Raw genomic sequence first — 55,904 nt, 5'->3', positions numbered from 1 at the left:
TGGCAGTGCTCCCCGGAGACATCGGTCTGTGGAAGGCCCTGAGCGCCCTGCCGCCGCGTCAGTTCGACGCGATCGTCATGCGCTACGTACTCGGCTGCGACACCCACAGGATCAGCTGGTACATGGGGGTCACGGCCAGCACGGTCGACTACCACTGTCGCAAGGCCAAGGAACGTCTGCAGGGCGCTGTGCCCTCGTACATCAAGAAGGAAGGGGACCGCAGGTGACGAGTGTGGAGGAGCGGCTGGCCGGGGCCGGCGCAGCTCTGCGGGAGGACCGGCGCGCCTTCGACGTGGGCGCCGGTCTGCGCCGGCTGGCCGAGGACGCGGGGTACGTCCCGGCCGGCCGGGACATGCCGGCCGTGTCGCGTGCCCGGCATCAACTGCGGGTGGTGGCACGCTGGGTCCTCAACCACCGGCAGGCCGCCGCTCATGTGGAGCGTCTGGTCGCCGCCATCGGGGAGGACGGCCCGGAGGAGGGCTGTACGCCGCTCGCCGACCTGGACGTCGACGGCGCGCAGGTCTTCGCGTGCATGCTCTACCTGGCCGGCCATCCCGAGAGCGCCCAGTTCTGGTGGCAGTTAGCCGCTGGCGCGGACCACGGGGCGGCCGCCTACTGCCTGTATCTGCACCACCTGGGCCGGGGGGAGATCCAGGAAGCCGACTTCTGGATCTACCAGTTGAAGTACTGCTTCGACGGGCCCGACGACGACTTCATCAAAGGCATGGGGCAGTTCGCCTTCTACGTCCGCGATCACTACCGTACGCCGTCCGCCGCACGGCACTGTCTGACCGCCGAGGTGGAGCGCCTCGCCAGTCGTGACGACACCGGTGGCGTACTGGTGTGGCGGCCCGACCGCGAGATCGCGGACCGCTTGCAGGAGTGCGCTCCTCCGCACTGAGAGCAGCAAAGCCGAGGTCCTGGAAACGGACCCCGGCTCGAGAGATCAGGCTGTCATGTGGTCAAGGACGGCAAAGGACTGCGTGTGATGTACGGACTGCGCGTGAGGTACGTGCGAGAGAGCTGGTGCCGGCGTCGGCGGCCGCCGGTGCGACAGCTGTAGGCAACGATGTCATATGCCCGTGGGGCTTCTCATGCGGAGTGATCCTGCAGCGCCGTGGCGACCTGTGCCTCGGCACGGGCGAGGTACGCCGTACGGGCCTCCTGGAAGCCTGGGCTGGCCACATGTTCTCGGATGTAGCTGTCCATACCCTCGCGGATGATCGCGTTGGCGGTCACGGACTCGATGGCGGCCACGGCATGGATCCGCTCCAGGAGTTGGCTCGGGAAACGGACGGACACGACAACCTGGCGGTCTTTTTCCTCGGTCTTCTTGCGCTCGCTGGACACAAGCTTCCCTTCGGTCGGGGCAGAGGCGGCCCCGGGTCCACGCCAGGATCGGGGCACGCCTCCCGCTCTGCGGTGCGCGCGCTGCGCGCGACTGACTGAACTACCCAAGAGTACGCGACTTCACGAAGTGCGTGTCGTCGTTGACACAGATATTATCGCGCACATAGACATCATGAAGGAAAACTCGTGAAGGCGCTGTGTCCTACGACACTTCAGATCTCTTATTGCATCATAAGTTTCCTGTAGTGCGTCATGGCATGCTCCATATGAGTGCCATGACGCTCATCCAGTAGTCTCAGAGCGGACCGAAGCGGGCCCCAACCGCTCACTGCGCAACCACCCCCCTGTCACAAGGAGTTGAACCCCTGATGAGCAAGCCTTTTCCCGGCGACGGTGTGAAGGTGCCCTACCGGGCCGACGGCATATCCGGCCTGAGCGCGTCCACGATCTTCGACACGCTTCGGACCTTCCGCGATGAACTCGAACAGGGCCAGGACGCCGACCAGAAGCTCCCGCAGGACGACGAACTGCGCCACGTCCGGGAGCTCGAGAGTCTCGACGATCCATGCCCTCCCTGGAACGGCCGCCCGGCACAGACCCGCTTCTGGGACACCTTCGAGGCATCCCTCATGCCCCGTATCGTGGGCGCCGTCCAGAAGGCACTCGACCGGGTGACCAACACCGCCGGCGTTCCGATCACCGTCATCGGCGCCAAGGGCAGCCTGGAGGAGCGCACCGACGACTTCCGCGAGCACATCCTCAACAGCCGTCCGGTCGTGTCGATCTCCGCCACCGGATGCCTGCGACGCCTCTTCGTCACCGGCGCCGCGAACGCCGCCTCCCTGTCCGTGCTGGTGTGGCTCCCCAACCACCCCCTGCACGCGGCCGCCGTGACCGTGGACTCGGCCCTGATGTCCGACTGCACCAATGCCCACCGGCTCCTGCCCGACGGCACCTGGATGCAGATGCTCGGCGAACCGCAGCTTCCCGACCCCGAACCCGGCCACATCGTCCTGCCCAAGTCCGTCACCGGCCTCGAGGACCGGCTGCGCCGCGAGTACAAGAACCTGATCGTCGTCGACGACACCAGCTCGACCATCATCCAGGCCGTCCTCAACCGTGCCGTGCCGGCCGCCATCCACGTCTCCGAGGGCGTCCTCAACAGCGCCATCGTCCTGGTCTCCGCCGGTCACGGGATGGCCGTACGCCTCTACAGCAACGGCGGCGCCGTCACCAGGCCCTGGGACGCCAGCAAGATCCTCTACAAGGCCGCCACCGGCAGCACCCCCTTCGTCGAGGGGCTCGTCATAGCCCGCGACGAGGTCACCGCCCGCCGCCTCGGCCGCCTCGTCGAGGACGAGACCGACCGCTTCGAACAGCTGGGCCTCACCGACGACTTCGACGACGAGGACCTGTAACCCGCCCCGTCCGCCCCGGTATCCCCGCACCACCCCCTGTACGTGAGCACACGAGCACTTCCCCCCGCCCGGCCGGCCCCGTACGGCCGAGCCATGTCCAAGGACAGTTCCGTGAGCGAACATCTGACCCTCATCGACCCCGACAGCAACACCGGACCGACCCCGGCCTGGAGCCTGATCCCGCCCCGCGCGGTCCGCCGGCGGCTCTACCGGACGATCCGGACCATCCGCAGGCCGGCCGGGACCCTCGCCCTGCCCGCCGTCGCCACCACCGGCACCCTGTACTTCACCCACGTACTGCCCCACGGCGATGCCCCCTTCGCCCTGGGCCTGACCGCTCTCGTCGTGCTGTACGACTCCGTCGTCACCGTGTGCCGCACCTGGCAGAGGACGAGCACCGCTGCGGCGCCGGGGGAGAACAGGACCACGGACTCCGCACGGGCCGTCTGACGCGCTCTCCCTCCCGTGGTGCCCCGCGGACCACAGAACCGGGGCACCACGGGCCTCCAGCGCCCAGAGAGCGGCCGTAAGCCGGCCGGGGGGACCTGTCAGCTGTCAGGCGGCGAAGCCGATATTGGTGACGTACTCGTACTGGCCCCACTCCGAACCGAGGTCCACGACCTGGTCGACCCACGCGTCGTCCAGCTCCCGCTCGTCGCCGGCGACCCAGGCCCGCACGATGCGGTCCCAGTGCCGGACGTTCATCGTGCGGAACGTCACCGGCCGCTGACGCGGCCGGTCGACCTGCGACTGGTTGAGCGGGTGGATCTCCACCCGGGTACCGCGCCCCTGCCGGTTGAGACGGGCCGCCAGATAGCGGCCGACGTTCTCCCGCCGCACCGTCCGGTACGCCTGCTCGACGCGCTCCAGGTTCTTCCGCGAGGGGGAGCGGGTGCCGGCGAGCCAGGCACGCAGGGTGCGGTCGGTGACGGTCAGTCCGGCCGCACGGGCCGCGGTGCGGGCGTGCTCGGTGCGGGTGAGGTAGTGCAGCCGGGCGAGCAGACCACGGCGAGCGGTGACGGGGGTGGCGATGTAGCCCGCGAGGCCGTCCAGTTGGCGGGCGACAGCCTCGTGGCCCTTGATGCCACGGGCACCGTATCTGCCGAACTCGATGTTCCGCTCAGGCATCGTCTCTTTCCGGATTCTCGGATCAGTGGATCAACTCTACGGCCTCGAGAAAGGACGTCGACCACGTCACAGAGGAAGCGTTATGCCGAGTTCCTGCATGGCGGTCGAGGGCGGGCCGCCCTCCGAGCGTTCGGTCTTGTAGCCCTTGACCCGGGCCCGGATGGTGCGCGGGTCGACGGCCTCGGCGGGCGCGCCGGTGGCGTAGAGACCCTCGGGCTCGCTGTCGCGGTCGTGGGGGAGGAGCCAGAAGACACGGCGGCGGAAGGTGCCGGAGGAGCGGGACGCCTTGGCTCCGGGCCCGAGCAGGGCGTATCCGACCATCCGGCCGTCGCGGTGGTACGGGGGTTTGCCGCGGCGGGTGGGCAGCCGGTCGAGGCTCTGGCGGACGTAGTCGAGGTCGGTGACGTCCTCGAGCCAGACGAGGTCGGTCTCCTGACTGATCTCGTCCTCGGTGATCAGGGAGCTCATGCCCTCTCCTCGTCGGCGAGCAGTCCGATGCCGGGATAGTACTTGCGCTGGTTGGACGTCATCATCTGCTTGGGCGAGGCCAGTCCGACCAGTTCGCGGGTGCGGGCGGCGAATGCGCGGGAGGTCATGTGCGGTGCGCCCTCATTCTGGCACCACGTCTTGTAGGCCGCGTACAGACCCGTCTGCTCGGCCCGCAGGTCGGGGTCGATACGGCAGCATTCCTCGTAGAAGCGTCCGGTGTGGTCCTCGGTCTCCGCGTACGCCGTGGTGGCGATGCGGACACGTTCGGGGCCGGTGAGGTCCTTGTCCCCGGCGAGATAGCGGCGGGCCCCGTCGATGAGCCAGCCCAGGATCCCGGGGCCCTCCTCGGTGACGAGGATGTCGGCCAGGTTGTCGATCTTCCGGTCGTCGGAGACGACGCGCTCGAAGGGGATCAGACGCATACGGCGCCAGAACGCGAAGCCGCCCGTGCCGACCTCGGGCCGGTGGTTGCCCAGCAGCCAGAGCTTGTGGGTGGGCTGGAAGCTGAAGAAGTCCTGCCGCATACGGCGGGCCTTGATGCGGTCGCCGCCGGTCAGGAGCTTGACGCGGGCTTCGTCGAACTTGTCGCCGTGCTTGACCTCGGAGCAGACGATGACGCGCCGTCCGTGCAGTTCGGCGAGGTCGGTGGGGTGGCCCTCGTAGGGGCGGGCCATGAGAAAACCGGGCGGGGCCGCGTCGGCGTAGTCCCCGAGCAGCTTCATCAGCACGTCCAGCAGGACGGATTTGCCGTTCTTGCCGGAGCCGAACAGGAAGGGGAGCACCTGCCCGCCGACGTCGCCCGTGACGGAGTAACCCAGCAGCAGTTGCAGGAACCCGATCATCTCCCGTCCCTCGGCGTCGTCGCCGAAGGTGTCGGTGAGGAACCGGTTCCAGCGAGGGGCGGCCATCTGCTGCGGGCCGACGCTCGTCGAGCGGGAGTGGAAGTCCTTGTTGGGGTCCGGGGTCTTCACCAGACCCGTGCGCAGGTCGACGATGCCGTCCGGGGTGCACAGCGCATACGGGTCGGCGTCCAACCGGGCTGCGTTGAGAACCATGCCGGGCGCCGACTTGGCCTGCGAGAGCATGGCGTTCATACCGGTGGTCGACAGGGCACGGCGCCGGTGCTTGTGCAGCGCCTGGGTACTGAACACGCCCCGCGGGTCGTGATGCGCGATGCTCTCGGCGAGGTCCCCGGCGGCCCAGACGACGGTGTCGTCCTCGTCGATCTGCCACCGCGTGGTGTCCCACCGGTACCAGCCGAGTCCGGGGACGTGCCGGTAGTCGTTGGCGTACAGCTTCACGAACAGTTTGGCGTTGCCGCGGTCGGACAGCGTGTCGGGGAGCAGCCCGGCCGCCGTCGCCTGCCCGGTCGTGGGCGGGGGAGTGGCCTGGGCGGGGAAGAGCGCGGGCTTCTGACCCTGCTTGAGGATCTGCTCGGCCACGGCCTGGGGGTCGAAGTCGAAGAGGACGTCGTCGTTGCCGGAGGTGGTCATGAGCGGCTCCCGGGCTGCAACGGGCGCTTGAGGCCGGCTGCCATGCCGCTGCGGATGATCTGCTGGATCCGGCGTTCCTGACCGGGGCGGGCGGTGAGCGCCGCCTCCGACAGGACGCGTTCGGCCCGCTCCTGGGCCAGCTGCCCGCCCGCGACGAGACCGCCGAGGGTGTAGGCGGCACGGTTGAGGGCGTCGGAGAAGCCTGCGCCCTCGCTGACCTGGCCGCAGGCTTCGACGGCGGCCAGGGCGGACGCGAGGGCGCGCTCGGTGCGGCCGCGGCCGCCGCCCGCGGCGAGCACGGCCTGCTGGGCGCGGGGCGGCACCGGGCGCGGGGCGGGGATGTCGGACGCGGGCAGATGACCGGTGCGCTCGAGCTCCTGGGCCAGCCAGGAGGGCAGCACGGCGGGCTGCCGGACGTCTCCCACCACCTGGTAGCTGCCGGCGCCTGTAGTGGTACCAGGAGCGATGATGTAGCCGCCGTGCGCGCGGACGTCGACCTGCCAGGCGAGCGCCCGGCCGGAACCGGAACCGGCGGAGCACTGCCAGCGCCGGTTGTCGCCCGCCCGGTACCAGACGTGCAGGCCCCCGGACGGGGTGCGCACGCGCAGCGTCGCCTCGTCGTCCGCGGGGCTGGGCACCCCGCGCAGGGCGGCCAGCACGGCGAGGGTGTGGAACCCCGTTGCCAGGCCGGAGAGATCGACGTCCTCGGCGATCGGGATGCCGGGCAGGATGCGGTCCCGGGCGGGCGGCTGTGCCGCGTGGGCGTCGATGTCGATGACGACGAGGCCGGCCGGGCCGCAGGCGACTCCGATGCCGAACCGGGGCTGCTCGCCCCACCACTGGTCGATGCGCTGCAGATCGAGGGTGGCGGCGTGGAAGCCGTGGCACCAGCGACCCGCGGCCAGGCAGGGGCAGCCGTCGTGGGTGTGCCCGGGCCGCCTGCAGTCGGCACAGTTCGCCGCGGGGGTCTTCCGTCCCGGAGCCAGCGGATGCACGGGCCAGCCCTGCCGGGCACACCAGCGGGCCGTGGCCAACGACCGGCCGGCGGTTGACGCGTCCAAGACAGCCCGCCGTGAGTCGCTGCGAGAATTCCGCAGCTCAGCAGGCATCTTGCTCCCCTATCAGCGACCGAAGCGACTCAACGACTGACACACCCTAGCGAACAGCCGACTCCAGGGCGTGGAGCACCTGGGAAGAGCTGAGGTGTGTCTGACGCGGCCGTTTCCGTACGGCAGCGACTGAACCAGCGACCCAGCGACTGAAGGCGTTCAGTCGCTGTTTTTTCCGCGATGACAAAACACCAGGTCACACCATGTGTGGCAGACCAAACAGCGACTGAAGCGACTGAACTTCTCTATCTATCACGCACACGAACACATCAAAACTCCCTCATATATAGGGCCCTTCAGTCGCTTCAGTCGCTGCTCTTCTTGGGTCACAGCCTCTGACCTGCACTTTTCTCAGCGACTGAAGCAGCGACTGAAAGTATCCTGAGTCGCTGTTCTTCAGTCGCTGCTCGATCGGGTGGCAGCGACCGGAGCGACCGACCCTGGACGTCCGTTCCACCGGGAGCCCGTACGAACTGTGCCGGGCCTCTAGTCGCTTCGGTCGCTCGGTCGCTGCTCGCAGGCCCGTTCGACCACCGGACCGCGTCGCGTCCCCGGCCCTCTGCGCAGCGCGGCGGGACACGAAGGCCATGATCACTCGGCGCGGATACCGGGAAGGTGTACTGCGGTTGCGGAAGCGGCTGAAGGAAGCGGCGACGGGAGACGACGAGTGAGTGAGCGACCTGGGCGTGACTGGACGCGTATGACCCCGGACGACTTCGACCAGGAGGCGCCGCTGCGCCAGGACGTGGACGCCGACTCGGCCACGGTCCCGGCCGTCCCCGACGAGTGCGGCACGCCCCCGCTGTTCGGCGACGAGCCGCCCGCTCAGGCCCGTTCGGACACGGGGCGGTACGCCGCCCAGCCCGACCGCTCGACCCCGCTCGTAGAGCAGCCTGAGCTGTTCTGACCGGGGGAGTCCTCCTGGCTCTCCCGACCCGGCTGCGCGGGATCGGGGGAGCGAGCCGGTCGGGGGCGCTTCAGGCCGCGGCCGTCGGGCTCACTGCCTCGGCGGCGCGGCGGTATTCGGCGTTGATACGGCGGGCTTCTTCGAGTTGGTCCTCGAGGATGACGATGCGGCAGGCGGCCTCGATGGGCGTGCCCTGGTCGACGAGCTCCCGGGCACGGGCGGCGATGCGCAGTTGGTAGCGGGAGTAGCGGCGGTGACCGCCGGCGGAGCGCAGGGGCGTGATGAGCCGGGCCTCACCGATGGCCCGGAGAAACCCCTGCGTGGTGCCGAGCATCTCGGCGGCCCGGCCCATCGTGTAGGCGGGATAGTCGTCGTCGTCGAGACGGCCGTACGCGTCGTCCGCTGTCACTTGCACCTCTCTGCGAAATTCCGTGGAGCGCGTCGAGGGGCCCTGGTGCCATATGGCACCAGGGCCCCGAAGGAACTGCTACACCATCTGCCGGCCCTGGTACTGCGCCGGCCTGCTGTTTCCACAGACCCGACCAAGACACTGTCGGGACTGCTCGGATCGCGGTTGCTTGACCGGAGACCACCTCACTGTCGATGTCCTGCGGTACCCGGGCTCAACATGCCACCCGGGCGATCCTGATGGCGCTTCCGCTCCTCCGTTCATCCCTCTGCATCACTTGCTTTCTGCCCGGTACGCGCGCCCGCAGCCGACGCCTTTACCGGGGTACTGCACACGTACTCCGCTGCTGTTTGTGGTGGCCCCTGATCACTGCGGGCCACCCGGTCCGGCCGTCAGTCCCGTCGCCGTCCTGCAACCGCTCTGGCTTCGGAACTCCACCGCCGTACCGTCCTGCGAACTGCAACTGCATGAACTACTGGTGCACTGCTGCCCGGCAGTTCGTCTCTGCCAGGCCCTGCTGTCTCTCTGGGCTACGAGAAGAACCATACCCACGACGCAGCCCAATGTCTATTCTCGCCACGACAGATTTTCGCGCGTTGGACGGTGAGCTAGTCGTCGGCCGATGGGATGGTCGGTTTCCCCACCCGATTGCCGGGCATCCGCTGAACGATCGGCCGTACAGCGGCAAGCCAGATCCGGCGCAGTGTGCCGGAGGAGGACGGAGGTCCACCGTGTTGAAGGCAATCGCAGATGTTCTTCGGTCCATCGGCGGCGCCATCGCTACTGTCGTCACGCTGCCGTTCCGGGCCGTGGCCCGACTGTTCGGCGGCGCGTCGAGCTCCGCGCACGGACACCACTGACAGGCTTCCGGCCCGACGCCGCGCAGGCATCCGAGCCTCACGACCCAACCTTCAAGGGTGAGGCTCAAGAACCTAGAGGCTCAGAGCTCAGGACTTGACCAGGCCCGGCTGGACTCCCCCCTCCAGCCGGGCCCACGTCTGCCCAGCCGACGACGACCGACTCTTCTGTGAGCATCGGGAGGGCATCGGAAGAACAGGGGAAGCCATGGCGCCCTGGTCTCCGCCTGTCTGTTCCAGTCTGTGCCTGGCTGATCCGCCACGCGGCCGGACGGCGGAAACCGTCCCCTGCCGGGCGCGCCGGGGAGTGCCCACGGTGGCGCGGTCTCTGGGGCGTTCACCCTGGGGTGTGCCGGACCGAGCCGCCGAAGCACGAGGACGGCGACGTCATCGCACGCCTCGCTCACCGCTTGCCGTGGCTGTGGCCGTAAGTCGGTGAGGGGCAGACCTCACCGCCGATCTGAAAACTGCGCCGTCACGACGACGCACGGCGTCTGTCGCACAACGGTGGCGCGGTAGATCAGCACAGCAGGCCGGCGGTCGCCGTACCTGCCACACAAGCCACAGCTGCCGGACGGACTTGCCGTCACGGGAGGACCCACTTCGGCACCGAAGCCTTCCGCGAGGTGAGCCTCGTCTTCACCCCGGTGGTCGCCCTCACCAGCGCGGCGTTCAGCTTCTTCTTCGCCAGCGGCGACGGCCCGCCGACCGACGCCGCGGCGCCCCGAGCGGTCCTGCTGGACCACTCCGACGCCTTGAACGAGAGACACGTCGACTACGAAGCCATCGTGGGACTCTCCTCCCTCGCCCTCGTCTCCAAGGGCCCGGACGGTGTCGAAGCGCTGGCGCTCGCCGACAACTCGCCCGGCCTGCTCTTCCCGCTCACCCTCGGCAGCCCGTTCGACCTGAACCCCACCGCCGACACCGCCCACACACTGCGCCGCGCGAACGGGCAGAAATTCCCCCAGTGGTACGACGGTGAGGGCCTGGTCCTCGACCTGGCCGCCTGCCCGGCAGGCGGCCCCGGAGCGGTCGTCAGGCCCGTCTCGAACCACGGCAACCCCCTGGTGGACAACGTGGAGGGCATGGCCGTGGGCAAGAAATGGACCACAGGCCGCTACCAGGGCTGGCAGCCCCTGTACCTGATCTGTGACGACAACAACAGCGTCGACCAGATCACCCGGCTCTACTCCCCGGCGATCCGGCCCAAGCCATAGCGCCCGGGCCGGCCAAGGGCCTTCTCACGCCAGGGCTTCGGACGCCGCGAGGAACGTGGACACCAGCTGTCGCGCCCAGTCGCCGGAGGCCGGCTGGGCGCTGAAGATGGCGCGGTAGTACAGGGGTCCGAGCAGGAAGTCGACGGCGTTCTCCACCTCGGGGGCGCGGCCGCCGCGGGAGCGTTCGCGCTCGATGATGGCGCTGAGCTGCTCGTGGCGGTCTCCGATGCAGGCGCAGCCGCCTTCCGGTCCGGAGCCGATGGTGGCCCGCATCAGGGCGAGGGTGTCGGGATCGGTGAGGTCGGTGGCCACGTCGCCGAGCCAGCGTTCGAGGTCACCGACGAGGGTTCCGGTGTCGGGCACGACGACGTCGCCGCTGAATCGGCTGGTGGCGACGTCGGTCAGGAGCTGGGCGGCTGAGCCCCAGCGCCGGTACACCGTGGTCGGGTGCACCCCTGCGCGGGCGGCGACGGCGGGGATCGTCAGGGCTTCCGCGGGTTCCTCCGCGAGGAACTGCGCGACGGCGTGGTGCACGGCCGCCCGGACCTTCGCGGAGCGTCCACCGGGGCGTACCTGAGTCGGAGCGTCTGGAGCGTCAACCATGAAGAAATTATCGCACCGATCGTTGCGTTAGTGGTAGCGTCCTTAACGCATCGATCACTGCGTTTGGAGAGAGCTGTGTCCGTCTCCGCCCTGCCCGAGAACCAGACACCCCCACCGCCCGACACCGCAGACCCCACCGACACCCCAGACACCGCAGAGGCAGCCGAGGCCGCCGCGCCACCCCGCCGAAGCCGCCGCGAACTGAACCGGCCGACCGCCTTCGCCGCCCTCGCGGTCGTCTTCGTGCTCTTCATGGCGGCATCCAGCGCGCCGTCACCCCTCTACGTCGTCTACCAGCAGCAGTGGGACTTCTCCGCGACCACCCTCACCACGGTGTTCGCCGTCTACGTACTCGGGATGATCGCGGCCCTGCTGGTGCTCGGCGCCCTGTCCGACCACCTCGGCCGCCGCCCCGTCCTGCTGTCCGCGATCGCACTCGAAGCGGCGTCGATGGCGCTCTTCCTCACCGCGGACGGCGTGCCCCTGCTGCTGACCGCACGGCTGGTCCAGGGCGTCGCCACCGGAGCCGCCATGACCGCCCTCGGCGCGGCCCTCGCCGACCTGAACCCCACCCACGCGCCCCACCGGGCCGGCGTCGTCACCGGCGCGGCACCCACCTTCGGACTGGGGCTCGGCGCCCTGGGCTGCGGCATCCTCGTCGAGTACGGGCCACACCCCACCCGCCTCGTGTACGTGCTGCTGCTGGCGGGCCTCGTCCTGGCCGCGGCCCTGGTGACAGCACTGCCCGAGACCTCGCTGCGGCGGCCCGGAGCGGCCCGCTCACTCCAGCCCCGTCTCAGGGTCGCGCCCCACCTGCGGACGGACCTGCTGCGCCTGGTGCCGATCCTCGTCGCGAGCTGGGCGCTGGGCGGCCTCTACCTCTCCCTCGGACCGTCGGTCGCCGTGGGCCTGTTCGGCCTCTCCAGCCACGTCGTCGGCGGACTGGTCGTCACCCTGCTGACCGTACCGGCCTGCCTGACCGCGATGGCGCTGCGCGGCTGGCCCGTGTCACGCACCCTCGCACTCGGCGCCGGCCTCCTGCTCACCGGCACGGCCGTCGCCCTGACGGGGGTCGAGGAGGACTCGCTGCTCACCGCGGCAGTCGGCACCCTGGTCGCCGGGATCGGATTCGGCGCCTCCTCCCTCGCGAGTTTCGGCACGCTGGCCCGGATGGCCGCACCCTCCGAACGCGGCGAACTGTTCTCCGTGGCCTTCGTCATCTCCTACCTGTCCTTCAGCGTCCCCGCGGTCGCCGCCGGGATCGCCGCCACCCACACGGGGCTCTACGAGACGACCGTCGCCTACGCCGCCACGGTCGCCGTCCTCGCCGCCCTCGCACTGCTCGCCCAGTGGCTTCACTCCCGCCGGGCCCGCGGAGCCGACCGAGAAGACGGAAAGCGGTGAACACCGCATTGACCTGCCGTTGGACGCGGACGCGGCGCGACGTGTACAGAGGGCAAGGACCATACTGGTCGGGTCTTGATCCCCACAGAACGGTTCCATGGCCAAGAACAGCAGCTCCTCCACGACCGTCCCCGGCACCGTGTGGCTGGCACGCGGACGCCACCTCGGGCCCGACCCCGAGCAGGACGTCCGCCGCAACCTGATCGCCCTCAAGGCGGCCGGGGTCCTCGACGACTTCCTGGACCTCGACCCCGTGGAGGCGGCCCGCTCCACCGTCCTGCACCCACGGGAGGAGTCCGCGGCCCCCGGCCCGTCGGCCCGCCGCCTCTTCGAGGCCCGCTGGCGCGCGCCCGACGGCGTCATGGTGCGTGCACAGCTGACCACCTACGAGGCCGGGGCCAGGCGAGCGGGCAACGAGGGAACCACCTGGGTCCTGGCCGCCGAGGCGGAGCAGGCGTGGAACCCCCGATGGCCCTCGCCCGCCACCATGTTCTGGCCCGACAGCGACCGGGTGGCCTGGGACCACGACTTCGTCCTCGGGGTACGCCTGCGGACGGCGAACCACCTCCCCGAGGACCAGAACGAGATGCGCCGCCGCCTGCGGGACTGCTCCCGCGACACGTGGTACATCCACATCGTCGTGCACGAGGCCATGACACCGGACGTGAAGGGACAGCAGCCGCTCACCACGTTCCTGCCGCCGAGCCTGCGCCACCGGGTGATCGAACACCGGGCCACGCCCGCACAGGCACAGACCGCCGACTTCGCGCTGGAACGTGAGCTGGACGTACGACTGCCACGCGGCGGCGCCGTCGTCCTGCCTACACAGCCACGGAGCCCGGACTTCGACGCGGACCACTTCACCGTCCACACCGTCTTCCTGGACGGTTCCGAACCGACCGAACTCCTCGGCCTCGTCGAGGAGTTCGCGGACCTGCCGCGCCCCCTGCCCGAAGGTGCCGAGCAGGCCCTGACGCGGCTGCGCCGGGGCTGGCACCTGCTGACCCCGGACGAGGAACTGGCCCACGCCCAGGCCATGGTCGTCAAATACGCCGAAGCCCTCGAAGCGATGACCAGGTCCTGCGACCTCTACCAGGAGGCCGCCGAGGCGGCACAGGCCGCCCTGGCCGAATTCACCGGCGGCGAAGCCGCGCCCAGGCCACCCGTACCGGAGACAACAAAAAGGACGACCGGCTCCCCCCTGGCCGCCCTCAACGCCCTGAACCCCCTGAGCACCGTCAAAAAGGGACTGGACCGCCTCCGAGCCCCCGACAGACACGACACATGACACCCCCCGCCTGAACGCCCCCCTGTCCGGGACAGCACGTCTCCGCTGCCCGGCTCCGGCCCCGCACGGGTCGCGTGATCAGTCGCTCAGGGCCTCATCGAGGGTGGGACGGCAGTCGATGAGCTGATCGAGGCCGACGATCTGCAGCACCCGCAGAACGGCCTCCTGCGCGCCGGCGATACGCAGCCACCCCTGCGTGCCGCTCGCGTGCCGATGGGCGGTGGCAAGGATGTTGATGCCACTGGAGTCCATGAAGGTCACGCCGCCGAGGTCCAGCACGACCCGCAGCGGCGCCACGCCGTCCCCGACGAGCAGGGCCTCGCTGAGCTGGTCCTTGACGGTGTGGTCGATCTCGCCGCGCAGGATGACCACCCTGATGCCGTCGAGGGCGGCGTGGTCGATCGACAACTGTCCGGGCTGGGCTGCTCCGTGGGTGTCTGTCACCGTTTCCTCGGCTGTCCTCGCTGGTGAAAAGGGGCTCGGCTCGATCAGCGCTGAAAGCCTGCCCCAGTGTTACGGCGAACAGCAGTTCGGTACCTTAGCCGCGAAGTACGCCGGGCATGCGGGCGAGGGTGCGGGGTACACGCAGACGGGTGAACGGGGTAACAGAGAGTGGACACGGCGCAAGCAGTCCCCGCAGGCGAGGATGAGGGTCATGTGATGCCCGCGGCGCCCGCGCTCCAGGACACCATCACCCTGGACGGTGACAGCTCTGTCATCGCCCGGGCACGCCACCGCGCCGCCGACTTCCTCGTCCGCGTCCGGACGGAACAGGGCCTGCCGGTGTCCGCACGCGCGATGGACCTGACCCAACTGGTCGTCAGCGAACTGGTCACCAACGCCCGGAAATACGCACCCGGCCCGGTCCTGATGGAGCTGCGCGTCACCGGGGACCTGGTGGAGGTCGCCGTGTGGGACAGCGCCCCCGCCCTGCCGGAGGCGCGCCCCGCCGACGCGGACCGGATCGGGCAGCACGGCCTGGAGATCGTCATGGCCGTCGCGCAGGGTTTCGAGGTCCGGCGGGAACCGCTCGGCAAGCGGGTCATCGCCCGGATAGCTCTCCTGGACGGTCCCGGCGAACGCCACCCCCGCAGCACGCAGCAACGCCAGTAGCGGCTTGCGCGACGAGCCCGCGGGAGCAGCGGCTGCCACGTCCACCGCGACGGGGCGTCAGGACCACTTCTGCTTGCTCGTGGTGGTGCACGGCATGGTGCGCAGGCCCGCGCTGCTGTCGTCCAGGCAGTGACCGGTGACGGAGTTCCTGAGGGTGACGGCGTCGTCGCCGCCCGCGTTGATCGTCCAGTGCTGGGCGGAGGACGCGGTGCAGTCCTGGATCCGCAGACCGGTGCGGGTGTCGGCGATGCACCTCCCGGTGGCCTGGTCGCGGATCTGACGGGTGCCGTCGGAGACCTCGAGGATGGTCCACCACTGGTAGGGCAGGTGATTGCACTTGAAGGCACGCAGCCCGTAGTCGAGGCTGTCGTCGAGGCAGTTGCCGGTGCTCCTGTTGACGAAGATCTGAGCCGAGGGCGGAGCCTTGCGCGGATTGGACGGGGAGCCACCCGCTTCCTGCCGTTCGCTGCCGGAACCGTGTGCCGGGGACGTGGCGGGCGAGCCGTCCACGAGAAACAGGGCGAGGAGCAGGCCCACACTGGCTCCGGCAGCCGCGAAGGCCCAGCGACTGGTGAGCAGCGCACGCATCCGGTCCCACCGCGTCGAGGCGGAGGGTTGCCGTGTGCCCGCTGCGACGGGCTCCGCAGCGGTGGCGCCCGGGGTTTCGTGAGGGCGGGCCCGCTCCGCGGCCTCCCACAGCGGCCGGTACTCGGCCGGGTCCGCGCCCAGCGCCTGGCACAGGCCGCGCACGACCGGCCACGGCGGGACGGTATCGCCGCGGAAGTACCGGGAGAGCGATGAGTCGCTGATGGCGACCTGCTGTTCGAGAGCGCGCAGGGTACGACCCGAACGCTGCTGCAGTTCGCGAAGCGCCTGGCCCAACTGACGTGCGGGCGAGGGATGCACGGGTGGCCGGTTGCTCATCGCGGTGGTCTCCGAGGGCGTGGAAGTGGTGTCCCGCTGGCTGCGTCAGGTCCCGGGACAGGGACGTCCCAGCAGGTCAGAAATGTATGGATCCCGACATCACCGAAGCAAGCGGGATCGCATGGTCATAGGCGCCCCTACCGATGCAAACTCGGCGTACCGGCTGCGGAGATCACCTCCAAGGGTGAGCGCACCGGCGATCCAGGCCGTGCCGGCGTACGCCGGTCAAGGCCGACTCATCCCTCACTGGAAGGAAACTTCGACATGCGTGTACGTACTGCACTGCCCGCCCTCATCACGCTCGCCGTCACCGGACTGGGACTTGCCGCGGCTGCACCCGCAACCGCCGCGCCCGCCCCGGCCCCGGCATCGGTGTCCGTCGCCCAGGCGGCGGGACACGACGTCTACCGCGGCTGGTACCTGAGCAAGGGCAACTGCGAAGAGGCCGGCCGGGCTGGCGTCACCCGCGGCCACTGGGACAGCTTCAGCTGCGCCCCGGGCCGCGGCGGATTCCTGTGGCACCTCTGGAGCAACCGCTGAAACGCCCCCTTGCCGGGCTCCCCGAGCGGGGGAGCCCGGCAAGGGGCACCACGGCCCGACCACGCTCGTAGCGGCGGTGGCCGCCAGGGGCCGTCGGGCCATGTATCGGTCCGAGCCGGCCTCTATCCGCAGACGTCCTGCTTACGGGAGGGCTCCGGTCTCGGAACGGAGCTCACACTGGGACTCGGGTCCGGGCTGGAACTCCGGAGTGGACTGGGGCTGGGGCTGGGATCCGGGCCGGGGTAGGAATCCGGCCCGGCCGGGGGAGTGGTGGCAGGTGGGGAGCCGAAGGTGAGCGTGGGCGCGGGAAAGTCCTGGGGGCATCCGGCGCCGACGACGCAGAAGCCCGGCGCTTGCGGACGCAGTCGCTGCCGCCCTCCCGCCGCACGGGCCGGGTGGTCGGCCTGGCGGCCCGCGGCAGGCAGCGCGTAAGGGGCGCCAGTGCCGACGTACGCGGTCGTGCACAGGCGAGGGCTGCTGGCGTCCAGAGCGAGAACCAGCACACCCACCAGGCTCGTGGCCGTCAGCGTCCGGCCCGCCCGGGCGAAGACACGCGCTGCGAAGCGACCGGACCCCACCGGCGGACGCGGCGGGACCACGGCCGACGAAGGAGCCTCGCGGGCAAACGGTGGCGCCGAGGGCGCGGCCGCGGGTTCGGGGAAAGCACCCCGCGAGCCCGCCCCCTCGGGATCAACTGCCGGTTCCGGGCCGCCCGATGCAGAGACAGAGGCCGGCGTACGGGCGGAAGCGGGGCGGTGCCGTCGAGGACGCAGTTCGGCGATGACACGCCACTGCTCGTGCCAGGGGGCGAGGGCGGGATGGGTGCGGTCGGGAGGCGGGCAGGACTGGCCATAGGGGTCCCACGACATGAGGGTGCGTACGAGAATGATCAGCTTGTCCAGGCTGACGTAACGGCCGTTGAACGCGGCGTGCTGGGTGGCCGGCGGTAGCGGCACCCCGTCACCGAACAGCTCTCTGGCCCGCGCCTGGATCCTGCGCAACGACGGATCACCCCGCTGCACCTTCAACCGCCGCAGCGCCTGCGCCTGGCGCTCCAGGTGCCCCTCATACAGGCCCGCGCCCTCAACCCGCCCAGCGTTTCCGGAGCTTCCAGCGCTCTCGGCCTTCGTGTCGTACTCGCTCACCGTCGCCCGTCCCCCGTCCAGCTGTGCTGCCGTCCAGCTGTGCTGAGCAGGCTAGAAGGGCCGTGGTGGAACAGCACCGAACTCGGCCGAACAGCCCGCCGGTGTGACACAGGGGCAACGCTGCGTTCGACCGGATAGGAAGAGTGTTCACCCGCACCGGCCTGTTGATCGGGTGTCATCGGATCCGTTCGGCCCGCGCCCGCCGCCGCTCCGTCCGGCGGGACGGTTGCGCCATGAGCACTCCTGAGCCCGCCCGGATCGTCCAGCCCGTCCCACCCGCCCGACCCGACGCCACCACCGCGCCCGAACCGATCAACCGGTCCGCCCCCGTGCCCGCTCCGGTGCCCGCCCCCGGCACCGAGCCGTTTCTGTCCCTGCACACCGCAGTCGTCCTGCTCGCCGCCGCGGTCATCGGCCTGGTGATCGCCGCCCTCACCGTCGTGTCCGGCACCCACCCGGCCACCGCGGCCGTAGCCGGCCCGACCGCCGCCGGCGTCAGCACCACCGCACTGCGCGCCCTCATCCGATGACGACCCCGCCTCACCACCCCTCGAAGGCGATAAGTGCACTGTCGAAGCAACGAAAATCTATGCTCGCTGGAGTAGACATTGGATCGCGTGATGGTTATGGTTTCTCTCGTAGCTGAGATCGAGGAAGCCCGGAGAGACGAACTACCGGGGAGAAGTACGTAGTTCGCAGGACGGTACGGCGGTGGAGTTCCGAAGCCAGAGCGGTTGCAGGACGGCGACGGGACTGACGGCCGGACCGGGTGGCCCGCAGTGATCAGGGGCCGCCAATGAGCAGCACCGCAGTATTCCGTAAGAGAAGCAGTTGAATCATCGAGGGAAGAACGGAGGAGTTGAGCGCCATCAGGATCGCCCGGGCGGATGTCATGACCCCGGGTACCGCAGGACATCGATAGTGAGGTGGTCTCCGGTCGAGCAACCGCGATCCCAGCATCCCCGACAGCAAGTGATTCGGGTCTGCTGAAAACAACAGGCCGGCGCAGTACCAGGGCCGGCAGATGGTGTAGCAGTTCCTTCGGGGCCCTGGTGCCATACGGCACCGGGGCCCCTCAGCGTGCTTCACAGAGAGGTGAGATGACAGCAGACGACGCATACGGCCGTCTCGACGACGACAACTACCCCGCCTACACCATGGGCCGGGCCGCCGAGATGCTCGGCACCACCCCCGGCTTCCTCCGGGCCATCGGCGACGCCCGCCTCATCACCCCGCTGCGGTCCGCCGGTGGTCACCGCCGCTACTCCCGCTACCAACTGCGCATAGCCGCCCGCGCCCGCCAACTCGTCGACCAAGGCACCCCCATCGAAGCCGCCTGCCGCATCGTCATCCTCGAAGACCAACTCGAAGAAGCCCAGCGCATCAACGCCCGACAGCACGTCACCACCCGCGAACCGCACCCGACGACAGCGGCCTGAACTGCCGTACAGCGAGGACCACTCCCGAGCTCTCCCTCGCACGCGGGTGGTCGCAGTGCCCGGCTCAAGCCCCGGCCGCGAGAAGCAGCCCAGAACGGGACGTCCGCGTGAGCGACACATGCGCAACCGCCACTGGTGCCACGGCCCGTGCGGCAAGCGGCCGGGAAACAAACCCGCCGCGCCTCGCCGGGCCGCGGTCACCCGCGAAGACGAACAGCCGCAGCACCAGAAAACGTCCGACCCCCGCGAGGGCGGAAGCGCTGAGGTAGACGACCTGCTCGGTGAGCGCCCCTGACGACGACTGCACCAGATGCAGGACGAACACGGCGAGGGAGGTCACCGCGTAGGCAACTGTGGCCGACCCGGCGGACTGCCAGTGCCGACGCCATCCGGCCCGCCTCCCGGTCCCGAAGGTGAAACGCGCGTGCAACTCGGTGCACAGAACGGTCGACACGACGGTGATCACCGCGTTCGCCACGCCCCAGGGCATCGACCGGGCCAGCAGTGCCACAGCTGCGCTGGAGAAAACTCCGACCCCGCCGCCGCACACCACGAACCGGACGGTGGAAGCGGTCGTTGTCAGCCGGCTACGACGTTGCGTAGTTCCCGGACGGCGCGTTCGTGGTGGTGCTGGGCGGGGATCGCCTCGTACAGGTCCAGGACACGGCGGCGGACCAGGCCGGTGCGGTAGTCCGGGGGCAGTCCGGTCAGGGCGGCGACCGTACGGCGGCACGCCTGCTCGGTGTCGCCGTCGTGGTGGGAACACGCCGCCGTGTCGATGTTCAGCAGGGTGCGCGTCATGGTGCTGGTCGGCGCGGACAGCTCCAGGGCGCGCTCCTGGCTGACGTGGGCGAGGCGGGTGTCCCCGAGCGTGGTGAACGCGTGGCTGAGGTGGACGTGGTGCTTCTGCTCGCCGTACGTCAGCCACGTGTCCGACCGCTCGGACTCAGGGAGCTGGTCCATGAGGGCGTCGGCGGCCTCGAGCGCGGCGCGGGCCTGCTCGCTCTGGTGGTTGAGGGCGTAGGCGCGGGCGGCGACCGCGGACGCCAACACTGCTGCGGCGGTCGGCCGGTGCCCGGCAACGTGACGGGCCCGTTCGGCGAGGCCGGTCGCCGCCTTCGGGGCACCGTAGTTGAGCGGGACCATCGCCTCGCGGGCGAGGACCCAGGCGTGCAGCTGGTCGTCGCCGGATTCGGCGGCGGCCCGGGCAGCGGTGGCGAACCAGGCGCGGGACTCCCGGCGGCTGCCCAGGTCGTGTAAGACGATCGCGGTCATCCCGGCCATCTGCCCGGCCGTCCGGCACAGCCGCGCCCGGACCGGTGCGGGCTGCGGGACGGTGAGCAGCGGGCGCAGGGTCGTGAAGTCGGTGACCAGGTCGGCCAGGACGCGGGTGGGCTGCTGTCCGTGGTAGCCGTACCCATAGCTCTCGGCTGCCGCTTCCAGGTCGGCGAGTTCCTCCAGGGCGCCGGGAGAGAGGGTCTGATCGACGTCGGTCCGGGCGGCGGTGAGCGCGGCGAGGGCCGGAGCGGTGAGGCCGGCGGCCAGCGCGCCGCGCAGCAGGTTGCGGCGTTTCATCGGGTCATCTCCATGCTGGGACTCCGTGCTGAGGACGGCGGTGTCTTCCCAGGGTTGCGCAGCAAGCCCCAGGAGGGCACCGGGAATGCGCAGACCGCCCGCGATTCGCTCGACAGTTGCCAGCGCGGTGACAGCTGCGGTGCCCCGGGCGATCTGGCTGACGCGATCGGATTTGAGCGCGCACGCCTCCGCGATCCGGTTGAAGGAGATCCCTGCGTCGTGGGCCATCGCGAACACCGTGGTGAAGTCCCGCTCGCGCAGGGCCCGGACGAACACGTGGTCGGCCAGTAGACGGCGCGGTACTTGGGCGGGTGACGGCGGTAAGTCGTCCACAAGTCCCCCTGAAAGCCCGTGGAATGACAGTGCGTCAACCCAACGACCATACCCACCGTGGGGGCCCCGTCACGGGGTTATCGCCAGGGTCCGCCGCGGCTGTACTGGGGGTGTTCGCGGCCGCGGCTGTCCAGGGCCCGGCCACCAACCCCGCAGGAGGATTCCATGCAGAGTCCCGCCACGCCCCCGCCCGCCACGTCCGGGCCGTCGACCGGCGGTTTGGTCCGCTCCCGCCGGCAGATCGTCGCCGCCCGGGGCCGCAACGCCATCCCCTCGGACGGCGGCGGCACCGGCAAGAGCGACGGCAACGACTGACCGATCGGGAGCCCTGACGCGATGACGGATCTGTCCATCGCGGCGTGCCTGGGCGAGGACTTCCTCGCCCAGGCACTGCCCCGCGAATACCGCCACGTACGCGGCGCACTCGACGTCGCCGGACTGATGACCTGGGACGACCTCAACCGGGTCCTGGCCGCACACCGGCTGGAGCCGCCGCGCATGCGGCTCTCCTGCGACGGCGAGACGCTGCTGGTCGGCGGCTACACCACACCGGTGGCCACGCGACGGCACACGGTGTGGCACCGCCTCCACCCCGCCGAACTGCACGCCCGCCTCCAGGAGGGCGCCTCGCTCGCCCTGGACAGCGTCGACGAACTCCACCCGCCCATCGCCCGCCTCTGCGAAGCGATCGAGCGCGAACTGCGCACCCGCGTGCAGGCGAACCTGTACGCGTCGTGGACCAGTACCGAGGGCTTCGGCGTTCACTGGGACGACCACGACACCGTCATCGTCCAGCTGGACGGCGCGAAACGCTGGCGGATCTACGGCACCACCCGCCCGTTCCCGCTCTACCGCGACATCGAGGACCCCGGCGAGGCGCCCACAGAGCCGGTCGCCGACCTCGTCCTGCATCCCGGCGATGTTCTGTACGTGCCGCGCGGCGTGTGGCACGCAGTCTCCGCCGACCAGGGCACCCGCTCGCTGCACGTCACCTGCGGACTGCAGACCCACACCGCGACCGACCTGATGGCGTGGGTGTCCGAGCAGCTGCTCACGCACGAGGACTGGCGCCGCGACCTGCCCCTGCTCGCTGCGCTGGACGTCCAGGCCGGCGCCGTGGACGGGATGCGCAAGCGGCTCGCGGAACTGCTGGACGCCCCGACGCTGCTTGCCCGCTACCGGGCCGCGATGGACGGACAGGCCGTCGGCCGGATGGTGCCGAGCCTGCCGTACATCGACGGCGTCCCCGCCAGCCCCGGCCTGCGGGTGCGGCTGACGACCGCCCGCGCGGTGCTGGAGGTCGGCGAGGACGTGGTGACGCTGTCCGCCGCCGGGAGCACGTTCGAGTTCGCCCCCGCGGCGGAGGCCGTACTGCGCCCGCTGGTCGACGGCCGCACCATCAACCTGGCCACGCTCGCCGACACGGCCGGCCTCGCCCTGGAGGACGTCGCCGGGCTGGTCCAGGAGCTCGTTGCTGGGCAGGCCGCGACGGTGGGGAGCCTGCTGTGACGGCACAGCTCGCTCTGGGCACCTACCGGTGCAGGGCGATCCCGGAGGCGGCCGTCCGTGCGGCCGCCTCCGGCGCGCAGTGGATCGACACCGCCCCCAACTACGCCACCGGCAGCGCTCATGACTTGCTGGCCCCGGCGCTGGCCGCCCACCCGTCCCTGCGGATCGCGACGAAGGCCGGCTACTTCACCGCGGCCACCGGTGCCGATGCCGTGAGCGCTGGTGTCCTCACCGGGGACCAGGCCAGGGCCGGGCACAGCCTCATCCCGGACTATGTGCGCTGGCAGATAGGCCGCAACCGCGAGCAGCTCGGGCGTGAGCGGCTGGATCTGGTCCTGCTGCACAACCCGGAGCGCGCCCACCCCGGCGACCGTCCCGCCTTGCATCGCGCGATGCGGGAGGCGTTCGTCGTCCTCGAGGAAGCCGTGGCAGCCGGGAACGTGGCCGGGTACGGCATCGCCACGTGGGCGGGCCTGGAAAAGGAAGCGTTCACGGTGGGAGAGCTGCTCGCCCTGGCCGCCGAAGCAGCGGGCGGCCGAGACCACCTGGTCGCGGTCCAGCTGCCGGTCAGCCTCGTGATGATGACGCCGATCGTCCAGGCCCTGCACGGCCGGGGGCCGCTCCCGGCCGCCGCCGGGGCGGGGCTGCGGGTGATGGCCTCTGCTCCGCTGCATGGCGGTGAGCTCCCCGCCATGGTCGACCAGGAGCTCGCCGACCTCATCCGACCGGGCCTGACCCCCGCACAGGCGTGCGTTCTGGCGGTCGCGTCATGCCCCGGAGTGACGGACGTCCTTCTGGCCGCCTCCGGTGCGCCACACTGGAGTCAGGCGGCCGACGCCGTTGCTCAACCCTCGCTGACCGCCGCCAAGTTGCGGGAGATCACTGGTGTACTCGCCTCCCCCTGACCTCGGTACCAAACAGCGCATGCGCACCCGCCATGCTCGCGCCGCCCAGGCGCTGGACGTACGAGTCGAGCCGGGCGGGGAGTTCTGGGGTTGGGCCGGGCGCACCCTGAGTGCCCCGGCCCGCACCGCCACCGGGCAACAGGCGTGGCTGCGGCTCGTGTCCGCCCCGGAGGACAAGGCGTCGGGGAAGCTGTGGGACGGCGCCCTCGACGCACAGCACGCCTTCGGGGACCTTGACGGGCGCCGGCCCGCCCTCCTGGCTGTCCACGACGCCGTCGACGACGGCACCGCCTACCGGGCGGAGCTGTCGACCCGCGTCGACCAGCCGGTCCTGTCCGACGACCCGGTGCTCCAGCGCGACCTCCAGCTTCCGGACTCCTGGTGGCAGGACCTTGCCGCGACGCTGGAGAAGGTGGCGGCCGCTGACACCGACCGCGTCGCCGTACGGCAGCAGTACATGGACCGGGCGATCGCCGAGTTCGTGGGCATCCCGGCCCCGGCCGTGACCTGCTGGACCGCCGCTCACTCCGACCTGCACTGGGCTAACGTCACCGCGCCGCTGAGGCTTTTGGACTGGGAGGGCTGGGGGCGCGCGCCGGAGGGGTTCGACGGCGCCACGCTCTACGCCTACTCGCTGCTTCAGCCGGACACCGCCGCCCGCGTCCGTACCGTCTTCCCTGTCCTGGGCAGTCCGGCCGGCCTCGCTGCCGAAGCGACCGTGTGCGCGCAGCTGCTCCAGACCGTGGCCCGCGGCGACAATCTGGTCCTCGAAGACCAGCTTCAGGAGTGGGCGGGGGAGCTCCGCCACCGCTGACCGAGTTCCCCGGTGCCCTCATGCGTGCCGAGTTGATCAGCCCGCCCATCCGATGTCACGGACCTCGATCGTTGCGGCGTGCGGCAGGAACTGGATCCAGCACCGCTTCCCGGATCTCCTCCACGGATCCCGGGTCACGCACGTCGGGCCAGGCTCGCGGATCCATCCGCGCGACCTCCACGAGCGCCAGCACCTCCTGCCGGGCCCGGTCGTCCGGCAGCTGCGCTATGACCTCCACCGCGAGCTCCTCCACCACCACGCCGTACCGCATCCCGTACACCCCCGTGTGATCGACTCGGGCAGCAGCGTACGGAGGAACCGCCGATCCCGTTGCGGCCTGTGGATAACCCGGGTCGGGGATGGTTCTCAACTCGACTTTCGCCCATGTCCCTGGCTGGAGTGAAGGAGAAGGGACGGACGAAATGGGCGGCGCGGGCCGCGCTCAGCCGGTTGTGCGTCGGCCGGGGATGCCGCGCCCGTGCCGCGGTATCAGGGTACTGAGGTGCAGCGCCGGAGGCTGGCAAGCAGTTTGGTTACCGGGCCGGTCACATCAGCCGGCCTGCCGGGTGGCCGCCGGGGTCGTCGGCCAGCACGATCGCGGCTTTGACGCGCTTGCCCACCGGGTCGCGGCGGATCTCGAAGCTGCGGCACACGGCCATCACGATCTCCAGGCCGTGCTTGCCGATCCGGTGCGGATCGGCTTCCCGGGGCACCGGCAGGGCAGGATCGCTGTCCCAGACGCTGATTTCCACGGCGCCGTCGCTGACCTCCAGATCCAGCAGGCACGGGCCGGGCGCGTACTTGTGCGCGTTGGTCACCAGCTCACTGACTACCAGCTCCGCCAGGCCCATCGCACGCTCCGACACCGGGATCCCGTGAACGGCCTGCACTTCGATCATGAAACGGCGGGCCGCATCCCGGGCTTTAGCGATTCGCTCCCCGCCCTCCAGGGCGACTGCGGACAGTAGGGGACGATCAGCCGACAGCTGATCCTCGTCTTCGTGCACCACTGGCTCCACACCGTCACCCTCGTCCTGAATAACCCGGCCAAGGGCGTTCGTCTACCCCCGAAACCGGACCACATGCAACCCGCGCCTCGCGGGGGCTGTCAGCTTGGTGGCGACGTCAGGCGGGGGATGTGGGTGGGGGCGAGGGCGGGTGCGGTGCCGGCGGGCGGGGTGCCGCTTCCGGTTGGAGGCGTCGCGGGCGATGTCGACGCCGACTTCCACCACAGGCTCGGGTTCCACCAGCGTGACGACCAGTTTTTCCTGGCTGCCCCACCCGGCGGTACAGCGACGCCCCTCATGCAGAAACCATGGGCCGGCCCGATGAGGGGTGGTCAGGCGTTCAACGCCTGCTCGACGGTGGGGTGGCTTGGAATGACGGTGTCGACGCCGACCATCTGCAGCACACGTAGGACGGACTCCTGGGCACCGGCGATGCGCAGCCACCCTTGAGCCTGGCTTACTTTCCGGTGGGCGGTGATGAAGACGTTGATCCCGCTGGAGTCCATGAATGTCACACCGCTGAGATCCGCCACGATCCGCAGGGGCGGCGTCATCCCGTCTTCACAGGCCAGCGCCTGGCCAAGGGTGTCCTTGACGTTGTGATCGATCTCGCCGTGCACGGTCACCACGAGGACGCCGTCGACCACTTCGACCTTGACGGAGAACCGGCCCGGCCGGTCTTCCTTCTGGATGTTGCTCACGGTCTCCTCGACTGTGCCTAGGCCGGCCCGGGCAGGGCGTGCGCGGATGATTCTGCCCCACCGCCCAGGCAGAATGCGCCCGGTTGCCTGCCGAACCACGTGCCTCTGCCATGTATGCAGGGAGGGTGGGTACTCGCGCACTCGTGTACGGGGAATGAGGGCGAGGCCAGTGGGATCCCATGCCGACGGTGGCGGCTGTAGGGCCGCGAACGGATACCTGATGCGCGCCGGCTACGCCCTGAGCGGGTACGACGGCTGCATCGCCGAAGCCCGCCACCATGCCGTCGCCTTCCTCGAGAAGGCCCGGACCGACCATGGCCTGCCCGTGCCTGCTCGCGCGAGGGACCTCACCCAACTGGTGGTCAGTGAGCTGGTCACCAACGCCCGCAAGTACGCTCCAGGCCCTGTCCTGCTGGAACTGTGCATCAATGCCCGCGCCGTGGACGTTGTCGTGTGGGACAGCGACCCCACCGTTCCCGCGGCCCGGGCCGCTGATCCCGACCGGATCGGCCAGCACGGCCTGGAGATCGTCAAGGCTGTCACCGAAGCCCTGTTCACCGAGCAGGAGCCGGTCGGCAAGCACATCACGGCCCGCATCGCCCTGTCCGACGGCCCCGGTGGACACGCCACCAGTGGCCACCCCGAGTAACGGACAGCGCGCCCCTCTTGGCCCGTCGCCTTGCCATGACGGCCTGCCCCAGACACGTCCCAAGGGGCGGGCAGCCTGACATCCCTTGGGGCCCGGCCGGGGCGCGCGGTGCAACGAGACCGCGACGCGTCACGCCTGCGCCGGCCGGTCTCCGGTTGGCACCCTCGGCCTGGGCGGACCCCATCTGTGCTCCTATCGCTACTCGATGGCCGATACCCCACCGTCGGACACGCAGAAAACCTGTGCTGGCTGGAGTAGACATTGGGTGGTGGTGTGGTTATGGTTTTCCTCGTAGCCCAGAGAGACAGCAGGGCCTGGCAGACACGAACTGCCAGGCAGCAGTACGTAGTTGCAGTGCGCAGGACGGTGCGGTGGTGGAGTTCCGAAGCCAGGGTTGCAGGACGGTGACGGGACTGACGACCGGACCGGGTGGCCCGCAGTGATCAGGGGCCGCCGTGAGCAGTACCGCAGTGGCAGTACCCGCAAGTGAAGTTCGCAGTACCCAGCAGTGCAGTCAGTGAGCGGTACCTCGGTGAAGGCGTCGGCTGCGGACGCGCGCACCGGGAGGTTCGGCAGTGGGGTTCTAAGCCAGAGCAGATGCAGGACGGGCGACGGGGCTGGCTGCCGAAGAGTGGCGCTGTGACAGGCCACGGAGCAGGTCGCATCACCAGCAGTACGCAGTAGAGCAGTACCAGCATTGAGGGAATGAACGGAGGAATTGGGCGCCATCAGGATCGCCCGGGCGGCTTGTTGAGTCCGGGTACCGCAGGACATCGATAGTGAGGTGGTCTCCGGTCGAGCAACCGCGATCCCAGCATTCCCGGCAGCATTCCGGTCGGGCGTGCGGTAACAGAAGGCCGGCGCAGTAAGGACCGGCAGATGGTGTAGCAGTTCCTTCGGGCCCTGGCGCCGCACGGCGCCAGGGCCCTCCACGCGTGCCACAGAGAGGTCAGATGACAGCAGACGACTCGTACGGCCGTCTCGACGACGACGACTACCCCGCCTACACCATGGGCCGGGCCGCCGAGATGCTCGGCACCACGCAGGGCTTCCTGCGCGCCATCGGCGACCACCGCCTCATCACCCCGCTGCGCTCCGAGGGCGGACACCGCCGCTACTCCCGCTACCAGCTGCGCATCGCCGCCCGCGCCCGGGAACTCGTCGACCAGGGCACCCCGACCGAGGCCGCGTGCTGCATCATCGCCCTCGAGGACCAGCTCGAGGAAGCCCAGCGCATCAACGCCGAACACCGCCGTAGCGCAGCCCTGCACACAGCCGCCACCTGATACCCGGTCCGCGATGCCGCGCCCAACCGCACACTTCCGCCCTTTCAAGAATATGAGCGCATGATCGCCGAAGGCACTGAGCCGCCGTCCCACGGACGGGAGCCCCAGCCCGGCCCGGGCAACCCGCCCGACACCCTGCGCATCCCGGCGATTGGTGCGTCTCCCGTCGCAACAGGCCGGCTGACTGCCGCCACCGGCCTGGAAGGCGGGGCGGAGCGCGCGGCGGCTGCGCTGAAGCCGCGGATGCGCGGCTGGCTGCACGCCGGCGTCTTCCCCCTGGCGCTCGTCGGCGGGATCGTCCTGATCGCTGTTTCACGCACGGGCGCGGCGGTGGCGGCCTGCGCGGCGTACGTGCTGTCGGCCTGCCTGCTGTTCGGCACCAGCGCGGTCTACCACCGCGGAACGTGGGGCCCGCGCGGGGAGGCGGTCCTACGGCGGCTGGACCACGCGAACATCTTCCTGATCATCGCCGGCACCTACACACCGCTGGCGGTACTGCTGCTGCCCGAAGGCCGGCAGAGGGTGCTGCTGACGGTGGTGTGGGCGGGCGCGCTGGCCGGGATCGCCTTCCGCGTCCTGTGGATCGGGGCTCCCCGCTGGCTGTACACCCCGTGCTACATCGCGCTGGGCTGGGTGGCCGTCTTCAATCTGCCCGACTTCGCGCACGCCGGCGGCATCGCGGTCGTCGTCCTCGTCGTCGCCGGCGGTCTGCTCTACACCGGGGGCGCCGTCGTCTACGGACTCAAGCGCCCGGACCCCTCCCCGGCCTGGTTCGGCTTCCACGAGGTCTTTCACGCTCTGACCATCGCTGCCTTCACCGCGCACTACACCGCCATCCTCCTCGCAGCCACCTAGTAACGGTGTTCGAGGGCAGAAGTCGGGCCCGGTGGTGCAATGTGACCTCTCCGGGTACCGGGACCGGTACTGATCTCCCGCGTCTTTCCGAGCGAAGCCCTGAGCGTCATCGAGCAATGGAGGAGCCGCTGTGACCGTAGAAAGGCCGGACGGCGGGCGGACCGCTCGTCTTCACCGGGGCGAAAGTGGCCGGGGCAGGGCGATGACGTTGGCGGGGACGTTGGAGGCGGCGGAGGCCGCGGCGCCCGTGGAGTCGCTCGACGTGGTCGCGCGCATGCTCCAGGAGCGCCTCGGGGCGGTGTCGGTGTCGTTCCTGATCACCGACTTCACCGGCAGTTCGGTCGTACGGCTGGGGGCGGCGGGCAGCGTTGACACCGACGAACCCGCCCGGCGCATCACGCTGCGGGGCACCCTGTACGACAATGTGATCCGTACCCAGCGGCCGGGCGTGGAGGACAAGGGCGAGGGCGCTCTGGTGCGGATCGTGGCCCCGGTGACCAACCGCGGGGACGCCATCGGACTCCTCGAACTCTTCCTGCCCGCCGCGCCGGACGCGGAGACGATGCGGGAGATCGGCGAGACCGCGCACGCTCTGGCATACATTGTCATCGCCAACCGGTCCCACACCGACGTGTACCAGTGGGGCCGCCGTACCGTCCCCCTGAGTCTGGCCGCGGAGATCCAGCACCGGCTGCTCCCCGCGTCACTGGCCTGCGAGGCGGCGCAGTTCGCGGTGGCCGGAGCGCTGGAGCCGGCCGACCACGTCGGGGGTGACACCTTCGACTACGCGATCGACCGGGACACCGTCCAGCTCTCCGTCACCGATGCCATGGGGCACGATGTCGACGCCGCCCTGCTGGCCACCCTTGCGGTGGGCGCCCTGCGCCGGGCCCGGCGGGCCGGTGCCGATCTCGCCGAACAGGCCCGCCAGGCCGACCAGGCCATGCGCGAGCACGGCCACAGGGGCTACGTCACCGGCCAGCTCCTGCGCATCAACCTGATCGACGGCAAGACCGAGTTCATCAACGCCGGGCACCCCTGGCCGCTGCGCATGCGGAACGGCCAAGTACAGGAGATCACTCCGACTGTCGACATGCCGTTCGGCTTCGACGCCCCTCATACCTACCGGGTCCAGTCACTCGACCTGCGTCCGGGCGACCGGCTGGTGATGCTCACCGACGGCATGCTGGAGCACAACGCAGGCACCCTCAACCTGTCCGACCTGATCGTGCGCACCCGCCCGCTGCATCCCCGCGAGGCCGCCCGCACCCTCATCGCGGCGATCGTCGACGCCAACGACGGCCACCTGCAGGACGACGCGACCGTCATGTGCCTGGACTGGCACGGCACCAACCACTCCCAGCGAGACGCCGCCACCGGCGCCGACCTCACCGACGCCTCACACGCGTCAGGGACGGGACGGACCACTCCCGAGCGATGACCCTGGGCGTTTGGTGGCGACCCGGCCAAGCAGCGGAAGGCCCTTGCTGCGCAACGTCGCCGTCAGAAGGTCGGGATGTCGGCGGGGGAGAGGTCGGGGCGGGCACGGTGCCAGCGTGCGGGATGCCGCCACCGGCCGGAGGCGTCGCGGGCGACGTCGACGCCGACTTCCACAACCAGCCCGGGTTCCACCAACGTCACGTTCAGCTTCTCCCGGCTGCCCCACCCGGCAGAGAACGACCAGCCTGTCCACGGATGACCGCGCCGCCCCGCAGCGAGCAGACCGGCGAGCGCCGCACCTGCCGCCTGGGCGAGGGAGGTGGTGCGCCCGACGTACTGAAAGCGTCCTCCGTCGGCGTACCTGCCGAGCAGCAGCGTGCGGGGAACGGCCAGAGAACCGGTGATCGCGCCGACGATCGCCTCGCTCGTCTCTCACGGACCTTGTATTTCTGCCAGCCCCTCGCCGACGGGCGGTAGGCGTCGTCCAGTCTCTTGAAGACCACTCCCTCCATCCCGACCGACGCCCACGTCAGCCACTCGCGCACGACGTCGGCCTCGGTGGTCGACGGACACAGCGCCCACGGCGCCGACAACCGGCGGGCGGCGAACACGGATGCAAGCGCGACCCTGCGCCGCCGATACGGCCAAGAGGTGGTGTCCGTCCCGGACAGGCGCAGCAGATCGAACGCGACGAAGTGGGCCGGCCATTCCTCAGCCGCCCGGATTGCTCCGGCTCCGCGCCGCTGCAGCCGGTTCTGTAGCCGCTCGAACGCGAGGCGGCCCGCGGCATCCCATACGACCAGCTCGCCGTCCAACGCGGTCGCGTCCGGCAGCTGTACGGCCCCGGCCACGACCTCCGGAAATGCCGGCCCCATCTCGGTGCCGCGCCTGGAGCGCAGCACTACCTGGCCCGCGTCGACGGAGACGAGAGCCCGAAAGCCGTCCCACTTTGGCTCCGCAGCACAGCCAGGCCGCAGATCGGGTACGGGCACGGGGATGGTCAGCATCGGCTCGGGCAGCGTCCATGTCACACCCGATTCCTTCCACCAAGAACTCTGATGCTGTCCTGCTGCTACCACCAGACCCAGCTGAAGCGTGCGCGTTGCGTCTCCCGGCCTTCACGCTGAGCAAGCCGGGATGATATGACTACGTTGCGTGATCTTGCGGGACGGATCAGTGTCGGGGGGCGGTGAAGTGTGGCTGGGGAGCTGGAGCCAGGCAGTGATGGGGCGAGGCCAGTCTTCGAGAACATTCCGGAGCCGGCCTCGCCTCCGGTGGTGGTCACCACTCCGCAGGGCGCTCCTACTTTCACGCCGCAACAGCTCCTGGCCCACGTCTACAAGGCCGACGACTGGGAGGACTTCACCGTCGAATGGGTCCGGGCATTCGGCCTGTGGAACGGGCGCCCCTATCTGCGGGTGAAGAGAATGGGCGGGGCAGGCGACCGAGGAGCGGACGTCGCGGCCTGCCTGACTCCGCAGGGCACCGCCGGTGAGTGGCACTGCTACCAGTGCAAGCACTACAGCAAGGCGCTGACGCAGAGCGATGCGTGGCCCGAGATGGTCAAGATCTTCACGGCGAAGGTGCTGGGTGAGTACGAGCTGCCCACTCGGTACGTCTTCGTGGCACCGAAGATCGGCCAGACCCTTGATCGGCTCCTCCTCCACCCCCCGAAACTGAAGAAGGACTTCCTCGAAGCCTGGGACAAGGCGGACTCCAAGCTCGGGGCGGACCTTGACCTGGTCGTACGCCAGGCGGTCGGGGACCTCGCTCGACAGACGGAATTTTCGATGTTCGAGGCCGCAGACATCGACAACATCCTTGAGCTGCACGCGACGACCCCGCACCACGTACGGCGCTTTCCGGAGCGGCTGAGGCCGCGTCCAGATGCTGATCCGGCGCCTGCGGAACAGAGAGCTGACGAGGCCGTGTATGTGCAAAAGCTCCTGGACGTCTACAACGAGAAGTACGGCCTCAGCCTGGAGACCCTTGCCCAGGCTCGCGAGCACGAGCGGATCAACCGGCACCTGGCTCGCCAGCGCGAGGCGTTCTTCCACGCAGACGCGTTGCGGGTCTTCGCCCGCGAGAGTGTTCCCGAGGCCACGTACAAGAAGATCGAAACGAACCTGTACAACGCCGTGGTCGACATCGAGGACCGCGACTACAACTGCGGACACGAGCGCCTGGACGCAGTGCTGGACGCCGCCGCAGCCCACCAGCCCAACCCACACAACATCCTCGCCCCCGTCGTGGAAGTCCTCGATCTCAAGGGGCTCTGCCATCATCTGGCGAACGACCACAAGCTGACTTGGTGCAAAGAGGAGTCCGCGTGAATCCTCTCAACAGCCCCCTGGAAGTCGGCGTCCGCGCCTTGGTCCTGCTGTCCGAGACTTTCCCCCGCCGCCTGGACGTCGCCCAGCTCGTCTACCTCGATCACGCGATGCTCCACAGCGGTGACCTCACCGACGGCCCGTCCAGCCTCCACCCCAAGCTTCCCGTTGGTCCTGGCGAACTCGGCATGCGTCGGCGCCTCATCGAACAGGGACTCGTCGTGCTGATGCGCGCCGGCCTGGCCGACATGATCGCCACCGACGACGGCTTCCTCTACGGGGCCACAGAGGAGGCCGCCAGCTTCCTCAACGTCCTGGAAGCCCCCTACGTCGGGCTGCTCACGAAACGGGCCTCCTGGCTAGTCAGCACCTATATGCACGAAGAAACGGACGTCCGCGACGGCATGAAGCAGATCACTCAGCGCTGGTTCGACCGCCTCACCGCTGACACTCCTCACCCAGCCGAAGGGGACGTGCTGTGAACAGGCTGACGCTGGTACACCTGACATTCCTCGGGGTGGGCAAGCCTCCCGCGACCGTTGAGTTCAGCCCGGGCCTGACTGTCATCTACGGCGCTTCTGAGCGTGGCAAGTCCTACGTAGAGAAGTCCGTGGACTACATGCTCGGTGCCAGCGAGCTCAAGCCCATCCCGGAGGACGAGGGCTACAGTCGCATCCTGCTCGGGCTGCGAGCAGACGACGGCAGGGTCCTGACCCTCTCCCGTGGGCTCGCGGACAGCACTATCGACGTGTTCAACCGGGATCTGCGACAGCTCACCACGGCGCCGGCCGACGCCACGCTCGGCTTCAAGCACAGTTCGACCTCCCAGCGAAACATCTCCCGTTACCTCCTCAAGGCGTTGGGGATCGACGGACTGAAGATCCTGCGGAACTCACGCGGTGAAGTACGACTGCTCAACTTCCGGGACCTGGCTCGGCTGTCCGTCATCAACGACTCGCGTATGGGCGGTGAGCGGTCTCCGGTCCTCACTACGGGGCTGCCGCAGAACGAGACCAGCGAGAAGTCAGTCCTTAAGCTCCTCCTCACCGGACAGGACGAGCCAGTCGGCCCGACTGCTCCCGGCACTGTGGAGAAGAAGGTCGGCAAGGGCCAGGTCGAGATCCTTGACCGCCTCATCGATGACAACCGCGGAAAGCTCACCATCGCCGCAAATCAGTCCGAGCTACGTGAGCAGCTGGCCCGCCTGCAAAGCTCACTGGACAACGCCACTTCCCGATCCAGTCAGCTCATCGCTTCTCGCTCCGCGCTCCTACAGCGTCGCCGCGCCCTGGAAGCCAGCGGCAGCGCCAATCAGCAGCGCGCCAGCGAAGTGCGTCAACTTCTAGCCCGGTTCTCACTGCTACGGGAGCAGTACGAGTCAGATCTCGAACGCCTGCGCATGGTCGGCGAAGCAGGAAATCTCCTGGGCTACTTCCAGACCGGAACCTGCGTCTTTTGCGGTGCAGAACCAGAGCATCAGCACCCTGGGCATCACCTTGCTGAGACAACGCAACTGGTCGCAGCTGTAGCTGCCGAGACTCGGAAGACCACCGAGCTGCACCGCGACCTTCTCAGCACGATCGAAGATCTTGAGGCTCAAACGGCAGATCTGAACGCGGAAAGCGCCCTCCACGATGACCAGCTCACAGGCATCGACAGTGAACTGCGCGCACTCGAGGAGCAGCTCGAACCACTCACGACAGACACCAGCGAGGTCCTCGCGGCTCGTTCACGCCTGGAGCAGGAGCTGGCCATCCACGCCCAGATCGAGCAGCTCGAGGAGATGAAGGCATCACTGTCGAATGCCCTGCCCGCCCCGCCGCCGGTCAGGTCAGACGGCATTCCCGCTGCCGACGTTTCAGACTTCGAGCAGGCGATTCATCAAACGCTTGAAGCCTGGCATGTCCCCGGGGAGAACCGGGTCACCTACAACCCGACGAGTGCAGAGATCGCAGTTGACGGGCGCCCCCGGGGTAGCCGAGGCCACGGCATGCGGTCCATCATCCATGCGGCTTTCGTCGTATCGCTGGCACGCCGCAACCGAGCTCGCGGATTCATCCACCCCGGATTCGTGATGCTCGACTCGCCTGTCGTCACTTTCCGACAGGCCGAAAACCGGGAAACCGATCCAGAGCTGATGACCTACGACGTAGTCGAGCACTTCTACCGAGACCTGCTCGACAACCCCCCGGGACAGGTCATCATCATTGAGAACGGCACTCCGCCCGCCGCCGTCACCGAACGTGCCAGGATCTACGCCTTCAGCGTCGACGGTTCAGAGCGTCTCGGCTTCTTCCCACCACGAGATCACACATCGACGGACTGAACACCAGATTTGGGGGTGCGGCCGACCACTGTCTGCGGCGGCCAGCCGCACCCCCAACGCGCTACGCCCACTCCATGCCCAGCTTCCGCAGCGCGTCCAGCTGCTCCGCTGTGAGCTTGTCGCGCCTCGATTTGGTGTTCGAGACCCATACGCCCAGTTTCACGACTACCTGCTCCGGGTCGCCGTCGACCGTGATCTGTTCGCTAGCCTCGCGCGGCACCGGCCGGTCTGCGCCTTCTCGCTCCACCCATTGTGTGAGGGCCGCCAGGCCGCGCTGGAACGCCTGTTGCGCCTTGCTCGGACCCTTCGCCGCACGTCCGGCCGCCGGGGCGGCAGACGGCTCCTCAAGCGGCTTCACGCCCAGCACGGTCAGCCGCTCCTGCTGCTCGGGCAGGAGCCGCGCCCAGGTGCCCGGCTGGGTCTGCTGCTGGAGCCACTTGCCGATGTCGTCGCCGTCCATCAGCACGCCGGGTGCGATGTCGGGCAGGCTGCCGTCGGCGTCGACCAGGTCCGCCAGCACGCGGTAGTGCCGCTGCCAGTCCAGCGGCCAGGGGCAGTTCCAGTCCGGGTCGATCGCGGTCAGCTGCGCCGCGCGCACGGCGGCCCGCTCCGGGTCCTTGCCCAGGCCGTTCTTCGCGCCTTTCCGCCGGAGGTTGGCCATGTACTGGCCGATGGGCACCATCGCCTCGCCCTCGCCCCAGACCGCGTCCTGTCTCGGGGCGAGGTGCCCGGTGGCCCGCCGGTACGAGCGCAGCGCGGCGAGCTTGGCCTCCCGCGCCTCTTCGCCCGGCTCCCAGACCATCCCGGCCTCGGGGGTGTCCAGCAGGGTCTTGCGCCGCTCCTCCAGTTCACCTGCCCGCAGTGCCTTCCGCTGCTGGTGGACCCAGTGCCCCAGCGGAAACGCCTTCGTCGCCCCGACCTCGACCTCGACGTCGTAGGGAACGGCGTAGAGGCCGGTGATCTCGTTCTCCTTCCGCCAGCGGAGCAGGGCCTGGTAGCCCTCCAGCCACACCAGCGACTCCGGCCGGTAGACCCGGGTGCGCAGGAACGCCGCGATCGTCGCCGCATCGCGCGGGCTGGAGAAGTGCAGCAGCGCCGCTTCGGCAGCGGCCTGCGTGTCGTCTTGGCCCTCGCCGTCACCTTCGCCGCCGGCCCCGACGATCTGCCCGTCTTGGTCACGCCGGACGTGGACCTTGCGTTTCCCGCTGGTGAGAGCGCGGGAGGCGAGCTGCTCGACGAGTCGTTCATCATGACTGCGGAGTCCTTGGAGGACCGCTACAAGGGGGCGGAACGAGGCGGAGGCGACCATGTCCTGCGGGTCCTCGCCGGGCTCCAGGAACACCGGCACGATGATCCGCGCGACCTTCGTGCTGCCGTCCTTGTTGAGGCGCAGCGCTCGACCGATGTTCTGCACGATCTCCACCTGCGAGCCGCGGGTGTCCGCGAAGCACACCGCCTCCACGCCCCGCTCGCCCGTGATGTCGACGCCCTCCCCGAGCACGCGCACGCTGGCGAGGAACGCCCGGTGGACCCGGCGCCCGGCCGCGTCGATGCCGTTGGCGAACTGGCGCAGGACCTCGCGCCGTTCGCTGACGAGGTGGTCGCCGCACAGCCATGCCGACCACGCCCGGTCCGGCGGTACGTGGCGGCCGGCCTCGAGTTCGTAGAACTCCGCGTCAATCGAGGACTTCGGCAGCTTGTCCGCAGCGGCCAGGTCGTCGTCGGTGGCGTCGTTGACGTACAGCTCGGCTGCTGTCTCGGAAAGTTTCTCCGCGAACGCGGCGGCCTCCTGCACCTTCTGGTGGAACGTCATGACCGTACGGAGGTTGTGCGCGGCGGCGTGCCCCAGGAGCGCGGTCTGCAGCAGGGCCAGGCGCCGGCCCCGCGTGCAGCGCGGCCGTGCATGCGCAGCGCGAGTGAGCACGGGGGTGCACATTCGGCTGCGCAACTGTGTGGCGTCCATGGTCGTCCTGGCGGTACGGCTGCGGCGGGCCGTGGTCGGGGTGGTGCCCGTTCTGGCCGGCGGTGTTCGCACGCGGCCTGGGTGGAAGCAGCGAGCCCCCGGGGGGCGTCATCACCGGGGGCTCGCTTACGCATTCCACGCGGGGGACGGGAAACACGCTTCGTCAACGTCAACGACGTCGCGTGCGCCCCGGTCACGGCCTGCCCGCAGTCACTGTGTGCCCCTTCGTCCGCTGACCCCCGACCATGGGCGTGACCTGCCGTGGTCATGGTCATGGTCGGGGCGACCACGTCACGCCCGGTGGGGGCCGACCGCTCTGCCCGGTGGGCCCCAACCGGTCGGGGCCCACCGGGGCAGTGAGGGGTGGTCAGGTGGGCCAGGGGTTGAGCCAGCTCACTCTCCGGTCGGGGTGTTGTGCGGGCCTCCACACGGCTGCTGACGGCCCCTCGCGTAGCAGGTCGGTCATGGCCGCTGACAGCACGGGTACCTCGTGCAGGAAGCGGTGCGGGAGGGGTTCGCGGGTGGCTGCGCGCAGGGCCCGTACCCGGTGTTCGATGCCGGCGGGCCCGGTTGCGTCGAGGACGAACAGCAGTCGGGGGAAGATCGGGTACCGCTTGCGCCATGCCTCTTGGTCTTGCTGCGCGGCCGGCTGTGTCCCGTACCCGCGGTGGCGCCCGCCCGGCACGGGGATGTGGCGGTGGAGCCGGGCGTAGGCGCCGACCTTGGCGGCCAGGCGCTCGGGTCCCATGGTGGCGCGGTCGACTTCCACGAACGCGCGCAGCATCACCCCGCCCTCGTCACGGCCGGTTTCGCGGGTGCGGTAGTACACCAGCGCATCGGGGATCACCGCCTCTCCGCTGCCGAGTGGGTGGTGGACTTCGGGTATCCAGTCCAGCGGCCGGCAGATCTCCCCGCGCCGCCGGGCGTCCTGCACGAAGGCGAGCCCGACCTCGGTCACAGTGAGCCCGTGTCCGGTCTTTAGCCGCACCGCGGTCCGGTCGCCGGCATACCGCCGTGCCGGCAGATCACGTAACTCCGGCCAGGTGGCGGCGATCCGCGCCCCGTACCCGGTGGCGAACCACACCCGCATCCGCCCCGCCTGCGCCAGCGTGATCCGCTCCACCAGCCCCTCGCCGCGCAGCTTCATCAGCCGGCGCCGGGTCTGCTCGATCCGCACCCCGGGAGCGGTCAGCAGATGCAGCTGCTCGGTCGTCGCCATCCGGTACTGCGCCAGCACCGCCAGCACCAGCCGGTCTGTGCCACCCGCGTCCACATTCACCATCGCTGCCTCCGCGACACGGCAGCGCCCTCGGTGCGGGCGCCGCGCTTGTCCTGCCACGGCAGCAGCCGGCCCCGACCGGTTCGCTTACCACGAAGGCCCGACCACGGTCACGATCCGACAACACCACCCCCGACCGGGCCCAGAACCCCGCCCCCGACCGGTCCGACAACTGTCTGCACCCCACCCGGCGTCAGACGGCGAAAGTGCAGGTGACCATGGGTGGTGAGCGGTGGTCGCCAGCCCGACATCCCCCTGTGTGCACCTCTCCACCTCCGCCCGGACCAAGAAAGAAGACGGGAAGGGCGGGGCGGGCCGGTGCACCCCGGGGGATCGGGGCGCCGTCCTCTTGTTGCGCGTCGGCTCCGCCTCCGCGCCGTACACGTCGGACCAGACCGACGTGTACGGGAAAGCGGGGGAACGGAGCGAGGGCTGGCAGCAGAGCTCCGAGCGCGCAGGTGTGGGTGATGACAAGGGACTGCCAGCGCGGGACAGCGTCTCTTCACACAGCCAGCCCTCCCGCGAGCGCGGCCGCCAGGCCGTGGATGGCCACCGGCGCACGGGAGGGAGGACATGAGGACATCAGGGAGGGCAGCAGGGAGGGCATGGGGTACCCCGCCTTCGCCGGGGCTCAGACGTTCTCCCAGGCCAGAAAGCAGCCGCCGGCAGCCCGGTGCGCTGACATCCCTCTCAGCGCACCCCCACCCCACCAGGCCGGAAGGAAGAAGGAGCAGGGTGGTCGGGGTGTGCGGGCGCGCCTCGGGTGATCGGGGCCCGCGCTTTACCAGGCGCGGCGGGCGCGGCGGGGCGGGCGCGGCGGGGCGGGTTAGGGGTGGAGGGCCTGGCGCAGGGTGGGGTAGGAGGGGATGAGGTGGTCCAGGCCGACGATGTGGATGACCCGCTGGACGGTTTCGGTGGGGGCGGCCAGGCGCAGCCAGCCATGGGTGCGCTGGGCTGTCTGGTGGGCGGTGATGAGGGCGTTGATGCCGGTGGAGTCCATGAAGGTGACGTTCTTGAGGTCCAGAACAATGCGCATGGCTGTGGTGTCGTCGTCCGGTGTGAGGGCCTTGAGGAGGCCGGGAGCGGCGCTATGGTCGATCTCGCCGCGCAGGGTCAGGACGCGGATGCCGTCGGTGGCAGTGCAGACGACCGAAAACCGGTTGCCCCGGGCTGGACCGTTGTTCTTCGCCACTACTTTCCTCAACAACACTCGGTGCTGCTCCGACCTGCGCTTCCGCCGCAAAGGCTACTGCGGTGGGCTGTGGTCACATCATCTGGCGGCCGGCTGCGTCTCCGCCGGGGTCGTCGGCCAGGACGAGCGTTGCTTTGATGCGTTTGCCGACGGGCTCGCGGTGGATTTCGAAGCTCTGGCACAGGGCCATGACGATCTCCAGGCCGTGCTGCCCGATCCGGGTGGGGTCCGGTGGCTGGACCGTGGGCAGGGTGGTGCTGCTGTCCCACACCATCACCTCGACGGATCCCGCGACGACGGACAGGGTGAGCAAACAGGGGCCGGGGGCGTATTTGCGGGCGTTGGTCACCAGCTCGCTCACCACCAGCTGCACCATGCCCGTGGCCCGGTCCGACACCGGCAGCCCGTGCTCGGCCTGTACCGATTCCAGAAAGTCCCGGGTCATGACCCGGGCAGCGGAAATGTCCGGGCTGCTCTCGAAGACGGCGGAAGCCGACAGCGCAGGCCCTATGAGCGGGTGCCGTCCTTTGTCCTGCCCAGCCAGATACACACCGTCCGCCTCACTGCCGAAGCGCTTGTCCACCCCGCATACCCTGGCGACATCATCACATTCCCGCCACCCTGCGCCACAGGCCGTTACACAACGGAGCTGCCGGCGCGCCTACTCAGCTCAGCAACAACTGCCGCCCGTGCCCCCGGAGAGCCGCGCAAGCCGGACACGACTACGAGCAGATCGCCCTCCAGCTCACCGGGCACGCCCGCGCGGTGGCCGCCGACGTCCGGCGTCTCGCCGCCCTGCCCAAGAGCGGCGGCCGAGGCGTCCTCGCCGAAGTCGTCCTTCGCGAAGCCGACGGCCGCCTGTCCGCCCCGCTCAAGGGCACCGGAGGTGGAGGCGCTGGAGCCGGCCGAGCTCCAGCGCCTGGTCCTCACCGCCGTCGAGCCCTACGTCGAGCCCTACGTCGAGCCCTACGTCGACCCCTACGTCGACCGCGACGTCCTCGCCCGGCAGCTTGCCCGCGACGAAGAGCAGCGCCGCGCCCTGGCTGCCTTTCTGGACGGCTGGGACGCGCGGCGGGCGGGGGAGCACCCTTGTAGCGCTGTACGGGCGCCCGCAGGCTCAGGCGGTTACCGGGGCCCGGCCCGACTTCAGCACCGCGAGCGGAGAGCGTCGGCCTTTCTCCACCGTGCGCAGCTGCTCCCAGTCGACCGCGGGGTGGGCGGGGACGACCGTTGATCCATCCCGCCCCTTATTGGGCGCTTTATTCGTTTATGCCGATTGTGTTGGGGTTACTCGGTGGTCGTCGAGTCCTGTGAGGGGGCAGTGGTTCTTCGCGGGCGTGCTCGTACGGTCATCCACATCGGCCGGGCCGTCCGGTGGAGGTCCGGCCTTCGCGGGAGGAAACCCTAGCGAGAAGGCGATGATCATGGGTAGAGGTTTCTGGTTCAACGACGTCAGCGCCTACACCGGGGACGATCCGCAGGCTGAGCAGCTCAGTGCTGGTGAGCAGGAGCAGCTGGCCGAGCTGGCGCAGGAGGAGCAGAAGACGCCGCAGGAGACGGCCGACTGAAAAGTCGGCGTCCTTGAGTGTCGCGTGTGTCGAGGTGGCCGGTGCGGTTCGGCGGTGACGGGCCGCACCGGCCGTCTGCTCGTCTGGTGCGCTGCCGTACCGTCCTGCGGAGTGAAGTGTGAGGGTGACTGCTTTTCCTGTGTCCGGTGATGTCTCGGGGGTGCGGCAGTGCGGTGAGCGCGGCATGGATCTGGCGGGGGCGTGGCAGCACGGTGTGGCCGCCGCCGGCGAGCTGGGGCTGACGTTCACGCTGGATCCGGTGCCCGAGACGGATCCGGGTGCCTGGGAATGTGTGCTGTATCGCGACGGACGTCAGGTGCCGGGCGGCCGGGGCAGCGGCAAGGGCGATGAGCCGGCGGCCCGGGTGGGGGCGCTGTTCGAGGCGCTGGAACATCACCTGACCGCAACACTGCCCGATACCGACGAGGTGGTCCTGTGCAGCGCCCGCCAGATCGCCGCGGGGCCGCTGAGGGGGGAGGCGGTGGCGAGGCTTTTGGCCGAGGGCCCCGATGAACCGCTGGCCTGCCTGCCCTACCGCAGCCTGTCCGACGACAGCCAAGAGCTTCTGGTGCCGGTGTTCCTGAACGTTCCGGACTACCTCAACGACTCCCGGCGCACCGCAGCCGCCCGCTACGCGGACGCCTACCCCTACACCGGGGTGTGCCGGTATGCGATGAACAACGGATGGGCCGCCGGCGCCACCTGGGCCGAGGCCCTGGTACACGCCCTGAACGAGATCATCGAGCGCGACGCGATGTCCCTGCTGCTCATCGAGCAGTTCCTCCCCCCTGCTCCCGAACCGGGCTCACTGCGCGTGGTAGAGCCCACAGCGCTCCCAGGCCGGCTGCAACAGCTGCACCAAAGCGCTCAGAGCCGCCTCAAAGCCCCGGTGCACCTGCTGGAAGCCACCACCGACCTCGACGTGCCCGTCTTTTGGGCCTACACCCCCGCCCCACCCGGCACCCCGGCCCGCACCCGCGGCGCCGGCGCCTCACTCTCACGCGCCTACGCCGCCGAACGGGCCCTGAGCGAACTGATCCAGATCCACAGCTGCGCCTCCCGACCCGCCGCCCAAGCCGCCCAAGCCGCCCGCCCCGCCACGGGACGCACCCGCTCCTACCCGGCCCTGCACCGCTGCCACCTGGCCGACTTCTCCCGCCACCTGCCCGATGCCACCACCGTCGCCTTCCCCGACCACCCCACACCGGCCACCCCCCAGGGCCACCTGCACAACCTGCTCCACAAACTGGCCCGACGCGGCTACACCGCCTACGCCCGCGCACATCACCTCAGCGACCACCTGAGCGTCTGCAACGTGATCGTCCCCGGCCTGGAACGCTTCGTCCTCGTCGCCGACGACATGCCCGTCCTGCCCGGAACCCGCGGCAACGCCCACCACCACCGCCCCCGACCAGCACAGACCGACACCGCCCCGGGCGCTCCCCTGCCTGCGGTATAACGAGTTGGTGCGTGATAGCGGGTGAGGCGTCGTGCCTGGCTGGTGGCATGATTCGACTGTGGCGATCATGGTCAATCGGACGGTACTGGCGCATCGGCCGTTCACGGGGATCTCTCGGCGTCATCTTGCCTGTCTGATCGAGGAGTTGGCGTTGCCGTGGCAGGCCGGCCTTGAAGGTCGCCGTCATGCTGCGCGGGGCGGCATCCGCAAGCGGACCGAGGGCGCCGGGGCCCGCCACCAACTGGTTTTCGTCGACCGGCTGGTGGCCACGCTGATCCATCTGCGCCACGACCTGCCGCACGCCGTGCTGGGCCTGCTGTTCGGCGTCGACCGCTCCACCATCACTCGCGCGATCGCGGAGATACGTCCGCTCCCGGCCGAGCGGGGATGTGCGGTCCCTGACCGTCCCGGCCTGCGGCTTCGGACACTGACGGATGTGTTCGCCTATGCCCGGGCCGAGGGGGTTGAGCTGCGGCTGGACGCCACCGAGATCCAGGTCCGCCGGCCACCAGCCGGCCGCGGCGGACGGCGGGCGTCCGTGTCGGGCAAGAAGAAACAGAACACGATGAAGGCCACCGTGATCGCGGACTGGCGGGGTCGCACGTTAGGGACCAATGCCCTGCGACCTGGACGTATGCACGACGCCACGGCCGCCCGCAACGAGGGCATCGCCGTCTGCTTCCAGCATTTCCCTGATGTCGAGGTCCTCCTGGACGACGGCTACCCCGGCCTGAGCCGCGACCACCGCGGGCAAGCGATCACCCCGCCGAGAAAGCCGCGGCCGGGAGCACTGCCCGGCAGGGTCGAGCAGTGGGAACGGGACCGTCACCGGCACTCATCCGACCGCATCACCGTCGAACACGCCCCCGCCGACCACAAACGCTGGAAGCAACTAACGCGCTGGACCCACCGCCGCGACCGCCTGCCCGACACCCACCGCGCCATCGCCAGCCTCGTCTCCGACCGCACCATCACCGCCTGACTGCAGGCCACGACCAGGCCAAACACGCCTCACCCGCTATCACGGACCAACTCGTTAGGGGAGCGTTGGCGGAAGCGTCACGCTTCCGGGGCGAGATCTATGAGTGTCTGACCGCTCGGCGCGACGAGCTGGTCGACGCGGTGCTGTGTGCGGACGGGGCGGTGAAGTCCCCGGTGGACTTGACGCTGTTGCCCGAGCATCGTCGTGGGCACGGAGAGCGATGTACGGCGGCCTGAACCATGGCCGTCTCGACGTGGGGCGGCTGCGGACGGTACTGGCCGGGTTGCCACTGCCGCGGTTCGACGGCGGGCGCCTGGTCCTGACGGTCGATCTGCCGCCGTGGCTTCGCTCGGGCCCTCGCCCTGCCGCCGTACCGCAGAGCAGGCCACATCCCCAGCGCCCCACGAAAAAAAGGGGAGGGTGCGGTGCGGTGGGGTGCGGGCTGGCGAGAGTGCTGTGGGGTGATCATTGATTTTGTGAGTGAAAGCAAAGTTTGTGTGCGTTCCGTCATCGATGAGGATTTGGTGGCTGTGGCTGCCATTCACCGCCACTACGTCGAGAACACCGATATCTGCGTGCCGGAGACGGAGCGCACCATGGCGCAGTGGAAGGAGTTCGCCGACGACCTGCGCACGCGCGGCCTGCCGTTTCTCGTGGCGGTGGCAGATGAGGTGGTGGGTTACGCGTGTGTGTTTCCGTGGAAGCCGGGCCCTTCCTACCGGTACGCCGGTGAGGTCTCCGCCTACCTGGCGCCTGGCCACACCGGCCGCCGGCTGGGGGATGCGCTGATGGAGCCGCTGATCGAAGCCAGCCGCAACGCCGGTCTGCGTCAGCTCATCGGTGCCGTGGCGCAGACCACCGCGGCGCCGCGCACGGACGCGTATGCCCGCCGGTACGGGTTCGAGGAATGCGGACTGCTGCGCAGCATGGCCCACCGGCACGGGCAGTGGCTGGACTTTCGTCTGTACCAGTGCCAGCTTGCCGATCCGCTGCCCGTGGAGAACTGATACGGAACCGAGCGTCGTTGCCGGCCACCGGCAACGACGAGGCGTCAGCAGGGCGTGGTGCCCCGCACCGCCTCGCAGAGCCGGTGCGGAGCGGGCGGTCATCGGGGCAGGGTCGACAGACACGGCACCCAGCACGCCGCGCAGATCAGGGATTCCCTCCAGGGTGTTGCAGGACGTGGCGTGCAGGGCGGTTGTGCCGGCGCGGGTTCAGGCGGCCTGCTGGAGCTTTCCGGCGCGGCCGGGAGCGGTCCTCGGCCGCTGCGCGACCACAGGGACCGTTGCGGTGTCGGCGGGCCGCTGAAGTGGCACCGGCATGGTTTCTGTGACCTGGCACAGACTCATGCCTGCAGGAATGAGCAGCCTGGTGGGTGGTCACTGCCGGTGTATCCAGATAGGGACACAAGGACACCGGCATCGGGCTGTTGCGGCTCCTTCTGGCCGGGGTCAGTGGATGATCATCCGCCGCGCAGGTGTAGATCAACGCCAAGAGGGTCCAGGGGGGTCCCTGTGTCTGTCGGTTACCAGGTGACGGGCAGGTGCAGGGGGAAGCGTCTGATGGTGGTGGTGTCCCAGTGCACTTCGTGGGCGGGCACGGCCAGGTGCAGGCGGGGGAAGCGGGTGAGCAGGGCGCTGATCGCGGAGTGGAGTTCGGCCAGGGCCAGGGTGGTGGCGGGGCAGTGGTGGCCGCCCCAGCCGAATGTCATGTGGGGGTGGGAGGGGCGGTCGGGGTCGAGGACGTCGGGGTGGTCAAAGACGGCGGGGTCACGGTTTGCGGCCAGGTAGGACACGTGCACGTACTCGCCCGCCCGGATGAGGCTTCCGCCGATCTTCACGTCCTCAAGGGCCAGGCGCGGGATGCCGACGCCTTTGCGGAAGGGCAGGTAGCGCAGGAGTTCCTCCAGGGTGCGGGGCAGGCGCTCGGGATGGTGCACCAGCAGGTCCCACTGCCCGGGATGGGTGAGCAGGGTGTAGACGATGTTGCTGATCTGGCAGGTGGCGGTGTCGTTGCCGCTCAGGATGAGGGTCACTGCCAGAACAGCCAGTTCCTGGTCGCTCAGCGGCGCCTCGCCGTCCTCGCCGTCCTCGCCGGCGGTGGCCATCGTGCTGATGAGGTCTGTTCCCGGCGCGGTGCGCCGCTGGGCGACCAGGGCGCTGAAGTAGTCGCGCAAGTGCTGTTTGGCGGCTGCGGCTGCCGGCTGGGCGTCGGGTGAGGTGGCCAGCATCTGCTGGGTGTGGTGCAGCAGCACCGCCCGGTCGGCGCCGGGCACGTCCAGCACTTCACAGATGGTGTGGCCGGGCAGCGGGATGGAGAGGTGGCGGGCGAGGTCGGCCGGCGGGCCGTGCTCGGCCATTTCCTGCAGCAGGCGATGGGCCACCTGCTCGATGGCCGGTCTCATCCGTTCCACGCGTGTGTGGGTGAAGGCCGCGGCGACAGCGCGGCGCAGGCGGGTGCTGTGCGGGGGGTCCAGGACGTTGATCGACTCCGGGCAGATGATCGGCTCGGGGGTCAGGCGGGGGTAGTTGCGGCCGACGATGGCGGCGCGGCTCAGGCGGGGGTCGGTGGTGACCTGCCGCACGGCGTCGAAGCTGGTGACCAGCCATGCGTCGCTGTCGCCGTAGGGCAGGCGGATGCGGGTGAGCGGGCCCCGGTCGGCGAGGTGGGCGAGCAGCGGGTCGAAGGCCAGACGGTCGTTGAAGTCGAAGGGGCACAGCGGCACGTCGGAGGCTGCCCGGGCGCCGGCGGAGTCGTCCGGCCATGCGGGTGGCAGGGGAGGGCCGGACGACGAGACCGCGGGACCACGGGGCATGTCTGGTGTGTCTGGCATATTCTGATTGTGTGGTAGATGGTGTCTACGCGCATTCATCCCAAGCCGTGACCGACGGCAGAAAGCGGTGAGAGATGCCCGCCGACCCCATGCCACAAGCCCAGGCCCCCCACCCCGTGGACGTCCTCATCGTCGGGGCTGGCCCGACCGGCCTCACTCTCGCCCTCGACCTCGCCCGGCGCGGTGTACGGACCCTCGTCATCGAGGCGGCCGACCGGCAGTTCGCCGGCTCACGCGGCAAGAGCCTGCAGCCGCGCACCCAGGAAGCCCTGGACGATCTCGGTGTCATGGACGCGCTGCAGAAGACAGGCAGCCCCTTCCCGCCCATGCAGACCTGGCGCGACGGCCGCCGCGACGGCCAGTGGCGGCTGGTGGAGCGCGATCCGCAGTCACCCCCCTCGCGGTATCCGGTGCCGTGGCTGGTGCCGCAGTGGCGGACCCAGGAAATCCTGCGCGAACAGCTCCTGGCAGCGGGCGGGACGGTGCAGTACGGCACCCGCCTGACCTCCCTGACCCAGACCGACACGCAGGTCCGGGCGCAGGTGACGCACAGCGACGGCAGCCGCCGGACCCTGAGCGTGCCCTATCTGGTCGGCGCCGACGGCGGGCGCAGTACCGTCCGCGAAGCTGTGGGCATCGCGATGAAGGACCAGGGTGATGACCTGCACGCCGCGATCGTGGCGGATGTGCGCGTGCGCGACCTGGACCGCGATCACTGGCACATCTGGCCGGACGGCCCGGGCGGAGACCTGCTGCTGTGCCCGCTGCCCGGCACCGACCACTTCCAGCTCAACGCCCGCGCCGGCGACCAGGACACCGACTGCACCGCCCAACGGGTACGGGAACTGATCGCCCTGCGCACCCACCTGCCCGCCGACGCCGTCACCGACGTGCTCTGGACCTCCTACTACCAGCCCCGCACCGCCCTGGCCGAACACTTCCGCGAAAACCGGGTCCTCCTCGCCGGCGACGCCGCACACGTCCACCCGCCCGGCGGCGGACAGGGCCTGAACATCGGCGTCCAGGACGCCTACAACCTGGGCTGGAAACTGGGCCAGGTCCTGCGCCACCACGCCCCCCACGACCTGCTGGACAGCTACGACGCCGAACGCCGCCCCGCAGCCGCCGACGTCCTGGAACTCAGCTCCCTGCTCTACCGCCTCGGCCGCAGCCCAGAAGGAAGCAGCGAACGCGCACGCCACCGTCGCCGCCTCACACTGCTGACCGTGACCTACCGCGACAGCCCCCTGAGCACCGAAACCCGCCAACCGATCACCACGACAGCCGTTCAGGCCGGCGACCGCGTCCCCGACCTCCCCTGCATCCCGCCGGCGGCGAACGCCGCCGCACCCCACAACACCCCCCGACCCCTCCTCGAACTACTCAAGGGCCCGCACTTCACACTGCTCGCGGTCGACCACCCAGCACCCCCGATGCCGCCGACCGTCCCCACCCTGCACGTGACCGACAGCGCCCTGACCCAAGCACTGGGCCGCGGCCTGTTCCTGATCCGCCCCGACGGCCACATCGGCCTGGCCACCCACGACCCGGCACACCTTGAGCACTACGGCACGAAGGTCGGACTCACCCCCTGAAACGACGGCTTCCAGGTTCCGCACATTTTTGACGCCGGGGAGTTTGACGCGATAAGCCGCGTATTGCCCTTGTCGCGAACAACAACTCGGCGTCGGCCGCCGGAGTGCCTCCCGAACTGCTGTAGAAACGCTGCTCCTTGACGTGTACAGAGATCGCCGGACCGTCGTTCTCAGCTGGCCGCACGCGGATGAGCTCGGCAGTCACCAGTACATGAGGGCTGTTTCTCCGGTACCCGACTCAAAGTACTGCCGCATGCCCACCATGTAGTTGCGCCCCTTGAACAGTTTGGCCTCGATTTCGGCGTTGCGGTTCTCGTCGCTGTCGTCGTCCCTGCGGACCATCCGGTACTCGCCGTCGATCTCCTCGAAAAGCGCAAGTTCTGCGTCGGCGTGACCGAATAGGCCGATCTTGTATGTTCGGTCGGCGTCCGGGGTGAGGAGGAAGTTGACGGGTTGGCCGGCGGACAGTGTCAGCTTCCTGGACGACCATGGCTCCAGGGCCGGAAGCTTGGAAGGGAGCTGCGGATACCAGGCTTTGATTTCTTCCTGGTCCACCTTGGAGATCTTGCCAGGCGGATTGAGAGCTTCCCTCTGGTACTTCTCCGGCTTCTTGATCAATCCCGCTTCGAAGGAATATTCCATGATGGAGTCCGGATCCCATTGGGAACCGGTTACCTTTTCGGAGGGCCACTTCCGCAGGATATTGTGGTCGATCTCATCCTTTGACCAGTTGTTGGGTGGACCTGAAAGACTGGCGTACACCTTTTGCGTGTCCCATTCGATTCCGGCGAACGGACTCTGGTGCTCGTGTGGCATACCCAGTGTGTGACCGATTTCATGGAGGGCGGTCGTCTTGCCGTAGTCAGTGGTGAGATCCCATCCGAAGTTCATCGTGCGCTCGGTCTTGGGCCTGTTTCGAACGTAGGTGCCAACGTAGGACCATGAACCGTTGCGGGGCATGAATCCGATGCGTACGTCCGAGTCCTGGATGTTCTTCACTTCCAGGAAACTCAGCCCGATTCCGAGACTCTTCCATTCCGCGAAGGAGTCACGCACGACTTTTTGCTGGGACTGGTCGCCGCCCCAACCCGGAAACTTCTTCTTGTCGCGCACGCTATCGAACATGTAGTACCTGATGGTGGTGCCGTTGAGCCATTTCTGCTCGCTCCGGAGAATAGCACTCTCGCGCTCCGGATCGAATGTCGTTAGCGTACGCTGCGGCATCTCTGGCAAGCTGCAGTAGAGATGACCTTCCTGCGCCTCGTCGCGTTCTGTCAAAGTGTCCGTCATGATGAACTCCAATTCCAAGATGCTTGGGTATGGTGTATTCCGGTGTTCCACGAGACGTAGTCTTATCCGGTTAAATCATTCGCAATGATGAATCGGTTAGTCTCGCTGGGTCGCTGGGTCGCTGGGGTTGCGGTTTCCGTTCTTCCGTGCGATCGACTGGCCGATCGATGAGATGAACCAGCCGCGCTGCTCGAAGGATGCCCAGTTGTGTATCCCGTCAGTTGGCTGTGAGTGACGTGCCGTTCAGTAGCAAAAAGTGACCAGACATGACACCACCATCAACGACCCGCACGGCCCTGGCCACTCACAAATACCAGACGGCGGTACGGCCCCGCCACCGACGCCGTCGGCACCGCCGGTATGTTGAGAGGCGCACGGCGGTTATGGCATTTTCCAAGCATGCTTTCCGCGTGTTGTCGTAGACCAGCCAGGCCACTTCCAGCCACTCGAGAGCGAAAGAGTTCTGTCCATCGATCACGGCAGTATTCGCCGACTGGTAAGTCTGCCGTGCGTTGGATGCGGAATGCATGAAATGCTCCCTGTCCCAACCTGCAAACATTTACTGCCTCCGGGCGGTAGTGAGCGGAACCTGCTTGAAATGCGGGTGCCCTTCAGGGAAGCAACCAATCAGTTCCCGCTGCCAAACCCCCGGTTCGGGTAATGCTGAAGCGTAGAACCAGCAAAAGGGGCGCTGGCATATTGTGTTATCTGAGCGGGAGGCGCACGCCCGGCGTGTACACGGGTACAGGCCCAATCACGTTCGGGGCGGCGTGGCGAGGACGGAGCAGTCAGCAGCGCCGCGTGATTCTGCGAGACTGCACGTAGTCGTGGTTTGGCAGCCGCCCGCGGGTCATACACCCAGGTCCGCACCACGACTGTCAGACAGTGGACGTCGACCGGCCACAGCTCGGTGCTGGATCCCCATCAACCTTCTGCCCACCGCAGACCGAGGCCGGCCAGCCTGCGTACGACGCTCCGCGCCCTCCCCGCTGCCGTTCGCGTTGGTCACTTCGACGTGCTTGCGGGCGGGGCGCAGGTGTCTTTCGCGGGCGTGGAACTGGCGGGCGGCAGCGATGCTGGTGCTCCACCGCTCATCCTGCGACCGCCGCACCGGCACCACCGCCTCGCCGTCCGCGGGCGGCTCGATGCCGAGCGCCTCCAGCAGGTACTGCTGCGCAGGCACCAGCCGATCCCACCCCGCCCGCTGCGCGGTGACTTACACGCCGAGGTCCTCGCCCTGGACGACCAGCTCGCCCGCCGCGGCCGGGAAGGCGTCGCCGGCTTTCGTGTGGGCGAGGGTGAGCCGGTAGCGGCGCTGCCTCGAGACGTCCCACGCCATCGGACACCGCCCGGCCGATCTGCCACAGGGCCTCCTGGCGGGCCTCTGACAGCTCCCCGGCCTAGGAGACGCCCCCGTTTCCGCGGCCGCGTACCGTGCCGGGTGCTCCGCCGCCGTGTGGGCGGCTGCGCGCTGGTTTTTGGCCCGCACTCCGACAGTCATCGAGCCGGCCCCGCCGCCGACGTCGTCGGCACCGCCGGTATCTGGCATCAGGCCGGGGGCGTCCGGTTCGCGCTCTATCGCCGTAGTAGCGCGGCTGCGTCAATGGGAGGAGCCGGCGTCGCGGTCTGTCGTGCTGGGCTGGACGGCGTGTGCTGTCGGGCTGCCTACCGGGGTGGAGTGTGGGATGACAGCGGAGCCGGTGATCCGTGCGGCCCGTGAGGTGGGGCAGGTGCTGTCCGATGCGGCTGCGGTGACCGGGCCGGGGTTGCGGGAGGCGGTCGGCGGGCTGCCGCAGCGGATCCGGCACCCGGTGGGCGTGCATCTGGGGTGGTGGGACAGCGCGGGCAGGGCGCTTGAGGGGCGGGCGGGGAAGATGATGCGGCCCGCGCTGACCCTGCTGGCGTGCGAGGCGGTCGGCGGACAGAGCGCGGCGGGGGTGCCGGCGGCTGTGGCGGTGGAACTGGTCCACAACGCCTCGCTGCTGCACGACGACCTCATCGACGGCGACCGGATGCGCCGCGGCAGGCCCGCGCTGTGGTCCCAGATGGGCATGCCGGCCGCGGTGCTGGCCGGGGACGCGTTGTTCTTCCTCGCCGTGCAGGTCCTCCACCAGGCCCCGCCCCCGCTGGGCACCGCGGGGGTGGGGGAGCTGACCGCGGCGGTGCAGGAGCTGATCGAGGGCGAGTACGCCGACGTCCAGCTGGAGGACAGCCGGACAGCCGGCGCGGCCGAGTCGCAGGCGATGGCGGCGGGCAAGACCGGCGCCCTCATCGCGGCCGCGTGCGCGCTCGGCGCCCGCGCCGCGGGCGCCGGGGACGAGCAGGTGAACAGGTTGCGGGAGGCAGGGGTACGCCTGGGCGTGGCCTTCCAGCTCACTGACGACCTCCTTGGGATCTGGGGGACATCCGAGCGCACGGGCAAGCCGGCGCGATCGGATCTGAACTCCCGCAAGATGACCGCTCCCGTCACCGCCGCACTCGCCAGCGACACCCCCCAAGCCCGCGAACTCGCCGGCCTCTACGCCCGCCCCGAACCGTTCACCACCCGCGAACTGGACCACCTGGCAACCCTGATCGAGGAAGCAGGGGGCCTGGCCGCAACGCGCGCTCAGGCCGAAGAGCACCTGACGGCGGCCCTGGGCCTGGTGCGCGAGGCGGCCACGTCTGCTGCGGCCGCCGCCGAGTTCACCGCGCTGGCCGATCTGATCGTGCACCGCGATCACTAAGTGCCACTGACGCGACCAAGCCGTCGCCCCCAGTGAGGGACTCCTGCGCGACAACCACACCGACACTCAGGCCGCACGCGCGGCCTGAACGCAAACGAAAGGAGGGGCCACATGACCACGGAGTCCCCGGACGGTTCGACAGAACTGGAGCCGGTGGTGCTTTTCTGTCCTATCGAGCTCACCCGGCATCCCAAAGCAGCGGAGGTCCAGAACCGGGCGTTCGACTGGATGGAACGCCACCGGCTCTTCGGCGACGCGGCCATCCCGCGCGAGGGGACGCTGGCCACGGACAGCGCCCGCGTAGCCGGCAGCATGATCCCGGACGCCCCGGAAGACCTGCTCCTGCTGTATGTCACCTACATGTACTGGGGCTTCGTGATCGACGACCTCTTCGACACCGGCCCCCTGGAGGAGCGAACACGCCAATACCGCAACCTCGCCCCCCGCCTGCTCAGGGTTCTGGAATCCCCTCTTGCACAGGCCGGGGACGACCCGCCGACCGTCACGCTGTTCCACGACATGCGCTGCTACCTGGACCAGCACACCACCCCCGCCCAGGTCCGCCGGTGGAGCGACGCCTTCCAAGCAACGCTGCTGGGATTCGCCCTGGAGTTGGACGGCGCCAGAGACGGGACCCTACCCGGCATCAGCGACTACCTGTTCCTCCGGATGTACAGCGGGGCCGTCCGCGCCGTGACGATCACCATGGAGATCTGCGGGGGCGGCGGAGAACTCCCCGTGGAAGAACGCGAAAGCCCGGCCTTGACCGCGCTGACCCAGGCGGCTGGCGTGCTGATGAACCTCTACGCCGATCTGTTCTCCCACGCCAAGGAGTCCACAGATTCCCACAACATCATCAATGTCCTCAGCAGCACCACGGGCAGCGACCCGCGACTGGCACGCAGGGAGGCCGTGGCCATCTGCGACCGGATCATGGTGCTCTTCCTGCGCCTGCGCGAGCAGACCGCTCCCCGCGTCAGCCCCGCCACGCGTGCCTATCTCGACAACCTCGGGCACACCCTGGGCGGAGTCCTGGACTGGTGTCACACCACCGCTCGGTTCACCACGAGCACACCGCGCACGCTCGTCCGCGCCGAGAAGCCATCCGACCCCAGCCTGGCTCCGCTCCCCTACCCGAGCATCGCCTGGTGGTGGAACCAGCTCCATTCCTGAGACGCAACGCATCCTGGATGCAGGTTCATGACCTGCAACTTCAGGGATCAGAAACAGGTTCTGAACTCCACCTATGGCTCCAGAGCCGCTACTGATCCAAGCGAAGTCGGCAGTTCTTCTTGCTGTCCGGTAGCACCTGCGGGCCCGCCTCGTACGACTAGAAAGCGGGCCCGCAGTACCGAGAGAGCGCCCCCTACCAGCGCATACCGAGATCATCGAGCGCAGCCCGGCGCTCCGGACTCAGCTTCGCGGCCCGGCGCCGGCTGTTATCGACGAACGCCCCGAGCTTCACGGCCTCCTGCTCGCCCTCCCCACCACCGTCCATGGTGATCATTTCGACGTGCTTACGGGCGGGCCGCAGATGCCCTTCACGGGCGTGGAACTGGCGGGCGGCCGCGAGATTGATGCTCCACCGCTCATCCTGCGAGCGCCGTACCGGCGCGAGCGTCTCGCCGTCCGCGGGCGGCTCGATGCCGAGGGTCTCCAGCAGGTACTGCTGTGCGGGCATCAGTTTCTCCCATCCCATCCGCTGCGCTCCGATCCAGGCTCCGAGGTCTTCGCCCTGGACGACCAGTTCGCCCGCCGCGGCCGGGAGGGCGCCGCCGGCTTTCGCGTGGGCGAGGGCGAGCCGATAGCAGCGCTGCCAGCCGACCTCCCATGCCGGACACCATCCCGGGTCCACCTCTGCCAACGCCTCCTGCCGGGCCTCAGACAGCTCTCCGGCGTAGGAGACGCCCGTTTCCCCGGCGGCCCGCCGTGCGGCGTTCTCCACCGCTTTCCGGGCCGCTGCGCGCTGGTTCTTGGCCCACACACCGATGGCCATTGCCCCGGCCCCGCCGCCGACACCGTCGGCCCCGCCGCTGCCCCACACGGCGCCGGTGGGCGGAAGGAAGTGCCCGTGTGCGGCGGCGTAGGAGCGGGCAACTTCGAGGCCGGCGTCCCACGCGGACGCGTGTACCGACCACAGCATCCCCAGCTTCTCCAGCTCCGCGACCCGCGATGCCTCCAGCGTTCCGGCGCTGTAGTACCGGCGCTGATCCGCCACCCACACTCCCAGCGGGTGGGAGCCGGCGGATCCCCAGTCGTCCGGGGTGACGTACGTGAACGGCACGCGCAGCTCCGTGTTGCCGGTCTCGCGTAGCCAGCGGGTGGCGGCTTCGATGCCGCGCCGCCAGTAGGCGCCTTCGGGGTCGATGACGCGCAGCTGCACGAACCGCGTGAGGGCGGCGGGGTCGCGTTCCTCGCTGAACCGCAGCACCCCCGCAGCCCGCTCCGACACCAGCGTCGTCTCGCGGTCGACGTCCTCCTGGCCGTCCTGGTCGTGCTCCTCACCGTCGAGCAGACCGTCCTCCCCGTCGCCGTCGCCGTCCCCGTCGCGGTCGACAGCGGATCGGCTGTTGCGCAGACGCGGATCTGCGAGTGCTTCGATCGTCTCCGCGTCGTGCGCTCGCAGGGCTGCAAGGATCTTGCTGAGGGTGGTGTAGGCGTCCGAGGTGAGCAATTCATTCGGATCCTCGCCCGGTCCGAGGAATACCGGAACAATCAGTGTGGCGAGCTTTCCGTGATCTGGGTTCAGCCGCAGAGCGCGCCCGACCATCTGCACGATGTCGACCATCGAACCGCGCGCATCTGAGAAAAGCACCGCGTCACACTCGGCCGTATCGACCCCCTCACCGAGAACCCGAACCGAAGAAAGAACACGCAACTCGGCACGCACATCCCGGCCGTCAAATTCGGGCCCACCGAGGAAATCGGAAGCGAATTCATCCAGCACGTTCCGGCGATGCCCAGGAGCATGCTCGCCGTACAGCCAGTCCGCCCACACCTGCTCCACAGGCGGGTAGGTGTCGGGGTCGTCCTCGGCGAGTCGGGCCGCGACCGCCGGCACCGACACCGCCATCGCCTCCGCTTCACCGACTCGACTGTGGAACGACAGCACCCGCCGGAACCGCTCCTCCACCGCCGCACGCATCAACCCCGTCTGGATGGCCGCGAGCCGCGCCCCACGCACAGCATCCGAGCCGGTTGCCTCTGTGGCGAGGGCCGCGTAGAGGTCGGGGTCGCGGATGTCGAGGCACAGCACCTGGTAGGGCGCGACGATGCCCCGGCCGATCGCCTCGGACAGCGTCAGCTTGTAGGCGACCGGGCCGAACACGGGCGAGCCGTCCTCCATGGACGCCACCAACCGCGGCCGTTCACCTTCGGCTTCCCACACGCGAGCGGTGGCCGTCATGTAGAGCCGGCGCTCCGCGGGGAGCTGCGCCTGGTCGTGCACGGCCGCCCACGGCTTCAAACCGTCCCCACTGGTCCGGTGGGCCTCGTCCACGACCATCAGGCTCCACACAGGCAAGCCGGCGGCGTGCGCACGCTGCAGGATCCCGAGCCCGACCGACGCGTACGTCGCGAACACCGTCACGGTCTCCAACCCGCTCACCCAGGAGACCAGCTCATCCGGGTCGGTCGTGCACGGCAGACCCTGACTCTCCTCCGCCCGCAGTGAGCAGACTCCGACCATCGCCCCACTCCGGCCTGCCCTGCGCCAGGCGCCGGCCATCTGCGTCAGCAGATCCAACGTCGGCACCAACACCAGCACACGCCGAGCCGACAACCGCTGCGCCGACTCCGCGCCGATCAGGGTTTTACCGGAACCGGTAGCGGCGATTACCTGCGTCCTCAGCCCCTCGGGCGGCATACGGCCACCGGGCGGCACACCGAGAATACGAACGACGTTATCAACCGCCTCAGCCTGATGCGGACGCAATTCCATCTGAGTCACGAGACCTCGTATTCATAGGGTTCGGGGAGGGATTCTGGCCTTAACCCAGATTCCATCCGGTCTCCAAAATGAAGAATTCCTCGACTCCCACGGACCGGTGTCATTCCACGCCCTGCGGGAGGGAGAGGCACTAGGTCATCATCCCAGAAGCAAGCCGGGATCTAAAGTGACGCATGCCATCTGTTCGGAAGTGACCGGAAGTCGCCCGGCCGTGTCCGGACCTAGACAGGATCCGGCCCGCACCCGACTTCTGCCCCGGCCTCCTCATCCAGCCAGCCGCTTTCCTGCCGCGCGCGGAGCGGGTGGCAGCATCCTGTACTGGACTGCGGAGCAGGCCGGTACAGGGGTTGATCCGGCGTCAGCCGGATCTGTCCCGGATCGCGGAGCGATTCCGGGCAGGCGGGACGGAGTCCCGCCGCATTCCACGGAGTGGAATGCTCCGTGGCGTAGCCACGGTAACGCCGCGTAGCGGCGTCGCGTCGTGTCTGCGGAGCAGACCGCGCGC

Annotated in this window: 56 protein-coding genes and 3 pseudogenes (1 of these 59 running past the window's edge); 33 read left to right on the top strand and 26 right to left on the bottom strand. The window is 69.3% G+C overall.

The features are described from left to right. Positions 1–227, top strand: partial view of an RNA polymerase sigma factor gene (locus ACFYXC_RS29415; protein ID WP_388915936.1) — the final stretch only. It extends 292 nt beyond the left edge of the window; the window shows 227 of its 519 coding nt (coding positions 293–519); the start codon falls outside the window, past its left edge; the stop codon is at positions 225–227. After that, positions 224–901 carry a hypothetical protein gene (locus tag ACFYXC_RS29410; RefSeq protein WP_388915938.1) on the top strand — a complete coding sequence of 226 codons (678 nt, stop codon included), beginning with the start codon at positions 224–226 and terminating at the stop codon, positions 899–901. The genes ACFYXC_RS29415 and ACFYXC_RS29410 overlap by 4 nt, the downstream gene beginning before the upstream one ends. 191 nt (positions 902–1,092) lie before the next feature. On the opposite strand, the gene ACFYXC_RS29405 is transcribed toward ACFYXC_RS29410, so the two are convergent. Next, positions 1,093–1,350, bottom strand: coding sequence for a hypothetical protein (locus tag ACFYXC_RS29405; protein WP_388915941.1), 258 nt, complete (start codon positions 1,348–1,350; stop codon positions 1,093–1,095). A gap of 368 nt (positions 1,351–1,718) precedes the next feature. Here ACFYXC_RS29405 and ACFYXC_RS29400 point away from each other — a divergent pair, with 368 nt between their 5' ends. Both ACFYXC_RS29400 and ACFYXC_RS29395 read left to right on the top strand, forming a co-directional pair. Beyond that, entirely contained in the window at positions 1,719–2,768 is a 1,050-nt protein-coding gene (locus tag ACFYXC_RS29400) for a hypothetical protein (protein WP_389554964.1), read from the top strand. A 111-nt stretch (positions 2,769–2,879) separates the two neighbouring features. Then, positions 2,880–3,218 (top strand): hypothetical protein, encoded by a 339-nt coding sequence (locus tag ACFYXC_RS29395; protein WP_388915947.1) that lies wholly within the window; start codon positions 2,880–2,882, stop codon positions 3,216–3,218. A 105-nt stretch (positions 3,219–3,323) separates the two neighbouring features. Here the strand turns inward: ACFYXC_RS29395 and ACFYXC_RS29390 are convergent, their stop codons facing one another. The 4 genes from ACFYXC_RS29390 to ACFYXC_RS29375 form a co-directional block, all read right to left on the bottom strand. Beyond that, positions 3,324–3,896, bottom strand: a complete 573-nt coding sequence (locus tag ACFYXC_RS29390; RefSeq protein ID WP_389554962.1) for a transcriptional regulator — start codon at positions 3,894–3,896, stop codon at positions 3,324–3,326. 66 nt (positions 3,897–3,962) lie between these two features. Next, positions 3,963–4,364 carry a DUF6009 family protein gene (locus tag ACFYXC_RS29385; RefSeq protein WP_388915953.1) on the bottom strand — a complete coding sequence of 134 codons (402 nt, stop codon included), beginning with the start codon at positions 4,362–4,364 and terminating at the stop codon, positions 3,963–3,965. Continuing rightward, positions 4,361–5,878: a phage/plasmid primase, P4 family gene (locus ACFYXC_RS29380; RefSeq protein ID WP_389554960.1), complete on the bottom strand. Its 1,518-nt coding sequence runs from the start codon at positions 5,876–5,878 to the stop codon at positions 4,361–4,363. The genes ACFYXC_RS29385 and ACFYXC_RS29380 overlap by 4 nt, the downstream gene beginning before the upstream one ends. Next, complete coding sequence (locus tag ACFYXC_RS29375; RefSeq protein WP_389554959.1) at positions 5,875–6,987, bottom strand: bifunctional DNA primase/polymerase; 1,113 nt, start codon at positions 6,985–6,987, stop codon at positions 5,875–5,877. Before ACFYXC_RS29375 ends, ACFYXC_RS29380 begins: the two co-directional genes overlap by 4 nt. Positions 6,988–7,654: 667 nt before the next feature. On the opposite strand from ACFYXC_RS29375, the gene ACFYXC_RS29370 reads away from it, so the two are divergent. After that, positions 7,655–7,894 (top strand): hypothetical protein, encoded by a 240-nt coding sequence (locus tag ACFYXC_RS29370; RefSeq protein WP_388915962.1) that lies wholly within the window; start codon positions 7,655–7,657, stop codon positions 7,892–7,894. Between the two features lie 70 nt (positions 7,895–7,964). Here the strand turns inward: ACFYXC_RS29370 and ACFYXC_RS29365 are convergent, their stop codons facing one another. Then, positions 7,965–8,303, bottom strand: a complete 339-nt coding sequence (locus tag ACFYXC_RS29365) for a MerR family transcriptional regulator (protein ID WP_388915965.1) — start codon at positions 8,301–8,303, stop codon at positions 7,965–7,967. A 731-nt stretch (positions 8,304–9,034) separates the two neighbouring features. On the opposite strand from ACFYXC_RS29365, the gene ACFYXC_RS29360 reads away from it, so the two are divergent. Continuing rightward, complete coding sequence (locus tag ACFYXC_RS29360; protein WP_263973004.1) at positions 9,035–9,163, top strand: LPFR motif small protein; 129 nt, start codon at positions 9,035–9,037, stop codon at positions 9,161–9,163. A 623-nt stretch (positions 9,164–9,786) separates the two neighbouring features. After that, positions 9,787–10,377 (top strand): hypothetical protein, encoded by a 591-nt coding sequence (locus ACFYXC_RS29355; protein ID WP_389554956.1) that lies wholly within the window; start codon positions 9,787–9,789, stop codon positions 10,375–10,377. A 24-nt stretch (positions 10,378–10,401) separates the two neighbouring features. On the opposite strand, the gene ACFYXC_RS29350 is transcribed toward ACFYXC_RS29355, so the two are convergent. Next, the gene (locus ACFYXC_RS29350) at positions 10,402–10,980 is read right to left on the bottom strand and encodes a TetR/AcrR family transcriptional regulator C-terminal ligand-binding domain-containing protein (RefSeq protein WP_389554954.1); all 579 of its coding nucleotides are present in this window, start codon (positions 10,978–10,980) and stop codon (positions 10,402–10,404) included. Positions 10,981–11,055: 75 nt separating this feature from the next. On the opposite strand from ACFYXC_RS29350, the gene ACFYXC_RS29345 reads away from it, so the two are divergent. Together ACFYXC_RS29345 and ACFYXC_RS29340 are read left to right on the top strand one after the other, a co-directional pair. Beyond that, on the top strand, positions 11,056–12,384 hold the full coding sequence (locus ACFYXC_RS29345; protein ID WP_389554952.1) for an MFS transporter: 1,329 nt from the start codon (positions 11,056–11,058) through the stop codon (positions 12,382–12,384). A 97-nt stretch (positions 12,385–12,481) separates the two neighbouring features. After that, positions 12,482–13,672: a hypothetical protein gene (locus tag ACFYXC_RS29340; protein WP_389554950.1), complete on the top strand. Its 1,191-nt coding sequence runs from the start codon at positions 12,482–12,484 to the stop codon at positions 13,670–13,672. Positions 13,673–13,750: 78 nt separating this feature from the next. Here the strand turns inward: ACFYXC_RS29340 and ACFYXC_RS29335 are convergent, their stop codons facing one another. Next, positions 13,751–14,116: an STAS domain-containing protein gene (locus tag ACFYXC_RS29335; RefSeq protein ID WP_388915983.1), complete on the bottom strand. Its 366-nt coding sequence runs from the start codon at positions 14,114–14,116 to the stop codon at positions 13,751–13,753. 216 nt (positions 14,117–14,332) lie between these two features. Here ACFYXC_RS29335 and ACFYXC_RS29330 point away from each other — a divergent pair, with 216 nt between their 5' ends. After that, positions 14,333–14,785 (top strand): ATP-binding protein, encoded by a 453-nt coding sequence (locus ACFYXC_RS29330; protein ID WP_389554947.1) that lies wholly within the window; start codon positions 14,333–14,335, stop codon positions 14,783–14,785. 57 nt (positions 14,786–14,842) lie between these two features. On the opposite strand, the gene ACFYXC_RS29325 is transcribed toward ACFYXC_RS29330, so the two are convergent. After that, complete coding sequence (locus ACFYXC_RS29325) at positions 14,843–15,709, bottom strand: helix-turn-helix domain-containing protein (protein ID WP_389554945.1); 867 nt, start codon at positions 15,707–15,709, stop codon at positions 14,843–14,845. A gap of 264 nt (positions 15,710–15,973) precedes the next feature. Here ACFYXC_RS29325 and ACFYXC_RS29320 point away from each other — a divergent pair, with 264 nt between their 5' ends. The 3 genes from ACFYXC_RS29320 (at position 15,974) to ACFYXC_RS29310 (ending at position 18,833) form a co-directional block, all read left to right on the top strand. Continuing rightward, a complete protein-coding gene (locus ACFYXC_RS29320; RefSeq protein ID WP_389554943.1) occupies positions 15,974–16,249 on the top strand; it encodes a hypothetical protein in 276 nt (91 codons plus the stop codon). A gap of 1,378 nt (positions 16,250–17,627) precedes the next feature. After that, the gene (locus ACFYXC_RS29315; protein ID WP_389554941.1) at positions 17,628–17,924 is read left to right on the top strand and encodes a hypothetical protein; all 297 of its coding nucleotides are present in this window, start codon (positions 17,628–17,630) and stop codon (positions 17,922–17,924) included. Between the two features lie 570 nt (positions 17,925–18,494). Then, a complete protein-coding gene (locus ACFYXC_RS29310; protein ID WP_388915998.1) occupies positions 18,495–18,833 on the top strand; it encodes a MerR family transcriptional regulator in 339 nt (112 codons plus the stop codon). A 64-nt stretch (positions 18,834–18,897) separates the two neighbouring features. Here the strand turns inward: ACFYXC_RS29310 and ACFYXC_RS29305 are convergent, their stop codons facing one another. Both ACFYXC_RS29305 and ACFYXC_RS29300 read right to left on the bottom strand, forming a co-directional pair. Beyond that, a complete protein-coding gene (locus tag ACFYXC_RS29305) occupies positions 18,898–19,386 on the bottom strand; it encodes a hypothetical protein (RefSeq protein WP_389554939.1) in 489 nt (162 codons plus the stop codon). A gap of 26 nt (positions 19,387–19,412) precedes the next feature. Next, positions 19,413–20,741 carry a hypothetical protein gene (locus tag ACFYXC_RS29300; RefSeq protein WP_389554937.1) on the bottom strand — a complete coding sequence of 443 codons (1,329 nt, stop codon included), beginning with the start codon at positions 20,739–20,741 and terminating at the stop codon, positions 19,413–19,415. A gap of 165 nt (positions 20,742–20,906) precedes the next feature. Between ACFYXC_RS29300 and ACFYXC_RS29295 the strand changes: the two genes are divergently transcribed. Genes ACFYXC_RS29295 through ACFYXC_RS29280 form a run of 4 tightly spaced genes read left to right on the top strand, consistent with a single transcriptional unit; the run spans position 20,907 to position 23,969 of the window. Beyond that, positions 20,907–21,056, top strand: a complete 150-nt coding sequence (locus tag ACFYXC_RS29295; RefSeq protein WP_319256329.1) for a hypothetical protein — start codon at positions 20,907–20,909, stop codon at positions 21,054–21,056. 21 nt (positions 21,057–21,077) lie between these two features. Further along, positions 21,078–22,250 carry a JmjC domain-containing protein gene (locus ACFYXC_RS29290; protein WP_389554935.1) on the top strand — a complete coding sequence of 391 codons (1,173 nt, stop codon included), beginning with the start codon at positions 21,078–21,080 and terminating at the stop codon, positions 22,248–22,250. After that, a complete protein-coding gene (locus ACFYXC_RS29285) occupies positions 22,247–23,155 on the top strand; it encodes an aldo/keto reductase (protein WP_389554934.1) in 909 nt (302 codons plus the stop codon). Before ACFYXC_RS29290 ends, ACFYXC_RS29285 begins: the two co-directional genes overlap by 4 nt. A 19-nt stretch (positions 23,156–23,174) precedes the next feature. Next, entirely contained in the window at positions 23,175–23,969 is a 795-nt protein-coding gene (locus tag ACFYXC_RS29280; protein WP_389554932.1) for a hypothetical protein, read from the top strand. A 55-nt stretch (positions 23,970–24,024) separates the two neighbouring features. Here ACFYXC_RS29280 and ACFYXC_RS29275 read toward each other — a convergent pair whose 3' ends face one another. The 3 genes from ACFYXC_RS29275 to ACFYXC_RS29265 form a co-directional block, all read right to left on the bottom strand. Beyond that, on the bottom strand, positions 24,025–24,240 hold the full coding sequence (locus ACFYXC_RS29275) for a hypothetical protein (RefSeq protein ID WP_389554931.1): 216 nt from the start codon (positions 24,238–24,240) through the stop codon (positions 24,025–24,027). 274 nt (positions 24,241–24,514) lie between these two features. Continuing rightward, positions 24,515–24,976, bottom strand: coding sequence for an ATP-binding protein (locus ACFYXC_RS29270; RefSeq protein ID WP_389554930.1), 462 nt, complete (start codon positions 24,974–24,976; stop codon positions 24,515–24,517). Between the two features lie 332 nt (positions 24,977–25,308). Next, on the bottom strand, positions 25,309–25,677 hold the full coding sequence (locus ACFYXC_RS29265) for an STAS domain-containing protein (protein WP_389554929.1): 369 nt from the start codon (positions 25,675–25,677) through the stop codon (positions 25,309–25,311). Positions 25,678–25,897: 220 nt separating this feature from the next. On the opposite strand from ACFYXC_RS29265, the gene ACFYXC_RS29260 reads away from it, so the two are divergent. The 4 genes from ACFYXC_RS29260 to ACFYXC_RS29245 all read left to right on the top strand — a co-directional run bounded on the left by ACFYXC_RS29260 (position 25,898) and on the right by ACFYXC_RS29245 (position 29,908). Further along, positions 25,898–26,326, top strand: coding sequence for an ATP-binding protein (locus tag ACFYXC_RS29260; RefSeq protein ID WP_389554928.1), 429 nt, complete (start codon positions 25,898–25,900; stop codon positions 26,324–26,326). Between the two features lie 953 nt (positions 26,327–27,279). Continuing rightward, complete coding sequence (locus tag ACFYXC_RS29255) at positions 27,280–27,612, top strand: MerR family transcriptional regulator (protein ID WP_389554926.1); 333 nt, start codon at positions 27,280–27,282, stop codon at positions 27,610–27,612. A 60-nt stretch (positions 27,613–27,672) separates the two neighbouring features. Continuing rightward, a complete protein-coding gene (locus ACFYXC_RS29250) occupies positions 27,673–28,467 on the top strand; it encodes a hemolysin III family protein (RefSeq protein ID WP_389554925.1) in 795 nt (264 codons plus the stop codon). Positions 28,468–28,669: 202 nt separating this feature from the next. Next, positions 28,670–29,908, top strand: coding sequence for a PP2C family protein-serine/threonine phosphatase (locus ACFYXC_RS29245; RefSeq protein WP_389554923.1), 1,239 nt, complete (start codon positions 28,670–28,672; stop codon positions 29,906–29,908). A gap of 62 nt (positions 29,909–29,970) precedes the next feature. On the opposite strand, the gene ACFYXC_RS29240 is transcribed toward ACFYXC_RS29245, so the two are convergent. Then, the gene (locus ACFYXC_RS29240; protein ID WP_389555055.1) at positions 29,971–30,279 is read right to left on the bottom strand and encodes a hypothetical protein; all 309 of its coding nucleotides are present in this window, start codon (positions 30,277–30,279) and stop codon (positions 29,971–29,973) included. A 128-nt stretch (positions 30,280–30,407) separates the two neighbouring features. Next, positions 30,408–30,914 (bottom strand): annotated as a pseudogene (locus tag ACFYXC_RS29235) (ATP-dependent DNA ligase); the annotation flags it as partial. Between the two features lie 270 nt (positions 30,915–31,184). On the opposite strand from ACFYXC_RS29235, the gene ACFYXC_RS29230 reads away from it, so the two are divergent. The 3 genes from ACFYXC_RS29230 to ACFYXC_RS29220 are packed head-to-tail and all read left to right on the top strand — an operon-like array spanning position 31,185 to position 34,563. After that, positions 31,185–32,240: an ABC-three component system protein gene (locus tag ACFYXC_RS29230; protein WP_389554921.1), complete on the top strand. Its 1,056-nt coding sequence runs from the start codon at positions 31,185–31,187 to the stop codon at positions 32,238–32,240. Next, positions 32,237–32,719, top strand: a complete 483-nt coding sequence (locus ACFYXC_RS29225; RefSeq protein WP_389554919.1) for an ABC-three component system middle component 2 — start codon at positions 32,237–32,239, stop codon at positions 32,717–32,719. Before ACFYXC_RS29230 ends, ACFYXC_RS29225 begins: the two co-directional genes overlap by 4 nt. Next, the gene (locus tag ACFYXC_RS29220) at positions 32,716–34,563 is read left to right on the top strand and encodes a hypothetical protein (RefSeq protein ID WP_389554917.1); all 1,848 of its coding nucleotides are present in this window, start codon (positions 32,716–32,718) and stop codon (positions 34,561–34,563) included. The genes ACFYXC_RS29225 and ACFYXC_RS29220 overlap by 4 nt, the downstream gene beginning before the upstream one ends. A 61-nt stretch (positions 34,564–34,624) precedes the next feature. On the opposite strand, the gene ACFYXC_RS29215 is transcribed toward ACFYXC_RS29220, so the two are convergent. From ACFYXC_RS29215 to ACFYXC_RS29200, 4 genes are all read right to left on the bottom strand, one after another. After that, a complete protein-coding gene (locus tag ACFYXC_RS29215; protein ID WP_389554915.1) occupies positions 34,625–36,487 on the bottom strand; it encodes a Helicase associated domain protein in 1,863 nt (620 codons plus the stop codon). A 406-nt stretch (positions 36,488–36,893) separates the two neighbouring features. Further along, positions 36,894–37,808 carry a replication-relaxation family protein gene (locus ACFYXC_RS29210; RefSeq protein WP_389554913.1) on the bottom strand — a complete coding sequence of 305 codons (915 nt, stop codon included), beginning with the start codon at positions 37,806–37,808 and terminating at the stop codon, positions 36,894–36,896. A gap of 823 nt (positions 37,809–38,631) precedes the next feature. After that, the gene (locus ACFYXC_RS29205; protein ID WP_389554911.1) at positions 38,632–38,997 is read right to left on the bottom strand and encodes an STAS domain-containing protein; all 366 of its coding nucleotides are present in this window, start codon (positions 38,995–38,997) and stop codon (positions 38,632–38,634) included. Positions 38,998–39,070: 73 nt separating this feature from the next. Further along, a complete protein-coding gene (locus ACFYXC_RS29200; protein WP_389555053.1) occupies positions 39,071–39,442 on the bottom strand; it encodes an ATP-binding protein in 372 nt (123 codons plus the stop codon). A gap of 275 nt (positions 39,443–39,717) precedes the next feature. Between ACFYXC_RS29200 and ACFYXC_RS29195 the strand changes: the two are divergent. Then, a pseudogene (locus ACFYXC_RS29195) lies at positions 39,718–39,879 on the top strand (restriction endonuclease); the annotation flags it as partial. On the opposite strand, the gene ACFYXC_RS29190 reads toward ACFYXC_RS29195, so the two are convergent. After that, positions 39,869–40,084 carry a hypothetical protein gene (locus ACFYXC_RS29190; RefSeq protein ID WP_389554909.1) on the bottom strand — a complete coding sequence of 72 codons (216 nt, stop codon included), beginning with the start codon at positions 40,082–40,084 and terminating at the stop codon, positions 39,869–39,871. The pseudogene ACFYXC_RS29195 and the gene ACFYXC_RS29190 sit on opposite strands and share 11 nt — an antisense overlap. A gap of 331 nt (positions 40,085–40,415) precedes the next feature. Between ACFYXC_RS29190 and ACFYXC_RS29185 the strand changes: the two genes are divergently transcribed. From ACFYXC_RS29185 to ACFYXC_RS29165, 5 genes and pseudogenes are all read left to right on the top strand, one after another. Continuing rightward, positions 40,416–40,565, top strand: coding sequence for a hypothetical protein (locus ACFYXC_RS29185; RefSeq protein WP_389554907.1), 150 nt, complete (start codon positions 40,416–40,418; stop codon positions 40,563–40,565). 124 nt (positions 40,566–40,689) lie between these two features. After that, positions 40,690–42,024, top strand: coding sequence for a YcaO-like family protein (locus ACFYXC_RS29180; RefSeq protein ID WP_389554906.1), 1,335 nt, complete (start codon positions 40,690–40,692; stop codon positions 42,022–42,024). Positions 42,025–42,091: 67 nt separating this feature from the next. Then, complete coding sequence (locus ACFYXC_RS29175; RefSeq protein WP_389555051.1) at positions 42,092–43,006, top strand: transposase family protein; 915 nt, start codon at positions 42,092–42,094, stop codon at positions 43,004–43,006. Between the two features lie 38 nt (positions 43,007–43,044). Continuing rightward, positions 43,045–43,358 (top strand): annotated as a pseudogene (locus ACFYXC_RS29170) (transposase); the annotation flags it as partial. A 124-nt stretch (positions 43,359–43,482) separates the two neighbouring features. Then, positions 43,483–44,013, top strand: a complete 531-nt coding sequence (locus tag ACFYXC_RS29165; protein WP_389554904.1) for a GNAT family N-acetyltransferase — start codon at positions 43,483–43,485, stop codon at positions 44,011–44,013. Positions 44,014–44,531: 518 nt separating this feature from the next. Here ACFYXC_RS29165 and ACFYXC_RS29160 read toward each other — a convergent pair. Beyond that, entirely contained in the window at positions 44,532–45,839 is a 1,308-nt protein-coding gene (locus ACFYXC_RS29160; RefSeq protein ID WP_389554902.1) for a cytochrome P450, read from the bottom strand. An 89-nt stretch (positions 45,840–45,928) separates the two neighbouring features. On the opposite strand from ACFYXC_RS29160, the gene ACFYXC_RS29155 reads away from it, so the two are divergent. Continuing rightward, positions 45,929–47,434 carry an FAD-dependent oxidoreductase gene (locus ACFYXC_RS29155; RefSeq protein ID WP_389554900.1) on the top strand — a complete coding sequence of 502 codons (1,506 nt, stop codon included), beginning with the start codon at positions 45,929–45,931 and terminating at the stop codon, positions 47,432–47,434. Positions 47,435–47,635: 201 nt separating this feature from the next. Here ACFYXC_RS29155 and ACFYXC_RS29150 read toward each other — a convergent pair whose 3' ends face one another. From ACFYXC_RS29150 to ACFYXC_RS29140, 3 genes are all read right to left on the bottom strand, one after another. Beyond that, positions 47,636–48,742, bottom strand: coding sequence for a M12 family metallopeptidase (locus tag ACFYXC_RS29150; RefSeq protein WP_389554898.1), 1,107 nt, complete (start codon positions 48,740–48,742; stop codon positions 47,636–47,638). Between the two features lie 832 nt (positions 48,743–49,574). Then, positions 49,575–49,907, bottom strand: a complete 333-nt coding sequence (locus ACFYXC_RS29145; RefSeq protein WP_389554897.1) for a hypothetical protein — start codon at positions 49,905–49,907, stop codon at positions 49,575–49,577. 33 nt (positions 49,908–49,940) lie between these two features. Then, a complete protein-coding gene (locus ACFYXC_RS29140) occupies positions 49,941–50,063 on the bottom strand; it encodes a hypothetical protein (protein WP_389554895.1) in 123 nt (40 codons plus the stop codon). A gap of 346 nt (positions 50,064–50,409) precedes the next feature. Here ACFYXC_RS29140 and ACFYXC_RS29135 point away from each other — a divergent pair, with 346 nt between their 5' ends. Together ACFYXC_RS29135 and ACFYXC_RS29130 are read left to right on the top strand one after the other, a co-directional pair. Further along, positions 50,410–51,450 (top strand): polyprenyl synthetase family protein, encoded by a 1,041-nt coding sequence (locus ACFYXC_RS29135; RefSeq protein ID WP_389554893.1) that lies wholly within the window; start codon positions 50,410–50,412, stop codon positions 51,448–51,450. Positions 51,451–51,561: 111 nt separating this feature from the next. After that, a complete protein-coding gene (locus tag ACFYXC_RS29130) occupies positions 51,562–52,623 on the top strand; it encodes a hypothetical protein (RefSeq protein ID WP_389554891.1) in 1,062 nt (353 codons plus the stop codon). A gap of 193 nt (positions 52,624–52,816) precedes the next feature. Here the strand turns inward: ACFYXC_RS29130 and ACFYXC_RS29125 are convergent, their stop codons facing one another. Further along, positions 52,817–55,390 carry a Helicase associated domain protein gene (locus ACFYXC_RS29125; RefSeq protein WP_389554889.1) on the bottom strand — a complete coding sequence of 858 codons (2,574 nt, stop codon included), beginning with the start codon at positions 55,388–55,390 and terminating at the stop codon, positions 52,817–52,819. Between the last annotated feature and the right edge of the window lie 514 nt (positions 55,391–55,904).

Origin of the sequence: Streptomyces sp. NPDC002701 (assembly GCF_042889045.1) — a bacterium.
Taxonomy (GTDB): domain Bacteria; phylum Actinomycetota; class Actinomycetes; order Streptomycetales; family Streptomycetaceae; genus Streptomyces.
The sequence above is the reverse complement of the archived record's forward strand: the minus strand, read 5'-3'. Positions and strand labels throughout refer to the sequence as shown.

Coding starts and splice junctions, on each gene's coding strand:
- ACFYXC_RS29210 (WP_389554913.1), bottom strand. CDS start 37,808: ATGGTGAATGTGGACGCGGGTGGCACAGACCGGCTGGTGCTGGCGGTG.
- ACFYXC_RS29275 (WP_389554931.1), bottom strand. CDS start 24,240: ATGCGGTACGGCGTGGTGGTGGAGGAGCTCGCGGTGGAGGTCATAGCG.
- ACFYXC_RS29245 (WP_389554923.1), top strand. CDS start 28,670: ATGACGTTGGCGGGGACGTTGGAGGCGGCGGAGGCCGCGGCGCCCGTG.
- ACFYXC_RS29130 (WP_389554891.1), top strand. CDS start 51,562: ATGACCACGGAGTCCCCGGACGGTTCGACAGAACTGGAGCCGGTGGTG.
- ACFYXC_RS29185 (WP_389554907.1), top strand. CDS start 40,416: ATGATCATGGGTAGAGGTTTCTGGTTCAACGACGTCAGCGCCTACACC.
- ACFYXC_RS29250 (WP_389554925.1), top strand. CDS start 27,673: ATGATCGCCGAAGGCACTGAGCCGCCGTCCCACGGACGGGAGCCCCAG.
- ACFYXC_RS29255 (WP_389554926.1), top strand. CDS start 27,280: ATGACAGCAGACGACTCGTACGGCCGTCTCGACGACGACGACTACCCC.
- ACFYXC_RS29375 (WP_389554959.1), bottom strand. CDS start 6,987: ATGCCTGCTGAGCTGCGGAATTCTCGCAGCGACTCACGGCGGGCTGTC.
- ACFYXC_RS29330 (WP_389554947.1), top strand. CDS start 14,333: ATGCCCGCGGCGCCCGCGCTCCAGGACACCATCACCCTGGACGGTGAC.
- ACFYXC_RS29380 (WP_389554960.1), bottom strand. CDS start 5,878: ATGACCACCTCCGGCAACGACGACGTCCTCTTCGACTTCGACCCCCAG.
- ACFYXC_RS29325 (WP_389554945.1), bottom strand. CDS start 15,709: ATGAGCAACCGGCCACCCGTGCATCCCTCGCCCGCACGTCAGTTGGGC.
- ACFYXC_RS29125 (WP_389554889.1), bottom strand. CDS start 55,390: ATGGAATTGCGTCCGCATCAGGCTGAGGCGGTTGATAACGTCGTTCGT.
- ACFYXC_RS29160 (WP_389554902.1), bottom strand. CDS start 45,839: ATGCCAGACACACCAGACATGCCCCGTGGTCCCGCGGTCTCGTCGTCC.
- ACFYXC_RS29200 (WP_389555053.1), bottom strand. CDS start 39,442: ATGACCCGGGACTTTCTGGAATCGGTACAGGCCGAGCACGGGCTGCCG.
- ACFYXC_RS29400 (WP_389554964.1), top strand. CDS start 1,719: ATGAGCAAGCCTTTTCCCGGCGACGGTGTGAAGGTGCCCTACCGGGCC.
- ACFYXC_RS29350 (WP_389554954.1), bottom strand. CDS start 10,980: ATGGTTGACGCTCCAGACGCTCCGACTCAGGTACGCCCCGGTGGACGC.
- ACFYXC_RS29340 (WP_389554950.1), top strand. CDS start 12,482: ATGGCCAAGAACAGCAGCTCCTCCACGACCGTCCCCGGCACCGTGTGG.
- ACFYXC_RS29140 (WP_389554895.1), bottom strand. CDS start 50,063: ATGGCGTGGGACGTCTCGAGGCAGCGCCGCTACCGGCTCACCCTCGCC.
- ACFYXC_RS29310 (WP_388915998.1), top strand. CDS start 18,495: ATGACAGCAGACGACGCATACGGCCGTCTCGACGACGACAACTACCCC.
- ACFYXC_RS29155 (WP_389554900.1), top strand. CDS start 45,929: ATGCCACAAGCCCAGGCCCCCCACCCCGTGGACGTCCTCATCGTCGGG.
- ACFYXC_RS29315 (WP_389554941.1), top strand. CDS start 17,628: ATGAGCACTCCTGAGCCCGCCCGGATCGTCCAGCCCGTCCCACCCGCC.
- ACFYXC_RS29175 (WP_389555051.1), top strand. CDS start 42,092: ATGGTCAATCGGACGGTACTGGCGCATCGGCCGTTCACGGGGATCTCT.
- ACFYXC_RS29260 (WP_389554928.1), top strand. CDS start 25,898: ATGCGCGCCGGCTACGCCCTGAGCGGGTACGACGGCTGCATCGCCGAA.
- ACFYXC_RS29390 (WP_389554962.1), bottom strand. CDS start 3,896: ATGCCTGAGCGGAACATCGAGTTCGGCAGATACGGTGCCCGTGGCATC.
- ACFYXC_RS29135 (WP_389554893.1), top strand. CDS start 50,410: ATGACAGCGGAGCCGGTGATCCGTGCGGCCCGTGAGGTGGGGCAGGTG.
- ACFYXC_RS29290 (WP_389554935.1), top strand. CDS start 21,078: ATGACGGATCTGTCCATCGCGGCGTGCCTGGGCGAGGACTTCCTCGCC.
- ACFYXC_RS29320 (WP_389554943.1), top strand. CDS start 15,974: ATGCGTGTACGTACTGCACTGCCCGCCCTCATCACGCTCGCCGTCACC.
- ACFYXC_RS29385 (WP_388915953.1), bottom strand. CDS start 4,364: ATGAGCTCCCTGATCACCGAGGACGAGATCAGTCAGGAGACCGACCTC.
- ACFYXC_RS29295 (WP_319256329.1), top strand. CDS start 20,907: ATGCAGAGTCCCGCCACGCCCCCGCCCGCCACGTCCGGGCCGTCGACC.
- ACFYXC_RS29280 (WP_389554932.1), top strand. CDS start 23,175: ATGCGCACCCGCCATGCTCGCGCCGCCCAGGCGCTGGACGTACGAGTC.